General features: G+C 54.5%; 47 protein-coding genes, 1 tRNA gene and 2 pseudogenes (1 of these 50 running past the window's edge). 16 read left to right on the plus strand and 34 right to left on the minus strand.

What is annotated here, in order from left to right; translation table 11 throughout:
• From QHL1GM_RS02460 to QHL1GM_RS02475, 4 genes are all read right to left on the minus strand, one after another.
• Positions 1–928, minus strand: the 5' portion of a protein-coding gene (locus tag QHL1GM_RS02460) for an NAD(P)H-dependent oxidoreductase (protein ID WP_071693062.1). The gene continues 629 nt to the left of window position 1, outside the view; only the first 928 of its 1,557 coding nucleotides appear in the window; the start codon lies at positions 926–928; its stop codon lies off the left edge, out of view.
• A gap of 100 nt (positions 929–1,028) precedes the next feature.
• The gene (gene iadA / locus QHL1GM_RS02465) at positions 1,029–2,168 is read right to left on the minus strand and encodes a beta-aspartyl-peptidase (protein ID WP_254795246.1); all 1,140 of its coding nucleotides are present in this window, start codon (positions 2,166–2,168) and stop codon (positions 1,029–1,031) included.
• 29 nt (positions 2,169–2,197) lie between these two features.
• The gene (cphA, locus tag QHL1GM_RS02470) at positions 2,198–4,834 is read right to left on the minus strand and encodes a cyanophycin synthetase (RefSeq protein ID WP_071693064.1); all 2,637 of its coding nucleotides are present in this window, start codon (positions 4,832–4,834) and stop codon (positions 2,198–2,200) included.
• Positions 4,831–5,685 (minus strand): cyanophycinase, encoded by an 855-nt coding sequence (locus tag QHL1GM_RS02475; protein ID WP_071693065.1) that lies wholly within the window; start codon positions 5,683–5,685, stop codon positions 4,831–4,833. The genes cphA and QHL1GM_RS02475 overlap by 4 nt, the downstream gene beginning before the upstream one ends.
• 313 nt (positions 5,686–5,998) lie before the next feature.
• On the opposite strand from QHL1GM_RS02475, the gene QHL1GM_RS02480 reads away from it, so the two are divergent.
• Together QHL1GM_RS02480 and QHL1GM_RS02485 are read left to right on the plus strand one after the other, a co-directional pair.
• A complete protein-coding gene (locus tag QHL1GM_RS02480) occupies positions 5,999–7,300 on the plus strand; it encodes an acetyl-CoA carboxylase biotin carboxylase subunit family protein (protein WP_071693066.1) in 1,302 nt (433 codons plus the stop codon).
• Between the two features lie 60 nt (positions 7,301–7,360).
• Positions 7,361–9,403 (plus strand): CocE/NonD family hydrolase, encoded by a 2,043-nt coding sequence (locus QHL1GM_RS02485; RefSeq protein WP_071693067.1) that lies wholly within the window; start codon positions 7,361–7,363, stop codon positions 9,401–9,403.
• Between the two features lie 246 nt (positions 9,404–9,649).
• On the opposite strand, the gene QHL1GM_RS02490 is transcribed toward QHL1GM_RS02485, so the two are convergent.
• The 5 genes from QHL1GM_RS02490 to QHL1GM_RS19885 form a co-directional block, all read right to left on the minus strand.
• Positions 9,650–11,257, minus strand: a complete 1,608-nt coding sequence (locus QHL1GM_RS02490; RefSeq protein ID WP_071693068.1) for an SLC13 family permease — start codon at positions 11,255–11,257, stop codon at positions 9,650–9,652.
• Between the two features lie 96 nt (positions 11,258–11,353).
• Positions 11,354–13,453: a dihydrolipoyl dehydrogenase gene (gene lpdA / locus QHL1GM_RS02495; RefSeq protein ID WP_083570959.1), complete on the minus strand. Its 2,100-nt coding sequence runs from the start codon at positions 13,451–13,453 to the stop codon at positions 11,354–11,356.
• Between the two features lie 14 nt (positions 13,454–13,467).
• Complete coding sequence (gene aceF, locus QHL1GM_RS02505; protein WP_071693069.1) at positions 13,468–14,754, minus strand: dihydrolipoyllysine-residue acetyltransferase; 1,287 nt, start codon at positions 14,752–14,754, stop codon at positions 13,468–13,470.
• 17 nt (positions 14,755–14,771) lie between these two features.
• A complete protein-coding gene (aceE, locus tag QHL1GM_RS02510) occupies positions 14,772–17,453 on the minus strand; it encodes a pyruvate dehydrogenase (acetyl-transferring), homodimeric type (protein WP_071693070.1) in 2,682 nt (893 codons plus the stop codon).
• A 35-nt stretch (positions 17,454–17,488) separates the two neighbouring features.
• Positions 17,489–19,759, minus strand: coding sequence for an NADP-dependent malic enzyme (locus QHL1GM_RS19885; RefSeq protein ID WP_071693071.1), 2,271 nt, complete (start codon positions 19,757–19,759; stop codon positions 17,489–17,491).
• A gap of 332 nt (positions 19,760–20,091) precedes the next feature.
• Between QHL1GM_RS19885 and QHL1GM_RS02520 the strand changes: the two genes are divergently transcribed.
• The 3 genes from QHL1GM_RS02520 (at position 20,092) to QHL1GM_RS02530 (ending at position 22,031) form a co-directional block, all read left to right on the plus strand.
• Positions 20,092–20,850, plus strand: a complete 759-nt coding sequence (locus tag QHL1GM_RS02520; protein ID WP_071693072.1) for a DUF3750 domain-containing protein — start codon at positions 20,092–20,094, stop codon at positions 20,848–20,850.
• Between the two features lie 93 nt (positions 20,851–20,943).
• A complete protein-coding gene (locus QHL1GM_RS02525; RefSeq protein WP_071693073.1) occupies positions 20,944–21,342 on the plus strand; it encodes an antitoxin Xre-like helix-turn-helix domain-containing protein in 399 nt (132 codons plus the stop codon).
• A complete protein-coding gene (locus tag QHL1GM_RS02530; protein WP_071693074.1) occupies positions 21,336–22,031 on the plus strand; it encodes an RES family NAD+ phosphorylase in 696 nt (231 codons plus the stop codon). The genes QHL1GM_RS02525 and QHL1GM_RS02530 overlap by 7 nt, the downstream gene beginning before the upstream one ends.
• Positions 22,032–22,043: 12 nt before the next feature.
• Here the strand turns inward: QHL1GM_RS02530 and mntR are convergent, their stop codons facing one another.
• Positions 22,044–22,523 carry a manganese-binding transcriptional regulator MntR gene (gene mntR, locus QHL1GM_RS02535; RefSeq protein WP_071693075.1) on the minus strand — a complete coding sequence of 160 codons (480 nt, stop codon included), beginning with the start codon at positions 22,521–22,523 and terminating at the stop codon, positions 22,044–22,046.
• A gap of 160 nt (positions 22,524–22,683) precedes the next feature.
• Here mntR and QHL1GM_RS02540 point away from each other — a divergent pair, with 160 nt between their 5' ends.
• From QHL1GM_RS02540 to QHL1GM_RS02550, 3 genes are read left to right on the plus strand one after another with little or no spacing between them, the layout of a single operon-like run.
• Complete coding sequence (locus QHL1GM_RS02540) at positions 22,684–23,604, plus strand: metal ABC transporter substrate-binding protein (protein WP_071693076.1); 921 nt, start codon at positions 22,684–22,686, stop codon at positions 23,602–23,604.
• Between the two features lie 6 nt (positions 23,605–23,610).
• On the plus strand, positions 23,611–24,438 hold the full coding sequence (locus QHL1GM_RS02545; RefSeq protein WP_071693077.1) for a metal ABC transporter ATP-binding protein: 828 nt from the start codon (positions 23,611–23,613) through the stop codon (positions 24,436–24,438).
• Between the two features lie 5 nt (positions 24,439–24,443).
• Complete coding sequence (locus QHL1GM_RS02550; RefSeq protein ID WP_071693078.1) at positions 24,444–25,379, plus strand: metal ABC transporter permease; 936 nt, start codon at positions 24,444–24,446, stop codon at positions 25,377–25,379.
• A gap of 31 nt (positions 25,380–25,410) precedes the next feature.
• Here QHL1GM_RS02550 and QHL1GM_RS02555 read toward each other — a convergent pair whose 3' ends face one another.
• The 5 genes from QHL1GM_RS02555 to QHL1GM_RS02575 all read right to left on the minus strand — a co-directional run bounded on the left by QHL1GM_RS02555 (position 25,411) and on the right by QHL1GM_RS02575 (position 30,238).
• Complete coding sequence (locus QHL1GM_RS02555; RefSeq protein WP_071693079.1) at positions 25,411–25,752, minus strand: P-II family nitrogen regulator; 342 nt, start codon at positions 25,750–25,752, stop codon at positions 25,411–25,413.
• Between the two features lie 28 nt (positions 25,753–25,780).
• On the minus strand, positions 25,781–26,557 hold the full coding sequence (gene umpB, locus QHL1GM_RS02560; RefSeq protein ID WP_071693080.1) for a Na,Li,K/H(+) antiporter subunit UmpB: 777 nt from the start codon (positions 26,555–26,557) through the stop codon (positions 25,781–25,783).
• A complete protein-coding gene (locus QHL1GM_RS02565) occupies positions 26,554–27,321 on the minus strand; it encodes a DUF1538 domain-containing protein (RefSeq protein WP_071693081.1) in 768 nt (255 codons plus the stop codon). Before QHL1GM_RS02565 ends, umpB begins: the two co-directional genes overlap by 4 nt.
• 252 nt (positions 27,322–27,573) lie before the next feature.
• Positions 27,574–28,782, minus strand: a complete 1,209-nt coding sequence (locus QHL1GM_RS02570; protein WP_071693082.1) for an MFS transporter — start codon at positions 28,780–28,782, stop codon at positions 27,574–27,576.
• 58 nt (positions 28,783–28,840) lie between these two features.
• Positions 28,841–30,238, minus strand: a complete 1,398-nt coding sequence (locus QHL1GM_RS02575) for a GntP family permease (RefSeq protein ID WP_071693083.1) — start codon at positions 30,236–30,238, stop codon at positions 28,841–28,843.
• 206 nt (positions 30,239–30,444) lie between these two features.
• Between QHL1GM_RS02575 and QHL1GM_RS02580 the strand changes: the two genes are divergently transcribed.
• Positions 30,445–31,794 (plus strand): Na+/H+ antiporter family protein, encoded by a 1,350-nt coding sequence (locus tag QHL1GM_RS02580; RefSeq protein WP_071693084.1) that lies wholly within the window; start codon positions 30,445–30,447, stop codon positions 31,792–31,794.
• A 65-nt stretch (positions 31,795–31,859) separates the two neighbouring features.
• On the opposite strand, the gene QHL1GM_RS02585 is transcribed toward QHL1GM_RS02580, so the two are convergent.
• From QHL1GM_RS02585 to QHL1GM_RS02600, 4 genes are all read right to left on the minus strand, one after another.
• On the minus strand, positions 31,860–32,594 hold the full coding sequence (locus QHL1GM_RS02585) for an RNA methyltransferase (RefSeq protein ID WP_071693085.1): 735 nt from the start codon (positions 32,592–32,594) through the stop codon (positions 31,860–31,862).
• A gap of 191 nt (positions 32,595–32,785) precedes the next feature.
• Positions 32,786–34,429, minus strand: a complete 1,644-nt coding sequence (gene groL / locus QHL1GM_RS02590) for a chaperonin GroEL (protein WP_035578979.1) — start codon at positions 34,427–34,429, stop codon at positions 32,786–32,788.
• A gap of 83 nt (positions 34,430–34,512) precedes the next feature.
• Positions 34,513–34,806 carry a co-chaperone GroES gene (locus QHL1GM_RS02595; RefSeq protein ID WP_008956441.1) on the minus strand — a complete coding sequence of 98 codons (294 nt, stop codon included), beginning with the start codon at positions 34,804–34,806 and terminating at the stop codon, positions 34,513–34,515.
• Positions 34,807–35,040: 234 nt separating this feature from the next.
• Positions 35,041–35,526 (minus strand): FxsA family protein, encoded by a 486-nt coding sequence (locus tag QHL1GM_RS02600; protein ID WP_071693086.1) that lies wholly within the window; start codon positions 35,524–35,526, stop codon positions 35,041–35,043.
• Positions 35,527–35,707: 181 nt separating this feature from the next.
• On the opposite strand from QHL1GM_RS02600, the gene QHL1GM_RS02605 reads away from it, so the two are divergent.
• Positions 35,708–36,469 (plus strand): SDR family oxidoreductase, encoded by a 762-nt coding sequence (locus QHL1GM_RS02605; protein WP_071693087.1) that lies wholly within the window; start codon positions 35,708–35,710, stop codon positions 36,467–36,469.
• A 113-nt stretch (positions 36,470–36,582) separates the two neighbouring features.
• On the opposite strand, the gene QHL1GM_RS02610 is transcribed toward QHL1GM_RS02605, so the two are convergent.
• The 3 genes from QHL1GM_RS02610 to QHL1GM_RS02620 all read right to left on the minus strand — a co-directional run bounded on the left by QHL1GM_RS02610 (position 36,583) and on the right by QHL1GM_RS02620 (position 38,675).
• The gene (locus QHL1GM_RS02610) at positions 36,583–37,569 is read right to left on the minus strand and encodes a hypothetical protein (protein WP_071693088.1); all 987 of its coding nucleotides are present in this window, start codon (positions 37,567–37,569) and stop codon (positions 36,583–36,585) included.
• Between the two features lie 51 nt (positions 37,570–37,620).
• On the minus strand, positions 37,621–38,253 hold the full coding sequence (locus tag QHL1GM_RS02615) for a hypothetical protein (protein WP_071693089.1): 633 nt from the start codon (positions 38,251–38,253) through the stop codon (positions 37,621–37,623).
• Between the two features lie 337 nt (positions 38,254–38,590).
• Positions 38,591–38,675 (minus strand) — tRNA-Leu (locus tag QHL1GM_RS02620).
• 83 nt (positions 38,676–38,758) lie between these two features.
• Here QHL1GM_RS02620 and QHL1GM_RS02625 point away from each other — a divergent pair.
• Positions 38,759–39,298 (plus strand): ComF family protein, encoded by a 540-nt coding sequence (locus QHL1GM_RS02625; protein ID WP_254795247.1) that lies wholly within the window; start codon positions 38,759–38,761, stop codon positions 39,296–39,298.
• A 126-nt stretch (positions 39,299–39,424) separates the two neighbouring features.
• A complete protein-coding gene (locus QHL1GM_RS02630) occupies positions 39,425–40,996 on the plus strand; it encodes a hypothetical protein (RefSeq protein ID WP_175540340.1) in 1,572 nt (523 codons plus the stop codon).
• Between the two features lie 174 nt (positions 40,997–41,170).
• On the opposite strand, the pseudogene QHL1GM_RS02635 reads toward QHL1GM_RS02630, so the two are convergent.
• The 3 genes and pseudogenes from QHL1GM_RS02635 to QHL1GM_RS02645 all read right to left on the minus strand — a co-directional run.
• Positions 41,171–42,202: pseudogene (locus QHL1GM_RS02635) on the minus strand (IS3 family transposase); the annotation flags it as partial.
• A 7-nt stretch (positions 42,203–42,209) separates the two neighbouring features.
• Positions 42,210–42,287: pseudogene (locus tag QHL1GM_RS19800) on the minus strand (hypothetical protein); the annotation flags it as partial.
• Between the two features lie 394 nt (positions 42,288–42,681).
• Positions 42,682–43,224: a hypothetical protein gene (locus QHL1GM_RS02645; protein ID WP_071693092.1), complete on the minus strand. Its 543-nt coding sequence runs from the start codon at positions 43,222–43,224 to the stop codon at positions 42,682–42,684.
• Between the two features lie 378 nt (positions 43,225–43,602).
• Between QHL1GM_RS02645 and QHL1GM_RS02650 the strand changes: the two genes are divergently transcribed.
• Positions 43,603–44,301: a ComF family protein gene (locus QHL1GM_RS02650; protein WP_071693093.1), complete on the plus strand. Its 699-nt coding sequence runs from the start codon at positions 43,603–43,605 to the stop codon at positions 44,299–44,301.
• Positions 44,302–44,355: 54 nt separating this feature from the next.
• Positions 44,356–45,330, plus strand: a complete 975-nt coding sequence (locus tag QHL1GM_RS02655) for a serine/threonine protein kinase (RefSeq protein WP_071693094.1) — start codon at positions 44,356–44,358, stop codon at positions 45,328–45,330.
• 49 nt (positions 45,331–45,379) lie between these two features.
• Here the strand turns inward: QHL1GM_RS02655 and QHL1GM_RS02660 are convergent, their stop codons facing one another.
• Positions 45,380–45,940, minus strand: a complete 561-nt coding sequence (locus QHL1GM_RS02660; RefSeq protein ID WP_071693095.1) for a hypothetical protein — start codon at positions 45,938–45,940, stop codon at positions 45,380–45,382.
• 353 nt (positions 45,941–46,293) lie between these two features.
• On the opposite strand from QHL1GM_RS02660, the gene folE reads away from it, so the two are divergent.
• Complete coding sequence (gene folE, locus QHL1GM_RS02665; RefSeq protein ID WP_071693096.1) at positions 46,294–46,845, plus strand: GTP cyclohydrolase I FolE; 552 nt, start codon at positions 46,294–46,296, stop codon at positions 46,843–46,845.
• A gap of 120 nt (positions 46,846–46,965) precedes the next feature.
• Entirely contained in the window at positions 46,966–48,423 is a 1,458-nt protein-coding gene (locus QHL1GM_RS02670) for an NAD-dependent succinate-semialdehyde dehydrogenase (protein WP_071693097.1), read from the plus strand.
• A 143-nt stretch (positions 48,424–48,566) separates the two neighbouring features.
• On the opposite strand, the gene purH is transcribed toward QHL1GM_RS02670, so the two are convergent.
• From purH to ppa, 8 genes are all read right to left on the minus strand, one after another.
• Positions 48,567–50,183 (minus strand): bifunctional phosphoribosylaminoimidazolecarboxamide formyltransferase/IMP cyclohydrolase, encoded by a 1,617-nt coding sequence (gene purH, locus QHL1GM_RS02675; RefSeq protein WP_175540341.1) that lies wholly within the window; start codon positions 50,181–50,183, stop codon positions 48,567–48,569.
• 49 nt (positions 50,184–50,232) lie between these two features.
• Positions 50,233–50,601, minus strand: a complete 369-nt coding sequence (gene fis / locus QHL1GM_RS02680; RefSeq protein WP_071693098.1) for a DNA-binding transcriptional regulator Fis — start codon at positions 50,599–50,601, stop codon at positions 50,233–50,235.
• A complete protein-coding gene (gene dusB / locus QHL1GM_RS02685) occupies positions 50,598–51,635 on the minus strand; it encodes a tRNA dihydrouridine synthase DusB (RefSeq protein WP_071693099.1) in 1,038 nt (345 codons plus the stop codon). Before dusB ends, fis begins: the two co-directional genes overlap by 4 nt.
• Positions 51,636–51,746: 111 nt before the next feature.
• Entirely contained in the window at positions 51,747–52,661 is a 915-nt protein-coding gene (gene prmA / locus QHL1GM_RS02690) for a 50S ribosomal protein L11 methyltransferase (RefSeq protein ID WP_071693100.1), read from the minus strand.
• A gap of 100 nt (positions 52,662–52,761) precedes the next feature.
• Positions 52,762–54,102 carry an acetyl-CoA carboxylase biotin carboxylase subunit gene (gene accC / locus QHL1GM_RS02695; RefSeq protein WP_071693101.1) on the minus strand — a complete coding sequence of 447 codons (1,341 nt, stop codon included), beginning with the start codon at positions 54,100–54,102 and terminating at the stop codon, positions 52,762–52,764.
• Positions 54,103–54,133: 31 nt separating this feature from the next.
• A complete protein-coding gene (gene accB / locus QHL1GM_RS02700) occupies positions 54,134–54,610 on the minus strand; it encodes an acetyl-CoA carboxylase biotin carboxyl carrier protein (protein ID WP_071693102.1) in 477 nt (158 codons plus the stop codon).
• A gap of 333 nt (positions 54,611–54,943) precedes the next feature.
• Positions 54,944–56,815: a protein-disulfide reductase DsbD gene (gene dsbD, locus QHL1GM_RS02705; protein ID WP_071693103.1), complete on the minus strand. Its 1,872-nt coding sequence runs from the start codon at positions 56,813–56,815 to the stop codon at positions 54,944–54,946.
• Positions 56,816–57,004: 189 nt separating this feature from the next.
• Entirely contained in the window at positions 57,005–57,535 is a 531-nt protein-coding gene (ppa, locus tag QHL1GM_RS02710; protein WP_071693104.1) for an inorganic diphosphatase, read from the minus strand.
• Positions 57,536–57,671 lie beyond the last annotated feature (136 nt).

Below are 57,671 nucleotides of genomic sequence, written 5' to 3' on the forward strand. Positions count from 1 at the left end.
CGACCTTGACCTCCTGCTGGCTCAGTGAGCCGTCAACCAGTACGCGCGACCCGCCGGTGAAGGCGTTGAAGTAGCGATTGCGCTGGTCTGTGGGCAGATCGATCAGCTCATTGATCAACACCGTTGCCACCTCCAGAAGGAAAAGGCAGAGGTAACCGACCCAGAACACCGATGTCCCGAGGACAGGGTTGCCGGGGGAGGCCGCGAGAGCGCCGATGGCATACGCCACCCAAGACATTGGATAGAACTGCAGCCGCAGACTTCGCAGCCAAGCGCCAGTTTTGTGCCTAAACCGTTCCATCCGGGTAATCCGCCCCTGCTGTAGGCGCCGGCCCTGTCGTTCGGCGCGGGCGACCCATTCTTCTCGTTGGTTCGCACTGGCGTTTTTGACAGACCCAAACACCAGCGAACGCACTGGTCGTATGCCACAAAAGCCCAGGGTCGCCCGTGCCAAAGCATTCTTGCCCGGTTGCCGGTAAAGCAGCCGATGCACGAGCGGCGGGGTATCCATGGTGGTGATCAACTGAGCAGAGCGGCCTTGCAACAGCCCTTGGTAACCCGTGCCGCCTTCGCAGGTCTTGAAGGCAAAACCAGGGGCCATGAGTCGATCCAGAAAGCCCTTGAGCAGGGCGGGAGCAGTACCCCACCAAGTGGGGTAAACGAATACCAAGTGATCCGCCCAAAGAAAGAGCTCCCGCGCTTCGCACAGGTCGTCTTCGAGTGGCTGATCGTTGGGGGAGGGCGTGTGTAAGTCGGGATCGAACTCCAACTTTGAAAGGTCTAGCCTGCGCAGTTGCACCCCGGCTGCGCGTGCGCCCTGGCAGAAAGCCTCCGCCAACGCTCCGCAAAAGCTATCAGAGCGGGGATGCCCCAAAATAACCAGCACGTTGAAAGGCTGTCCAGTCGATCCGAATCTCTTAGCCAGCATGCATATCCCCCCTCAGCCCCAAGCGAATTGTAGTAAGGCGCCTGACCCCGTATTTGCCCGTTTCTGGCACTGAGTTATCGCACTTCAGAGAGTTTTTGGGCTATTCCGTCCGGTTCACGCCATAGATACATTTCCCCGCCACGAACGTCTGCTGCGGCTGAAGTTCGCTATCGAGTAGCGTCACATCGGCGTCGAAGCCGGTAGCTAAACGTCCCTTGCGAGTGTGTAAACCAAGTACCCAGGCCACGTTCGTGGAAATCAGACCCAAAGCTGATTCGAGAGGCAGCACCCCTTCATGAACGAGGCGCTGCCAATCCGCAATCAGAGTCGTGTTTTTGGCTACTTTCATTCCCATATACGCCCCGGTGGCATCGAATTCCGGCAAGCTGCCATTGCAATCCGAGCTCATAGTGATGCGCTCAGGTGGTACGCCTAGCTCGAGTAATCGTGACACGGCATCAAAGCCGGAAAGGCCGTCGCCAGCATCTTCGAATGCCGTGACGTCGACACTGGCGCTATACGTCAATGCGTAGTCCGCGGCTTCCTCGAGCAGGGCAGGGTGGCGGTTTACATGGGTGGGAATCACTTGATCGGCGGGAATCTCGGTTTCGAAGAGTAATCTACGCAGCGGCTCCAGCCCCCGTTTTCCGTCACCGATATGGAAATGACATATACCTCGTTTGCCAGCCAGCATAGCCCCAACTCTGGTATCACTTACGATCCGTTCTATTTCATCCTGGCGCGGCTGGCTCGAACGATGGTCCGAAATGGCGATTTCGCCCAGACCGATAACCTCTGGAATCCAGGCCAGGTCGCGCTGAATGTCGCCAGTCAAGGTGGGGGGTGGGACGCGATAGGCACCGGTATACATGAAAGCCGATATGCCTTCGGCCTTGAGCCCACGCACCTTGGCCAGAAGATCTGCTGGGCTGCGGCTGATACTGTCAGTGCCCAGCACACCTACCACCGTGCCAATACCCATCGACGCGATTTCGTGGGCCGAAATTTCCGGACAGCGGGTACCACAACCACCTTCGCCTCCGCCTCCAGTGACATGCACATGCTGGTCGATAAAAGCGGGAACCGCGGTAAGATCGCGGGCTTCAATCACCCGAATAGGCCAGCCTTTGGGGGTGTCGAGGTCGTTGCACAGGGTGATGATTTTTCCACCCGCCATGAGTAAATCGGTCGCTTCGAGACGCCCGGGCGCAAAAATAGCGCCGACTCGCAATAGTGTCATGAGCGGGGTGTGATTTTCGCTGGAGAGCATCATAAAGGAACGCCTGCGGTATCGTCTGGGGAATCCGGTAGAAATCGCCGTCCACGCAGGCGCTCAATGGCGCTTTCGCTGTCATCAATTAGCAGTACCAACAGGTCGCCCTCCCTAGCCTCATCAAATGCTCTGTCGACGGCATCACGTTCCTGCATGATGACCTCGACGCGGCAGTTGCCGACCTCTGACTCTGCACCAGCGCGCATCAGGCTGACGGCTTCACCATCGGGGCGACCTCGCGGGTCGGTTTCATAGAGCAAGACAATGTCATGCATACTGGCCAGTTGAGCGCCCATACTATACAGGTCCTCGTCACGACGGTTCCCGGGTGCGCTGGCCACGCTAATGCGCCGCTGCGCGGGGATTCGGCTCACGAGTTCGCTCAGGGCTTTAAGTGCAGGCACGTTATGCCCATAGTCGATGAGTACTTTTATGTCGCCGGCATCGATAAAGTTGGTGCGTCCCGGGTTCTGCCCCGGTGTCGGGTGGAAGGTCTGCAAGCCTAATTGAATATCCGCAATGCTTAACCCCAGCGCATAGGCCGCGGCGCTGGCGGCCAGGGCATTGGCCACATTGAAACGGGCATGGCCTTCGAAGGTGATTGGGGTATCCAGCACCGAAATAATGCTGGCTTCGACATTTCCCTGGCGCATAACGATACACTCGTCATGAACCGTGAAAGCGATCCCATGCGCTTGCACATGCTGGCAGACAGGCTCGGCGTCAGGATCCAGTGAAAAGTAGATGACCTTCCCTCTGGCCCATTGCCTTCCCGCTAGCACGCGCGGATCATCAGCATTGAGCACGGCTGTCCCTTCCGGGCTGACTGCATCAATCACCACGGTCTTGCAGCGTGCTAGCTCATCCAGGGTATGGATGTCGCTTTCCCCTAAATGATCGCTCGCAATGTTCAGTAGCACACCGACCTGGCATTCATCGAAGCCCAACCCGCGACGTATGATGCCGCCTCGCGCGACTTCCAGTACGGCATACTCGACGGTGGGCTCGCGAAGTACGGTCGTGGCCGCCTGCGGTCCACTGTAATCTCCCCGCATGATGGTATGGTTGTCGATCTCAATGGCCCCGGTGCATGCCGTACCGACACTGCGTCCTGCCTGGCGAAGCAGATGCGATATCAGACGTACCGTTGTGGTTTTTCCATTGGTTCCGGTTACCGCGACGATAGGTATCCGCCCGGTGTCCTCGCTATCGGGAAACAGCATCTCGATGACGTGATGACCGACATCTCGACCCGTGCCGTGGGTCGGTGATAGATGCATGCGGAACCCAGGGCCCGCGTTGACTTCGACCACCGCGGCAGATTGTTCCTCCAATGGCATCGTTAGCGTTTCGGCGAGCAGATCGATACCGATGATATCGAGCCCGACCAAGCGAGCAATGCGTTCTGCGGTGTACTTAACCTCAGGATGCAGGTCCTCGGTGATATCTGTCGCCGTGCCCCCGGTGCTCAGGTTTGCCGTGGACTTCAGATAGACGATCTCACCCTTCTCGATGACACTCTGCAAGGTCAGATTCTGCTGAGCTATCAGCCTGTGGGTCTGTTCGTCCAGATGAATCCGTGTCAGCAGGTTTTCATGTCCGATACCGCGTCGGGGGTCCTGATTCTCTATGTCGATCAACGCCTGAAGCGTCGTCTGGCCATCGCCGACCACATGTGCCGGACGCCGCCTGGCAGCGGCGACGAGCTTGCCATTGATAACGAGTAGCCGGTGATCCTCACCCTTGACGAACTGCTCGACAATCACCGATGGATTATGGCGAGAGGCGATGGTAAATGCCTCCCGCAACGCCGGTTCGTCGCTAATGTCCGTACTGATGCCGCGGCCATGGTTGCCAATGAGCGGTTTTACGACCACCGGATAGCCGATATCGACAGCGGCCTCGATCGCTTCCTCGAGCGAGTGGCAAACACGCCCAAGCGGAACGGGGATCCCGGCCTCGCCGAGAACTTGCTTAGTCCAATACTTGTCATCAGCGATGCCGTGGCTTATCAGACTCGTGCGGCCAGTCACGGTCGCCTGGATGCGTTGTTGACGGCAGCCGTGCCCCAGTTGGACATAGCTGCTTTCCTCGTCAAGGCGAATCCATGGAATCCCTCGACGCAGTGCGGCATCCACGATCGATGCCGTGGATGGTCCCAGCATATGCGCATCGCGCACCTGCTTGAGTCGTGCGACGATTGATGAAATATCGATCTCGTCGCCCTTGAACAACCGGGCAACAAGATCGACGGCTTCAACGCCAGCTGCCAGGCCACAGGCTTCGTCCCGGTAACGATAGACGACGTTATAGATGCCGGTTTCGTAGGAGTCGACCGTCTTACCGTAACCCACCGTAAAGCCGATCATATTCTGTAGCTCGATCGCCACATGCTCTACCACGTGGCCTGCCCAGGTGCCCCGCTCAAGTCGCTCCAGAAACCCACCAGGCCGACCGACCGAGCAGCGGTGTTCGTATAGGGTCGGTAATAGCTCGGTGATTCTGGCTGCAATGCCGGGAACGGTATCGCTTGGCCGCTCCTCGAGCGCACCAATGTCCAGCCGCATGAAGATCGCGGGATAGCGGCTGTAGTAATTTGGACCGCGTAGCGCGCGATGCTCAAGGATGTTCATTGCGCTTGCCTCTCCGCCAGGAGGGCGTTGAGTTCATCGACAACAAGATAGCGCCGCGCATCGATATCGTACCCATGGCCACTGACCATGGCATGCAGGATCATGTTTTCGACGGCGACTGGTTCGCCCATGGCCAATTCCGCGATATTGGAACTGGCTAAATCCCGGCTATCGATGATGATGACGTGACCCGGTCCAATGGCTTCCAGTATGCGGCTCGGATGGATGATGACAGCGGCATCCTCGCCAATGCCAACACCCAGCTGCTCTGGATTGCTGGCTCCCACTTCCATAAGACGCGTGAACCGGCCTCGTTCAAGGAAGTGGCTGTCGATGATCATGCCGCGAACGAAGTCCAGGCCGAAGGTCATGTTGACACCTCCTTTGCGCAAGGCGTCTGCTGACGCACCGTTGTAGATCATGGTGCCTGGCATGGCAGCGGCACCAGCACTGGTGCCTGCTACCACGGCGCCAGCCTTTAGGCGTTCGCGAATAGCGCGCAGCGTAGCTGAGCCGCCAAATACAGTGGTTAAACGAAGCTGATCCCCGCCAGTAAAGAAAATCACGCCACTTCGCTGAATAAGTCGGACATTGTCAGCATCGGAGGCTTGTTGGCGATCCTGGATGTCCAGCGCATGAACCTGGCTGGCGCCCAAGCGAGTGAAGGCCGCTTCGTAAGAGGGCAAGAGTTGGTCAGGAATGCTGCTGGCAGTAGCGATAATGGCGACTTCGTCACTGTCTTGGGGTGCAAGCTCGAAAACTCGTCTAAGGATGGCGAGCTCGGAAGTTTTGTCCTCGGCACCGCCAATGGCGACGAGGTGGCCGGCAACGGTGTGGTGATGTGACGCCATATTCCATTCGCCGCCCAGCGACGCTTTTAGGGAACGCAGGAAGATTATCGATACCGAGGCTGGCGTATCGCATGAAGATTTAACCCACATCTTCACTTATAACAGCTGAAAACCACCCTAGCCAGATTAATAACCACCCCTTAGGCTGACTAAGTCTCTCCTGTGAAGCAGTGGAGTTTCTACTCTCTTGCATATTGCCCCAGCGCAGAACAGATATTCCGCTATGCTTCGATATGAAGCCTTTCCCACGCCTGGAGCCTGAATGCTCCAGAAGAGAGGAGTGCGACAGCCGAGCTTACGCCAGGAGGCGGTCATGAGCGTTCGGAATATTTTTGTTGTCGGGTTGGATGAACATAATCGCCAACGTCTCGCGCATTTACGCGGGGCTGTAAACTACCGTTTCCACGGCGTGATCGAGCCCGCCGAAGTCAATGATACGGAAATCTTTCCCATTGAGGACATGCTCGCCCGGGCCGAAACCCAGCTGAAAGCATTTGGTGAGCCTGTCGATGCCATCGTTGGCTACATGGATTTTCCTGTCTCGACCATGCTGCCGATACTCTGCGAGCGGCTGGGTACGCGCTCCACTAGTCTGGAAAGTTTACTCAAATGCGAGCACAAGTATTGGAGTCGGCTCGTTCAGCATGAAGTGATTGCCGATTACATTCCCCGTTTTACCGCCTTTGATCCCTTCGATACCCAAGCACTTCATCGTATTGGGGAGGCGGGGCTGTATTTTCCGTTCTTCGTCAAACCCATCAAATCGTCAGGCTCTAGACTGGGCTTTCGCATCGAAAGCCCCGAAGATTTCGCTCATGCCGTAGCGCGGTTATGTGAAGACATCGGGACGATTTCAGAGCCTTTCAATTACGTGCTTGAGCACGCCACTTTGCCTGATGAAGTGCGCTCGGTAGATGGCGGGCACTGTATGGCAGAGGAAATTATTGGTGGATGGCAATGTACGCTCGAAGGATACGTCTTCCAAGGTGAGGTTATCCCTTACGGCATCGTCGATTCGATTCGCTATCCGCAAGTGCTGAGTTTTTTCTGTTATCGCTATCCTTCGCTGCTCCCCGCTAATATTCAGGAAAAAATGCAAGCGCTGACGCGTAGCATCATGGCCCACATCGGCTACGACAATGCGGCTTTCAACATCGAATACTTCTGGGACGAAGTGCAAGATCGTATCTGGCTACTTGAGATCAACACCCGCATTGCACAATCGCATTGCGACCTGTTCGAAAAGGTCGATGGGGTCAGCCATCAGCAAGTAACGGTGGACCTGGCGCTGGGGCAGTTGCCAAATATGCCTTACCGCCAAGGGGCCTTCAAAGTCGCAGCTAAATTCTTCTATCGTGTGTTCTTTACCGATGCCACCGTCAGCCAAGTACCCAGCGTCGAGGAAATCGAGACTCTTCAACAAGCATTCCCCGGCACCATGATCACGCTACAGGTAGAGATAGGCACGCGCCTGTCATCTTTGCCTGAGCAAGACAGCTACAGTTTTGCCTTGGCATACGTGTGGATGGGCGCAGACGACGTAGTCACGTTGGAAGATAACTACGCAAGACTAGCCGAGCAGCTACATTTCGCGTTCGAGGACATCGTCGGCTGACGTGCTCTCGTTGCAGGCCCTCATTACAAGACATCCCGCCACGCAAAAGGAAAGAAGGTCATGCATATCGTCAGCGATTTGCCCCGCAAGGTGCAGGAAGAGGAAGACTGGATCACCCTTTCCGATGGCTGCCGGCTGGGCATACGTATCTGGCGCCCGGTGGATGCCGAGAAAGATCCGGTACCTGCAATCCTTGAGTATCTGCCTTATCGCAAGCGTGATCTAACGGCAATGCGCGATGTTCAGACGCACGCCTACTGGGCGGGCCACGGCTATGCCGGGGTACGGGTAGATATCCGCGGCAGCGGCGAGTCAGACGGCGTGTTGACCGACGAATACTTACAGCAGGAGCTGGATGATGGGGTCGAAATTCTGCGCTGGCTAGGTCAGCAGTCCTGGTGCACCGGTGATATAGGCATGATCGGCATCTCCTGGGGCGGGTTCAATGGCCTGCAGATAGCGGCACTGCAGCCGCCCGAGTTGAAAGCAATCATTACGCTGTGCTCGACAGACGATCGCTACGCCGATGATGTTCACCACATGGGGGGCTGCCTGCTCGGCGACAATCTGTCATGGGCTTCGACCATGTTCGATGGCAATACTTGTCCGCCCGACCCGCAATTGGTCGGCGAACGTTGGCGGGACATGTGGCTGGAGCGCCTTGAGGGAAGCGGGCTGTGGTTGGCGACCTGGCTCCAGCACCAGCGCCGTGACGACTACTGGAAGCATGGCTCGGTCTGCGAGGATTTCTCGCGCATTCGTTGCCCCGTCTATGCCGTTAGCGGCTGGGCCGACGGTTACTGCAACGCCGTTTTCCGGCTGCTTGAAGGACTTGATGTGCCACGCAAGGGCCTGGTTGGGCCTTGGTCGCACAAATATCCCCACCTTGGCGTTCCCGGCCCGGCCATCGGATTTTTACAGGAATCGCTACGCTGGTGGGACTTTTGGTTGAAGGGTAAGGAAACGGGCATCATGGATGAGCCGATGCTGCGCGTGTGGATGCAGGAGTCGGTTCCGCCGTCAGCCCGCTACAAATCTCGGCCAGGGCGCTGGGTTTCAGAACCGAGCTGGCCATCACCGCGGATTGTGCCAAACCACTTTCGCCTAACCAGCGGGCACGACCTTCTGCCTACTCAGCAGGGCGCTGGTGCTTCCGTAGCGGGCAACGACATTCCTCTCTCTGTGCGCTCACCGCTATCGGTCGGGCTGTATGCCGGTAAGTGGTGTTCCTACAATGCGCCGCCTGATCTACCGCATGATCAACGAGACGAGGATGGCGGCTCGCTGATCTTCCAAACACCGCGACTGGAACAGGAAATCGAGATTTGCGGGCAGCCCGTAGTCGAACTCGACATCGAAGCCGACCAGCCGGTGGCCATGGTGGCGATAAGGCTCACCGACATCGCCCAGGATGACAAGGCGACTCGGATCTCCTATGGGCTTTTGAATCTTACGCACCGCGACAGCGATGAATTTCCCGAACCATTGGTGCCGGGCAAACGTTATCGTGTGCGTATACTGCTTAAGCACATCGCACAAAACTTTCCCGTGGGTAACGCCATCCGCCTCTCGCTCTCGACCAGTTATTGGCCACTGGCTTGGCCAGCGCCAGTGCCCGTCAAGCTGACAGTGCATCCGGCCAGCAGCCGACTGATCCTGCCGTGTCGCGAACCCCAGCCCCAAGAAGAAGCCGCGCTGCCAGAATTTGGCTTGCCGGAAGCAGCACCGCCGCTAGCAGTTACCGTGATACAGCCTAGTCAAGAAGCTTGGCGGGTGATACGCGATCTGGCCAAGGATCAGACCACACTCGAAGTCATCAATGATGAAGGTACTTTCCGGATCGATGACATCGATCTCGAACTCTCTTCTCGGGTTATCGAGCGCTACACCTATGACTACGGCAATTACGACAGCCTAAGCGGCTGGACCGAGTGGGAGCGCAGTTTTCGACGCGGCGACTGGATGGTACGCAGTGTAACCCGCACCTTGATGACATCGAACGCTGAAAGCTTTCGCTTGCGCGCGACACTGGATGCCTATGAGGGCAAAGGCCGGGTTTTTTCTAAGAGTTGGGACGAAGAAATTCCAAGGGATCTTATTTGAGTTTAAGGGGCGGGCTCTTTTCGTACGAAAAGTTGCATTTTCAATAGCCGCCTCCAGCTTTACCACTCCGTCTTAAAATCTCGATAAACTTGCCAGCTACAAGTCATAAGCTGCCTTGCTTAGCTGAAATCGACCCCCAAGACTCCCATTCCCCACCTCCTTTAGCAGGGAGTAGCTTTAGCAGGGAATAAATAGAAGCGGCGCCGCTATATGCGAAGTAATCGCTCAGAGCGGCACCGCCAAGGTTCAGAACTGCAGCCCGAGGGCTAAGCCGCCGAGCAAATAGCAGAAGAGGGTGATTAGGACAATCCCGACAAGGTTGAGCACGATGCCGCCGCGTGCCATCTGTGCGATGGTAACCGCGCCGGTACCAAAGACGATGGCATTTGGCGGCGTGCCGACCGGCAGCATGAAGGCGCAGGTCGCGGCGAAGGCCGCCGGGATCAGCAGCGTCATCGGGTCAGCGCCAATCCCGACGGCCACCCCTCCCAGCACGGGAATAAAGGTCGCGGCGGTGGCTGTGTTGCTGGTCACCTCGGTAAGGAACAGCACTAGCGTGGTCACCGCTGCGACCAGCAATATGATCGGCAGTACCTGCAGCCCGGTAATCTGCTCGCCGAACCAACTGTCGAGGCCTGTAGAGGCCACCGCGCCGGCAAGGCTCAAGCCCCCGCCGAACAGAAGCAATACGCCCCAGGGCAGACCATCCTCAGCATCCTGCCAATTCAGCACCATCTCGCCTCGACCTCTTGCAGGCAGAATGAACATCGCGATGCCCGCGCCTATGGCGATGGCGGTATCGTCAAGGTCGCCCAGCGGGCCCATCAGATCGCCCACCCCGGGGATGGTGGCAAGCAGTCCCGGCACGACCCATAGGAAAGCCGCCGAGCCGAAGACGAGCATTACCATTTTCTCACCTTGGCTGAGCGGACCGAGCTTATGGATTTCGCCGTCGATCATTTCCTTGCCGCCAGGAATATCCGCGATGTCGAAGCGGTAGAGCACGCGGGTCATCAGTACCCAGCCTACCAGGATAAAGGTGAAGGCCAGCGGCACGCCGATCATCATCCATTCGAGAAAGCCGATAGTGCGGTCTAGTTCGTCAGCCGCATAACCGGCGACGATGGCGTTCGGCGGGCTGCCCAGCAGGGTGCCGAGGCCCCCCATGCTTGCAGACCAGGCGATTGCCAACAGCAGGCAGATACCGAACCGCCGGATATTTTCGTCGTGGATGAAGTCCACGTGGCCGGCCCGATGGTGCTCCTGTGCATGGCCTGCGTGCTCGTGGCCGGGAGTGGCCGTTAAGGCGGATTCACCGCTGCGCTCCGCCACCAGGCGGAGCACGGACAGCCCGATCGGTAGCATCATCAATGTCGTTGCGGTATTCGAAACCCACATCGACAGAAAGCCCGTGGCGAGCATCATGCCGAGTACGATTCGCTTCGGCTCGACCCCGACTCGGGCGAGCGTCAAGAGCGCGATGCGTCGGTGAAGATTCCATTTTTCCATCGCGATGGCGATCAGGAAACCACCGAGAAATAGAAACACGATGGAACTGGCGTAGGGCGCTGTGGCCTCGCCGACGGTCCGTGCCGTCAGCATTGGGATTAACACGATTGGCAACAGGGCCGTCGCCGAAAGCGGGATCGCCTCAGTCATCCACCAGATCGCCATCAGGGTGGCGATGGTCGCAACCCAACGCGCGTCTGGTGACAACCCCTCGGCCAAACCCATAGCGAGCCAGACCAGCAGGGCCATGCCTAACCCGAAGGCGCGTAAACCCCATGTCATTTTTGCGGATCGGCCGCCAGTAGTTTCATCATATGCCTCCGGCTGGCGAGGTTGGTCATTCATTTTTATATCCTCCCCTTAATGTTTACATCCATTCATGTTCAAGAACGGTTGAGGTCGGAGGCCATGTCAGCATGGCGGCCGTCGGCCCAATTCACTTTATCGCTTCTTCTGTGGCGGCAGATCGGTACACACCCCCTCGAACAGCTCGGCGGCCATGCCGACCGATTCGCCCAGGGTAGGGTGAGGGTGAATGGTCTTGCCTATGTCGACCGCATCACAGCCCATTTCGACGGCCAGACATAGTTCGCTGATCAGGTCCCCGGCCTGGGTGCCGACGATAGCCCCGCCAATAACACGATGGGTTTCCTCATCGAAGATGAGCTTGGTGAAGCCCTCGTCACGCCCGTTGGCGATGGCACGACCGGAAGCTGCCCACGGGAATACCGCCTTGCCGTACTTGATGCCTTCGGCCTTGCACTGCTCTTCAGTCTTACCGGCCCAGGCCACCTCGGGGTCGGTGTAGGCTACCGAGGGAATCTGGCGAGCATCGAAGAAACTCTTTTGCCCGGCAGCGGCCTCGGCGGCGACATGGGCCTCGTGAACCGCCTTGTGAGCCAGCATCGGCTGGCCGATGATGTCGCCAATGGCGAAGATGTGCCCAACGTTGGTACGCATCTGTTTATCGGTGGCGATGAAGCCGCGCTCGTCGACCGCCACCCCAGCATTTTCGGCACCGATTTTCTTGCCGTTGGGGCTGCGCCCGACCGATTGCAGGATCATGTCGTACATCTGTGGCTCGGGGGGAGCATTGTCGCCCTCGAAGCTGACTTTGAGGCCGTCTTTTTGAGCTTCCACGGCGGTGGTCCTGGTCTTGAGCATCACCTTGTCAAAGCGCGGCGTGTTGACCTTCTCCCAGACCTTGACCAGGTCACGGTCGGCGCCGGTCATTAGCCCGTCTAGCATCTCGACCACATCGATGCGCGTGCCCAGGCTGGAGTAGACCGTGGCCATTTCCAGGCCAATGATGCCGCCGCCGATGACCAACATGCGTTGCGGAATAGACTTGAGTTCCAGAGCGCCAGTCGAGTCGACTACCCGTGGGTCATCGGGAACGAAGGGCAGTTTCACCGATTGCGAACCGGCGGCGATGATGCATTTGTCGAACTTCACTACCTGTTTGTCGCCGGTTTGCATCTGGCCATCACCGGTGGTCTTGGCAACTTCCAGGTGATGTGGGTCGAGAAATGTCCCGAATCCGCGGACGACCTCGACCTTGCGCGCCTTTGCCATGCCAGCCAGTCCACCGGTAAGCTTACCGACGACCTTTTCCTTCCAGCCGCGCAGTTTGTCCAGATCGATTTCCGGTTTGCCGAAGGAAATACCGTGATCGGCCATGGCCTTGGCTTCATCGGTAACTGCTGCCACGTGGAGCAGCGCCTTGGAAGGAATGCAGCCAACATTTAGGCATACCCCGCCGAGGTTGGCATAGCGTTCTATCAGCACGGTCTTCATACCCAGATCGGCTGCCCGAAAGGCGGCCGAGTAGCCGCCCGGGCCAGCCCCGAGCACCAGCATCTCGCACTCGATATCAGCGCCGCCGGTATGCGTGGCCGCCGTAGGGGCGGGCGTAGCCGCTGCCGTATCGCCCGCTTTTGAAGCAGACGTTGAAGAGGGCTTTGAAGCGGGTGACTTTCCTTCCGCCTCCAGTATTAGGATCGCCGAGCCTTCCGAGACCTTGTCGCCGACCGTGACGAGCACTTCAATGACCTTACCCGCCTTGGGTGCGGGCACATCCATTGAGGCCTTGTCCGATTCCACGGTGATCAGCGGGTCCTCGGCACGGATCGTATCGCCAACCCGAACCAGTACTTCTATCACCGGGACGTCCTGGTAATCGCCGATGTCGGGCACTCGAATCTCTTCAGTGCTGCCGCCGCCTTCATCGCCGGGCGCCGACGAGGTAGAGCCTTCCCCATGTACCATGGGAAGAGGGTCCTGGGCCGCCACCTGGGGGCCGGTTTCGGCCGGTTCCAGCATCAGAATGATCGAGCCTTCGGAGACCTTGTCGCCGGTTTTTACCTTGAGCTCTCCGACCGTGCCCGAAACCGGTGATGGCACATCCATGGAGGCCTTGTCGGTTTCTATGGTGATCAGCGGGGTTTCGATGTCGATCGCATCACCTGGTTCGACCAGCACCTCGATGATCTCGACATCCTTAAAGTCACCGATATCGGGAACCTTGATTTCGATTGCCATGGTGTCGTTTCCCCTTACATCATGATGCGCCGCATATCGGCGAGCAGGTTGGCGAAATGGACGTTAAAGCGAGCAGCGGCGGCGCCGTCGATCACTCGGTGATCCCAGGACAGCGACAGCGGCAGCATGAAGCGCCATTCCGACTGCTTGCCGTCCGGTGAGACCTGCTTCCAGTAGGAGCGGCATACGCCCATGATGGCTACTTCGGGGGCGTTGATGATGGGCGTGAAATAGATCCCGCCGATCCCGCCTAGTGAGGAGATGGTGAAACAGCCGCCCTGCATCTGATCGGGCTTGAGCTTGCCGTCGCGGGCCAGCTTGGCCAGCGCACCCATTTCCTGGGCGATCTCGGCCACGCCTTTCTGGTCCGCATCCCGAATCACCGGCACCACAAGCCCATTAGGCGTGTCGGCGGCGAAACCAATATGGTAGTACTGCTTGACGATAAGGTTGTCGCCATCAAGCGAGGCATTAAATTCGGGGAACTGCTTCAAGGACGCAACTGCAGCCTTGATCATGAATGCCAGCATGCTGACCTTGATGCCCGCTTTTTCATTCTCCTTGTTAAACTGCACTCGGAAGGCTTCCAGGTCGGTAATGTCGGCCTCGTCGTGGTTGGTGACGTGGGGAATCCTTACCCAGTTGCGATGCAGATTGGCACCGGAGATTTTCTTGATGCGTGACAGAGGCTTGGTTTCCACCGGGCCGAACTTGCTGAAGTCGACCTTGGGCCAGGGCAGCAGATCCATGCCTTCTCCTCCGCCGGCGGGTGTCGCAGCGGACGGCTGGGCCACCGCTGCACCGCCCTTAGCGAAGCTCTGAATGTCCTCCTGAGTGACTCGACCCTTGAGGCCGGTAGGCGGCACTCGGGTCAAGTCCACCTCCAGTTCCCGGGCCGTGCGGCGAGCCGAAGGGCTGGCGTGCACGCGGCTGAAATCGGCAATTTTCCCGGTTGGTGCGGTTGAGGGAATAGAGGGGGAGGAGGGTGTCGAAGGTGCAGCCGCTGGTTGCGGTTGCTTCCTTTCGTCCCCTTCGGGAGCGGCGCTCTTTTCTCCCGCGTCCACCTCGCTCTCCAGCAGTAATATTAAGCTGCCCTCGGAAACGTTGTCGCCGACCTTGACCTTGACCTCCTTCACGGTACCACTCTTGGGGGCGGGCACGTCCATGGAGGCCTTATCGGACTCTACAGTGATCAGTGGGTCCTCGACCTTTATGCTATCGCCGGGCTGGACGTGGATTTCGATGATTGGGACATCGCTGTAGTCGCCGATGTCCGGTACTTTGATTTCTTGTATGGCCACTGTTTTTCTCCTCCGGCTCAGGCGTACAGGGGGTTGGGCTTTTCGGGGTCGATGCCGTATTTGGCGATGGCGTCCCTGACCTTGCCGCTCTTGAGCTTGCCCTCGTCGACCAGGGCCTGCAGTGCGGCCAGGGTGACGTAGTGACGATCCACCTCGAAGTGGCGACGCAGCTCTTCGCGGCTATCGGAGCGGCCAAAGCCGTCGGTGCCCAGTACCTCGTAACGTCGCGGCACGAAGGGCCGGATCTGTTCGGCAAACATGCGGATGTAGTCGGTGGAGGCAATTACCGGCCCCTCGCTGTCCTCCAGGCATTGTTCGACATAGCTCTTGCGCGGACTCTCCCCTGGATGCAGCCGGTTCCAGCGCTTGACGGCGTGGCCGTCGCGGGCCAGTTCATTGAAGCTCGGGCAACTCCAGACGTCGGCCGCCACGCCCCAGTCGTCGCGCAGCAGGTCCACCGCGGCAATCACTTCGTTGAGGATGCTGCCGCAGCCCAAAAGCTGTACCCGCGGACTCTTGCTCCTGGCCTTGCCTTTGTCCTCGGCCTTGCTGAACGAATACATGCCCTTGATGATGCCTTCCTCGGCGCCTTCGGGCAGTGCCGGATGGTGGTAGTTCTCGTTCAAGGTGGTGATGTAGTAAAAGACGTTCTCCTGGTCCTCGTACATGCGTTTGAGACCGTCGCGTACGATGACCGCCACCTCGTAGTGGAAGGTGGGGTCATAGGCCATGCAGTTGGGGATGAACTGGGCGAACAGTTGGCTGTGCCCATCCTGGTGCTGCAAGCCCTCTCCATTCAGAGTAGTGCGCCCCGAGGTGCCGCCGATCAGGAAACCTCGCGCCAACATGTCGCCGGCCGCCCAGGCCAGGTCGCCGACGCGCTGGAAGCCGAACATGGAGTAGTAGACATAAAATGGGATCATGGTGACCCCATGGTTGCTGTAGGACGTGGCCACGGCGATCCAGGACGACATGGCTCCGTCCTCGTTGATGCCTTCCTGTAGGATCTGGCCCTTTTGATCTTCCCGATAGGGCATGATGTCCTCTGCGTCCATGGGCACGTACTTCTGTCCCTCGGGAGCGTAGATACCGATCTGCCGGAACATGCCCTCCATGCCGAAGGTGCGCGATTCGTCGGCGACGATCGGGGTTAGCCGCGGTCCCAGCGTCTTGTCCCGAGCCAGCGCTACCATAATGCGCACTGTGGCCATGGTGGTAGACATGGTGCGCTCGCCGGTGTCTGCCAGCACCTGCTTGAACATATCCAGTGGGGGCGCCTTGAGCACATCGCCATTACGCTGACGTTGGGGGAGGTAGCCGCCCAACGCCTTGCGCTGTCCGTGCAGGAACTGCATCTCGGCACTGTCCTCGGGGGGCTTGATAAACGCCGCCTGGGTGACCTGTTCGTCACTGAAGGGCAGGTCGAAGCGCTGATGAAAGTATCTGAGATGATCCTCGCCCAGTTTCTTCTTCTGGTGGGTGATGTTCTGGCCTTCGCCGCCTTCACCCATGCCGAAGCCTTTGACGGTCTTCATCAGCAGCACCGAGGGCTTGTCCTTGGTATTGACCGCTGCGTGATAGGCCGCGTAGACCTTCTGCGGGTCGTGACCACCTCGAATCAGCTTGTAGTAGATATCGTCGTCCGACATATGGGCGACCATTTCCTTGAGCTCCGGATACTTGCCGAAGAAGTGCTCGCGGATATAGCCACCGCCCTTGACCTTGAAGTTCTGATATTCGCCGTCGACGCACTCCTCCATACGCTTGCGCAACAAGCCCTTGCTGTCCTTGGCCAGCAGTTCGTCCCAGCCTGACCCCCACAGGCACTTGATGACGTTCCAACCGGCGCCTCGAAAATTGCCTTCCAGTTCCTGAACGATCTTGCTGTTGCCTCGTACCGGCCCGTCCAGGCGCTGAAGGTTGCAGTTGATCACGAAGATCAGATTATCCAGCTTCTCTCGGTTGGCCAGAGCGATGGCGCCCTGGGACTGGGGCTCATCCATCTCACCGTCGCCCAGAAACGCCCAAACCTTGCGTCCTTCGGTGTCGGCCAAACCGCGATGATGGAGGTACTTCATAAAGCGTGCCTGATAGATCGCCATGATCGGGCCCAAGCCCATGGAAACAGTGGAAACCTGCCAGAAGTCTGGCATCAGGTAGGGGTGGGGGTAGGAGGAAATTCCCTTTCCGCCCACTTCCAGGCGGAAGTTCTCCAACTGCTCCTCGGTGAGTCGTCCCTCTAGAAACGCCCGCGCGTAGATGCCCGGCGCGCAATGGCCCTGCACGTAAATGATGTCCCCACCGTGGGTCTCGCTGGGGGCCTGCCAGAAGTGATTGAAGCCCACCTCGTACATCACGGCTGATGACTGATAGCTAGCGATATGCCCGCCGGGTTCGGCGGGTTTTTTATTGGCGCGCACCACCATGGCCATCGCGTTCCAGCGAAGATAGCCGATCAGCCTTTGCAGCAAGGCTTCGTCGCCGGGCAGCTTGGCTTCTTTATGGGGCGGTATGGTATTTACATAGGGCGTGCGTGTCGTATCGGGCGCTTCGGCACCGGTCCGGTAGGCTTCTTCCACCGCCTTGTGTAGCAGGTAGGTAGCCCGTTCGGGACCCACCCGTTCCACCACTACGTCGACGGCTTCCTGCCATTCCCGGGTTTCCTGTGGATCGAAGTCATTGTAGTTTTCGAATGGCATGATCGTCTCCGTTGGTGGGACCGGAATTGTTTTAGTTATGGATGGGGCTGTGCCTCAACGACAGCGAAGGCACTCATATTGGCGATGCCCCGTGCGGTGACGGTGCGGTTGAGCACATGTACTGGCTTGGCGGCCCCCAGCAGGATAGGCCCTACGGAAACACCGTTGCCCAATACCTTTAAGGCGGTAAAGGCGATATTTGCCGCATCAAGGTTGGGCATGATCAACAGGTTGGCCTCGCCGTCTAGAAGCGAGTCGGGCAGGATGCGATGACGCACCCCAATGGACAGCGCTGAATCGGCCTGCATTTCGCCGTCCACCACCAGGTCCGGTGCGCGCTCATGGATCAGCGCTAGTGCCTGGCGCATCTTTACGGCACTCGCGAAGTCGGAACTGCCGAAATTCGAGTGGGAGACCAGGGCGGCTCGGGGCGTGATGCCGAAGCGGCGAACCTGTTCCGCAGCCAACAGGGTGATTTCGGCGATTTGGCTGGCATCGGGATCGTAATTGACGAAGGGATCGGCAACGAAGAGGGTGGTTCGTTCGAGGATCAGCAGTTGCAGAGCGGCAGGTGTACTGACGCCCTCGCGCAGACCGATAACGTCCAACACCAAGTCCAGGTGCTCGTGGTAAGTCCCCACCGGGCCGGCAATCATGGCGTCCACATCGCCCCGGCGCAGCAACAGCGAGGCGAGGATGGTGGCTCGGCTGCGGACTCGCTTCTCGGCAGCCTCCGGATGAACACCACGCCGTCCCATCAACTTGTGGTACTCGCTGGCCAGTTCGGTGCAGTCGGGAGATTCCTGTGGGTCGATCAGCTCGAAATCAATGCCCGCCTTCACCGGCAGGCCCAATTCCTCGATGCGGGCTTCAATGATCGCACGGCGGCCGATCAGCACAGGTTTGGCATAGTGCTGACTGACACAGACCTCCATAGCGCGGAGAACACGCTCGTCCTCGCCTTCGGCGTACAGCAGGCGAAGTGGATTCTGTCGCGCTGCCTCGAAAACCGGCTCCATCACATTGCCGGTGCGGTAGACCAGTTTTGATAGCGAGCGGGTATATGCATCCAGGTCAGCAATGGGGCGAGCGGCCACACCGCTTTCCATGGCGGCCTTGGCCACCGCCGGGGGGATGGTGTCTATTAGGCGCGGATCGAAGGGTTTGGGCAGAATGTACTCGGGCCCAAAGCTAAGCGCCTGTCCGCCATAGGCCACTGCCACCGTTTCCGGCACCGTAGTGGTAGCCATGTCGGCGATGGCCTTGACGGTGGCCAGTTTCATCTCCTCGTTGATGGTGGTGGCGCCGCAGTCCAGGGCGCCACGGAAGATGAATGGAAAGCACAGTACGTTGTTGACCTGGTTAGGGTAGTCCGAGCGACCGGTGGCAATCACCGCATCCGAACGTACTGCCTTGACTTCCTCTGGCATGATTTCCGGGGTGGGGTTGGCCATGGCCAGGATCAAGGGGCGTTCGGCCATGGTCGCGACCATCTCCGATTTTAGCGCTCCCCCTGCAGACAGACCGAAAAACACGTCGGCCCCGTTGACGGCATCAGCTAGGGTGCGGGCCTCGGTTTGGGCTGCATAGCGCTCCTTGTAGGGATCCATTTCCTCGGTACGGCCAGCATGAATAACGCCACTGCGGTCGCAGACTAGAATATTTTCCTTGCGCACCCCAAGGGCGACTGCCAGATCCAGGCAGGCCAGCGCCGCAGAGCCCGCGCCGTTGCAAACTAGGCGAATGTCGTTGAGCTGCTTGCCCACCACCCGTAACCCGTTGAGCAGGGCGGCCCCCGCGACGATAGCGGTACCGTGCTGGTCATCGTGGAAGACGGGGATCTTCATCCTCTCGCGCAGGCGTCGCTCTATCTCGAAGCATTCCGGTGCCTTGATGTCTTCCAGATTGATGCCGCCGAAAGTGGCCTCCAAACCGGCGACGATCTCGATAAACTTATCCGGATCGCGCTCCTCGATCTCAATGTCGAACACGTCCACGTCGGCGAATTTTTTGAACAGCACGGCCTTGCCTTCCATCACCGGCTTGGAGGCCAGGGCGCCGATGCTACCCAACCCCAGTACCGCTGTGCCGTTGCTGATCACGGCCACCAGATTGCTGCGGGCGGTATACTCGGCCGCCATTAGGGGGTCACGTTCAATTTCTTCGCAGGCCGCGGCGACCCCAGGCGAATAGGCCAGCGACAGATCGCGCTGGCTAGCCATCGGTTTGATCGCCTGGATTGCCAACTTACCGGGGCGGGGGAATCGATGGTACTGTAAGGCGCTTTCGCGCAAATCGTCTGCCATGTGATTTACCTCGCTCGCTTTCGCTCACGGCGATCACTGTTTTGATGACCATATCGCCGATCTTGTTTTTGTTTTGTATTGCTAATAGCCTAGCCACAACTCCCTTTCCACAAGCCTCCCTAATTCTTAAATTAGTGGTCCCCGTTATTTTGTCAATTTTTGTAATCCCAGCGGTTACTAAGTTGCGTTTGGTGCTTAAGAGGAAAGACAAGTTTCCTTCAGTACGGCTATTCACCAAACCGTTAAGACCCACGCTTGCACCAAGTGAGTTATCGCGGTGCTAGGCAGATAACGCGGTGCTAGGCAGATAACTTTCAGTGACGGATAAATCGATGAAAACGTTCCTACGAGGGCTGCTCAGTCTGGTGGCGCTTTTAGCGTTGCTATTGGCCGGGCCTGTTTGGTTATTGGCGAGTAATCAGGTGGTAACTGACGGCCATTGGTCATCGCTAGATCGGTCATCTGCGGGTATAGCACCTGATCCTGCGGAGATTTCTGAAGCCGTGGTTCAAGTCTATTCCGCTCGAGCTTATAACTGGCGCGGAGCGTTTGGCGAACATATCTGGATTGCTACCAAGGCGGAAAACGCCAATAGCTACCGGCTCCATCAAGTGTTGAGCTGGCGGCGTCCGACGGTGGTGTCTTCAATAGATACGCCTGATCGAGCCTGGTTTGGTAACTCGCCGACGCTGCTGGCGGATTACCGAGGCGATGACGCTGCGCAGTTGATACCGCAGATTGAGACCGCTGCCGCTGACTACCCCCAAGCCGAGCTATATCGTGTATGGCCTGGGCCGAACAGCAATAGTTTTATCGCTTGGGTAATACGCGAAGTACCAGGTTTTGAGGTGACGCTCCCGGTCACTGCTATCGGCAAGGACTATATTTTTAATGGCGTTTTTGCGGCTGCGCCCAGCGGTACCGGTTATCAGCTGTCACTGGGTGGGGTGGTGGGCTTAATGGTGGCGCTGGAGGAGGGTATTGAGCTCAATCTCTTAGGCTTGAGCTTTGGTATCGACTTTATGCGACCCGCTTTGAAACTGCCTGGCATAGGAAGGTTGGGTATGCCCGCAAAAGTGATAGGAGGCTGACCCTAAAGAGTAAAAGCTGTGCTGATTTATTTGCAGATACTTTTTTATTCAACTAGTATCTGTAGATAAAGGGTGAAGGCTAAGAGGGTAGCTATGCAAACGGCACACGACATTTCCCAAAACAGGGCAGCGGCAGCGGCAGGCTTGAAAGCGGCTGTGCGAATTCTGGATAAGTGGCGAGCATCTGGCGAGCAGGGTGAAGCGATTTTGCGCGTTTCGCATAGCACTTACGCGCGTGCCAGGCGGGGGGATCTTGTCGAGATCAAATTAGATAGCGACCAGCTAACTCGGATCAGCTACTTACTCAACATCCACGCTGCGTTGCGGATGATATTTGATAACCCAGAGAATCTTTATGGGTTCGTGAATTTGGTGAATCACAATCCCTACTTTAATGGCCGCACACCGCTTGAAATTATCGGCTCCGGTGATTTTGCGGCGCTCTACGAAACCTTTAAGCGTATCGATAGCCTACGGGGAAGCCAGTGGTAAAGGCCGCGGATTTGCAGACCCTGCCCTCTGAAAACGTCACCGGTTATCGCTTAGTCAATAGTAAGTTTCCGCCGATTGATCTGTTCGATGATGTGGCGAGCGCTGAAGAGTTTGCCGCGCTCCACGCACTACAGGCATTAACCAATCCGCGTTTACAAAATGAAGTGGGTAATTTAGCGCTTCTACCCCACGAACAAATACCTTTTGGAATTCGTGGCTGCTCTTATGCCGTAGCTCCTTTTACCCATGTGAATCCGCAGGGTTCGCGCTTTAGCGATGGCAGTTTTGGCGTGCTCTATTTTGCCGATACGCTTGAAACGGCGATTGCCGAAGTAAAGCATCACCAGCAGTTGTATTGGCAAAATGTGCCAGGATTGCACTACGAACGGTTTGTCTTTCGTGGTTTAAAAGCCACTTTCGATCAGGGAGGCTTTTACGATGCGGTCGTTTTACCCATTGAGCACGCTATTTACACGCCCGATGATTACTCCGCCTCGCAGCCCTTTGGTGCCGACATACGCCGGTGTGGGGATGGGCTTCGCTACCACTCTGTGCGCAAGATTAATGCAAACTGTTGGGCGCTAATGACACCAAACTGTGTGGCTGACATTATCCAAACAACTCATCTGGAAATGATTTGGAATGGCACCATTACCCAGGTGAATCATCTGCGTTTTTCCCACCGATGACGAGCCGCGGCCTTAGTTGTTTTGCTGCTGCTCGGTAAAGCGTTGCATGATGGCGAGGGTTTCATCGCTCACATGATGCTCCATGCCTTCAGCGTCGATACGCGCCGTAGCATCTCTTACCCCAAGGGCGCGCAAAAAGTGCAGCACGATATCGTGGCGGGCGCGTGACGTTTCCGCCATTTTTTGACCCGCTTCGGTGAGAAACAGCGAGCGATAGGGCTTGCTGGTGACCAACTCCAGCTCATTTAAACGCCGAATCATTTTTGACACCGTCGCTTGACTGACCGCCATACGGTTGGCAATGTCCGCCGCGCGCGCTTCGCCGCGGTGTGCCAGCAGGTCGCCAATTAGCTCAACGTAGTCTTCAATCAGTTCGGTTTCGTGGGCATTGCGCACCGTTGCATACTGCTGCGCGTGCTGCTCGACGGGCGGCAAAGCATCACCAGGAATGCTTGGGGCGGTCAATGAAGCGTTCGGATTAGAATCAGTCATTGGCAAATTATATCGGAAGCAGTGGGAACAATCATTGGATAGTCCTTGGGATAGTAGCGTATTTTTGAGTAATATTGTTAGCCAAGGCTAAACTGTTTGCACAATGCTTTTTTATTGAGCTACAGTCTACTTATCGGTTATGCACAATAAAGGAGAGACAATGAGAAAGCGCAACCTGGGTATGGCCTTGAGCCTACCGCTATTGTTGAGCGCTGCACTAGCCAGTGCAGAGACGCCAGAGAGTGCGCCGTCTCCCCTAAATGTGGCCGTCACTTTTTCTGTGCTTGGCGATATTGTTGCCAGCGTGGCAGGGGAGGATGCCAACGTCTCAGTATTAACGCCGATTGGCGCTGAGGTGCACGAATGGGAATTGACCCCCAGTAATTTCGCTGCATTGGAAACGGCAGACGTGGTGTTTTACAACGGCTACCAGCTAGAGCAGTGGATGCCCCAGGTAGAGGCAACGGTTATCGACGGCACTCCACTAGTGGCGGTCGCGGAAGCCTCTGAGTACCCAACCCAGACCATTATTACTGGTGACATGGAAGGCGATGTCGATCCTCATTTATGGATGGATCCGCGTGCGGTGTCAGCCTATGTTCAGGTCGTCGCTAATGAGCTGGAGCATTTACTTCCCCAGCGGGCTGAAGAGTTCCAGCAGCGTGCAGAGGCGCTGAAAGAAGAGCTGCATGCACTGCATGTGGAACTCCAAGAGCGCTTAGAGGCGATACCTGACGAGCGCCGGGTGCTACTCAGTAGCGAAGCCGCCTTTCTGTATTTCGCCGATGCCTATCATTTTGAACACAATGGCATTTGGGGCACCAACGCTGAAACCGAAGGCTCTCCTCGCCAGTTAATGCGCGTGGTGGACATGATTAATGAGCTTCAACCTGCCGCGCTGTTCTGGGAAAGCACTATTTCTGACCGCCACGTTACCAGTCTGGCGCGGGATACGGGCGTTAACGTCGCGGGGCCGCTATATGTAGACTCGCTTAGTGAACCCAGTGGTGAAGCGGGTGATTATTTCACCATGATGCGTCAAAACGTTGAGTTATTGCGCCAAACATTGGCAACAGAGTAAACGATCATGGCAACGACATTTGGCGACGCTCCCGTGGCTATTCATATAAAAGGGCTCTACGCAGCCTATCAGCGTCAGCCCGTTTTGGAAGACATTAATCTGCAGTTCCCAGCAGGTAAATGGACTGCCATTGTGGGGCCGAATGGGGCAGGTAAATCCACGCTGTTTCATGTTCTTACCGGTAGCATGAAAGCGCTGCGTGGCAGTGTTCAGGCCTTTAATGAGCCGATTGCGACGCATCGCAAAGCGGGGCATATCGCCTACATGGCCCAGCGCGAAGCCATTGAGTGGGATTTCCCAGTTTCTGTCTGGGAGACCGTCATGGGCGGTCGCTACGGGCATATGCGGAATGATCCGTTATGGCGGCGTTTGTTGCCTTCGCGCTGGTACCATCCCCGCCATGGCGAGGCTGTGCGTGAGGCGCTTCTAGCAGTGGATATGCTTTCACTGGCGGAGCGGCCGATTGGCGCGCTCTCAGGCGGACAGAAAAAACGCGTATTACTGGCTCGTACGCTCGCCCAGCAGGCCAATATCTTACTCCTTGATGAACCACTGGCGGGGGTGGATCCGCCCAGTGAGCGATTGATTTTAGACGTACTTGCTCGTGAGCGAGAGGCAGGGCGTACGGTTATTATGGTGACTCACGATATGCCCGGTGCTCGCCGCCATGTTGATCATGTGGTGCTGATTAACCGCTTTATCCGTGGAGTAGGGACGCCTGATGAAATGCTCAATGACGCCAAATTGGCTGAGCTGGCGGTGAGCTCTATCGAACAGTCGGCAAGCGATGTACGAGTCGCTGAAGCATCTTCCTTTATGGCAGCCCAGGGGTAAGTGAAGTGGCAGAACTAATAACGGCACTGAGCCTGTTTGGCGATGCATTGGTGAGTTGGCTCATCGCTGCGTTGATGGTCATTGTCAATCTACTGCCCGGCACTGTTTCAGATGCCTTCCAGTACGCCTTTATGCAGCGCGCCTTATTAACCTCAGTACTGGTGGGCGCCATTTGTGGCATTTTATCCTGCTACGTGGTGCTTAAACGCTGGTCACTGCTGGGGGATGCGATTTCCCATGCCGTGTTGCCGGGGGTGGCCATTGCCTACCTGTTAGGCTGGCCGTTCTTTATCGGCGCTTTTATCACCGGTGCGCTGACCTCCGTGGGTATTGGCGCTATTGAGCGCCACACGCGGATTAAGTCCGATGCGGCGATGGGCCTTATGTTCACCGGGGCGTTTGCATTGGGCATTGTAATTATCAGCAAAATCGCCTCAAGCACCCACCTAATGCATATTCTGTTTGGCAACGTGCTGGGTGTTCAGCAATCGGCACTGCTGTTGACGTTGGTAGCCAGCGTGATTGCTCTATTAGTCGTGTGGCTCGCTTATCGGCCGCTGCTGCTTTATGCCTTTGACCCACAGCAGGCCCAAGCGCTGGGGTTCAATACCAGCGTGATTCATTACGGTTTGATCTTGCTGTTAACCCTGACCATCGTGGCGAGTTTGGAAACGGTGGGTATCATTTTAGTGGTTGCAATGCTGATCACCCCAGGGGCTACGGCACACCTGCTGACAGATCGTTTTAAAACCATGATGCTGATTTCGATGGGTGTTGGGGTTAGCTCGGCGGTCATCGGGCTATGGCTTTCGGTGGTGCTGGACGTTGCTTCTGGCGGCACCATTGTGTTGGTGGCCACGAGCTGGTTCTTTATCGCTCTGCTGTTTTCGCCCAAGCAGGGAGTGTTAATGCGCCAGTGGCGTCGCTGGCGCATGGGTTAGAGCTACACGCTTAAGTGACCTAGCGTGAGGATTAATCTGATGATTCGGAAAGTGATTTAATCTGACTCTTAACTCCCACGGCATCTTCGACATCCAGCTGAAAGGCGATGCCGGTACCGGGAGTTTCATCAAATTCGCCTACCTGGGCAATTGCCTCAAGAATATGGCGGCTGCGGTGCTCCTCTGCCAGGAACAGCAGCATATCCCGCTGCGCGGTAATCTCCATACCAAAAATGCCGTGGGCTTTATTGAGCCCTTCGCCGCGGGCGTTATTGATCACCGTGGCGCCGGTAGAGCCTGCGTGGCGAGCAGCTTCAAGAATAGCATCGGTTAATTCGTCTTCCACCATGGCAACAATCAGTTTAAAGCGCATCGCGATCTCCTTTTCCTAACCACTTGCTTTACTGGGGCGTTACTTCATTAGTCGAGCGCGTCCGCGTGGCTCTCCATTGAGCAATTTGGGCGTAACCCATTACGGTAATAATAGGGAATAAACAGGCAAGTGCGATCATGCCAAATCCATCCATTACCGGGCTGCGCCCAGGGATTTCTGTTGCAAGGCCCAAGCCTAATGCAGCAATAATCGGTACGGTAATGGTCGACGTAGTGACACCACCCGAGTCGAACGCCAACGGAATGATAGATCGCGGCGAGCGCAGGGTTTGAACAATGACCAGCAAGTAAGCGGCGAATACGAACCACTGCAACGGCCAGCCCATTACAATACGCCAAGTACCCAGCGTGATCCCAAAAGCCATACCGAGTGCAACCGCAATACGCAGCATCAATGGGTCAATCGTGCCGCCTGAAATCTCACCTGCCTTCAACGAAACCGCAATTAGCGATGGTTCGGCAATTGTCGTACTGGCGCCAATAGCAAAGGCGAAAATATATACCCAGTAATAGTCACTCCAATGACGCTGGGCCCCTTCGGCTAAGCTTGGCAAAAATTCATGGTTAGTGAGCTGGGCGGCCATTAACTCACCCATTGGAAACAGTGCTTGCTCCAAGCCGACTAAAAAAAACGATAGCCCCATCCAAACCATAAGAAAACCGACCAAAACCTGCGGCAGGCGCTTTACAGGCTTACGAATGACCAAGAATTGGAAGCCGAAAACGATTGCAGCGATAGGCAGGATATCCAGCAGCGTTCCCCAAAAAGTGACGATAAGCGTCATGGAGCGACTCCTGGTATCAGATGGATGCCGACAATGCCAAATACCAGCACAAAAATAATCGGCATCACTGATGCCAATGCAATCAGCCCAAAGCCGTCGAGCATTGGGCTGCGGCCTTTTATCGAAGACGCGAGTCCTACACCCAATGCTGTCACCAGCGGCACCGTGATGGTCGAGGTTGTCACTCCGCCTGAGTCATAAGCGATGCCAATCATCTCGGCAGGGGCAAGCAGGGTTAACAACAGTACTAGCACGTAGCCGGCAATAATCATTAAATGTAGCGGCCAGCCTTTAAAAATGCGTACCACTCCTATTACTACCGCTACGCCGACAGAAGCAGCCACTACCATACGCAGCGCAAAGGCAAAGCTGTTTTGTGCACTAATGCTGTTATCGATAATACCGCCTTGGGCAACAACTTCAGCTGCACGGGCAGCGATGGCGATCAAGGCAGGCTCGGCGACGGTAGAGCCAAGCCCCAATGCAAAAGCAAACACTAGCAGCCAAGTTATTGAGCCTTTTTTTACAAATGCTCGCGCTAGGTTCTCGCCCAAGGGAAATAGTCCCAGCTCAAGTCCTTTAATAAAGAGTGTCAGGCCTACCACAACAAACACCAGGCCGAAGGCCAGATCCATCAAGGCGAGAGAGTCGGGCAGTGGTTGGCGAATAACCACTAACTGGAAAAATGCCATCGCCAATACCACCGGCGCAAGGTCGCGCAGGCTATCTTTGAGTTGGTGAACGAGCGATACCACAAGATCCATTAAATCTTCCGCGAGTCAGGGGAAATAGCAGTGCTGAAGCACTATCTCTTTAATGACAGAGTGTAGAAGGAAAGAGTATCCAAAAAGTTGATCCTGAGCATGAAGATGAGCGTGAGAGGCGTTAGTGCATTTAACATAGCCGACTACCTACTAGCAGTAGTGATGGGTCTAAACTGTGCCAGCCCCACCACGCGAGCATTAAACAGGTAAGCAACAGAATTGCCGCCATGACCTTGAATAATTTATTGATTGTCATGGGGTCACCGTTGTTGGCTGCGAGCGCTCAAGCGGCTTTTCACTGATAAACCAATGCAGAGCAGCAGCGACGACCGAGAGCACAATAGCAATTTGCCAGACCGTATTGTAGTTGCCAGTAAGGTCATAAAAATAGCCGCCCAGCCAGACGCCCATAAAGGAGCCTAGCTGGTGAAATAGAAACACGATGCCGCCGAGCATGGAGAGGTGACGAACACCAAACACGGAAGCCACAATGCCGTTAGTTAATGGCACAGTGGAGAGCCATAGCAACCCCATAGCGATACCAAATACATAAGCGCTAACAGGGCTTAACGGCAAATAAACAAATGCAGTTATCACCACGCCGCGAATCAAATAGAGCCAGGTAAGCAGCTTGGGTTTTGACCAGATGCCGCCCATCCACCCCGCGGTATAGGTGCCGACAATATTAAACAGTCCCACTAACGCTAATACCGTCGTGCCCACCTGCACCGCTAGGCCGTTATCGAATAAGTAGCCGGGGAGGTGAACGGCAATGAAAACCACCTGAAAACCGCAGACAAAGAAGCCTAAACAGAGTAGCCAGAAGCCTTTTTGGCCCGCTGCTTCGTTGAGCGTATCTTTCAGGCTTAAATCGGATGCCGTTTTGGCGAAAGGCCTATCGCGCAGCATTGCCCCCAGGGGAATGATGATGGTTGCGATAGCTGCCATCGCCATAAGCGCCGCCGCCCAGCCAAGCCACTCGAGCAAGCCAAGGGTGCCGGGCAGCATGGCGAATTGCCCGAACGAGCCTGCCGCGCTAACAATGCCCATGGCCATACTGCGTTTTTCAGGTGCCACTGCGCGGCCCACGGCGCCTAAAATGACTGAGAATGTGGTGCCAGAGAGACCAAGCCCAATCAACAGTCCGGCGCTAACTGTCATACCCAGCACCGAGGTCGAGAGACTCATAAACAGCAGCCCCAGAGCGTATAACAAGCCGCCAACCACGATAATCCTGGCCGCACCGAAGCGATCCGCCAGTGCTCCGGTAAAGGGTTGCGATAAGCCCCAAACCAGGTTTTGTAAGGCTAAAGCAAAGGCAAATACGCCACGCCCCCAGCCGAGCTCGCTGCTGAGCGGCTCCATAAAGAGCCCGAAGCCATGGCGTAACCCCATGGCCGTCGAAATAACCAGGCTTCCCAATATAATCAGCAGCAGCGAGTGGCGAAGAACGAAGGCCATGATGTTCTCTTTATTGGCAGGCTAACAGTTGGTTCACTATCGCATGCGTTGTGCGCTTTTAGAAGCTGCCAAACAGGGTCCCTAAGGTAATCACGCTGAGTAGCGCCATGATCGGCAATGCAATGGTTACCATGGCGACGTTGCCATAAGACTGACGATGGGTCAGGCCACAAATCGCCAGCAGGGTAATCACTGCACCTGAGTGGGGGAGGGTATCCATGCCACCTGCCGCCAGCGTTGCCACGCGGTGCATCAATTCAGGGTTAATGCCTGCTTCTTGTGCCATGGCTAGATACTCACTGCCCAGCGTCTCAAGGGCAATGGAGAGTCCGCCGGAAGAGGAGCCAGTGATTCCCGCCAGTACGCTCATCGCCATGGCTTCTGAAATCAAAGGGTTGCCAGGTGAAGCCGTAAGCACTGCATCGCGGATAATCGCAAAGCCCGCCAAACTGGCAATGACGGCACCGTAGCCTACCTCTGAAGCAGTGTTGAAAATCGGCAGCAGCGAGCCTAAACAGCCTTTATTGACACTCTCTTTAAGATCCAGCCAGTGCTTCCAGCGGGTAATAATCAGCCATGCAGATGCGCTGAGCAGGGCGATCAGAATGGCCCAAAGCCCGCTCTGTCCCGATGGCGATACATTTTCAAACTCCTCGCTGATAAAGCTTAAATCAAGAGCGGGAAACACACCGTAAGTGAACAGCGCATTCAAACCAATCACCATAATAATGGGTATCAGTGCCAGCCATAGCGGAAGGTGGGTGGTAGGCGCTTGTGCTTCTTCATTGGCATCTGCTTCGCGCTCAGTATGTTGGCCGTACCCTTCACCATTAGAGGCCGCTTTTTTAACCCGTGACTGAAGATAGAAAGTCCCCAGCCCAAGCATAATCAGCCCAGCGATAATACCGAGACCAGGTGCTGCAAAGCTGTTGGTTTCATAATAAGGAATAGGAATCGCGTTCTGTATCGAAGGTGTTCCCGGTAGGGCTGTCATGGTGAAGGTGAAAGAGCCAAGCGCAATGGACGCCGGAATTAGCCGTTTGGGCACATTGGCGCTGCGAAAAAGTTCACGGCTGATCGGATAAATGGCAAAAGCAACGACAAACAGCGATACGCCGCCATAGGTGAGCACCGCACAGGCCATGACGACGGTGAGCACAACATGGTGAGTGCCGAGCTTTTTGACAATCCCGTTGGCAATCGATTGGGCAGCACCGGAATCGGCCATTAACTGCCCAAACAGGGCGCCCAACAGAAACAGCGGGAAGAACTGGATCACGTAGTTGCCCAGCGCGCTCATAAAGGTATCGGTGTAGATCGGCAATAAAAAGGCGGCATCGCCAGACAACAGCACCGCCAAACACGCCATAAGAGGAGCCAGCAGCAGCACTGAAATGCCGCGATAGGCGAGGAACATTAATAAAAGCAGTGAAGTGACAATCGCAACTATGCTCATGCGAGCTCCTAAGCAAACCGTAAAGTAGCCGACGCTGAATTTAAGCGGAAGAGCGATGTTAGGTAGTATGGTGCAATGCAACAACGGTGTCGCGACTAAAGTAGCAATACTTGAAGCTGGAACCGTAGCCTTAGGTTTACCTGTTTAATCTGCTAAAATCCGCCCCCTTCGCCGTTAATGACCTTTCAATTGCTCTAGGAAACTTCATGAATGCAGTAATTCTTGCGGTGCTTGTGATGGTGGCGCTATCACTGGCGCGTGTCTCGGTGGTATTTGCTTTAGTGGTGGGCGCTCTAGTCGGTGGTTTAGTGGGTGGGTTGTCACTAGAACAAACGCTGGACGCCTTTAATGAAGGCGTTGGCGGCGGGGCCCAGGTGGCGCTGGCCTACGCCACCTTGGGGGCCTTTGCGGTGGCGATCTCCCGCTCTGGGCTACCGGATATGCTGGCTAATCGTTTGATTACGCTGCTGGGGAAAGAAGAGGCCACCGTTGCGCACCAGGCGCGGGTCAAAATGCTGTTGCTAACGGCTGTGTTGTTGGTGGCTATCTCTTCTCAGAACGCTATCCCGGTACATATTGCCTTTATACCGGTGCTGATTCCGCCGCTGTTAACCGTGATGAACCGCTTGAAGCTGGATCGTCGTGCGGTCGCCTGTGCGCTCACCTTTGGTTTAACGGCCCCTTACATGCTGCTGCCGGTAGGGTTTGGGGCAATCTTTCTAAACGATATTCTCTTGGCCAACTTAAATAGCGCTGGGGAGCCGCTAGGTTTAGAGATTACTCGGGGCATGGTACCGATGGCCATGGCTATCCCGGTAGGCGGCATGGCGCTAGGGCTAATCGTTGCGCTGCTATGGAGTTACCGCCGCCCACGTGAATACCAAGCCGAAGATATCGCTAACGCCAACGTTACCGCAGGCCATACGCCTGCCAAGCCGCATATGCTGGGGCTTGTTATGTCGGGGGTGGCGATCGTCGCAGCACTCGGTCTCCAGCTTTATAGCGGTTCAATGATACTGGGTGGTTTGGTAGGGATTGGTCTGCTTTCAATGGGCGGCATCTTTAAGTGGCGCGAAGCAGACGATCTGTTTACCAGCGGTATGCGCATGATGGCGCTGATCGGTTTTATCATGATCTCCGCGGCGGGATTTGCAGAGGTAATGAAAACCACCGGTGAAATTGATGCTCTGGTGTCAGGAGCCTTTGCGCTATTTGGCGATAACCGCGGCTTAGCAGCGCTGGTAATGCTGCTGGTAGGGTTATTTATTACGCTGGGTATCGGCTCATCGTTCTCAACGATACCGATTATTGCCGCGATCTTCGTGCCTTTAGCGGTACAGTTTGGCTTTTCGCCCATGGCCACGGTGGTGCTGGTGGGCACGGCAGCGGCATTGGGCGATGCTGGCTCGCCCGCCTCTGACTCTACCTTGGGGCCAACATCTGGCCTTAACGTTGACCGTCAGCACGATCATATGTGGGACAGCGTGGTGCCGACGTTTCTCCACTACAACATTCCGTTAGTAGGCTTTGGCTGGCTAGCGGCAATGATGCTCTAAAAGCTCTATCTTCAAGCTTAAAAGGGACAACGCTGTTGTCCCTTTTTTTATCGCTATTCAGTACTTCACTGTTTAGGCAGATGGCTTTCAAACGCGCTTAATAGCCCTCGCAGAAGCGAAAGCTCTTTGCGGCTGGGTTGGGCGCGGGCGAAGAGGGCTTGAAGCTGCTCTTCAGTGCGGGCATGTGGCTGGGTTAAAAAGCCGCTCTCCTGCATTAAGCGACCCAGATGCGCTTGAAAGTGTAAGAACTGTTCGCGGCTGGGCGGCGTTGCCTCCAGCGGGCGCTGATAAGCAAAGCCGCTCTTCTCTCCTTTACGCCAGGCGCGGTGCACTTCATAAGCCAGTATCTGAACCGCCTGGGATAAATTTAGAATGCCGTAATCAGGGTTGGCGGGAATGCTAACTTGGTGCGTGCAGCAGCGAATTTCATCGTTAGTTAGCCCGGAACGTTCGCGCCCAAACACCAGTGCCACTGGCGCCGTTTGTGCGTTCTGAATGACGTCTGCCGCCATCTCATCGGGTTCGTCAAAGTGGGGCAAGGGCAGGCTGCGTAAGCGCGCGCTGGCACCGACTACCTGAACGCAATCGTTAACGGCTTCCTCCAGCGAGTTAACTACACGAGCACTCTCTAAGACATCGGTTGCGCCCGCCGCTAGCCGAGTCGCCTCTTCATCGGGGAACATGCGTGGATTAACTAGCACCAGCTCGGTTAAGCCCATGGTTTTCATGGCCCGTGCCGCAGCGCCGATATTGCCGGGGTGGAAGGTCTGAACGAGAACGATACGAATATGCTGCAACATGCGCTGGTTTTGCCCTATAGCCTTATAAAAATCGCGCTGATAGTACCACGTTCGCTCTACGCGATGGGGCCGCAGATATTGGGTTGCAATGAATCTAGTGACCTTTCAAAACGCAACAACCCCGCACAGGGCGGGGTTGTTGGTGACTGCTTTAACAGCTAGCAGTCTTGAGCAGAGGGCTCAGGGGTGCATTACATCATGCCGCCCATGCCACCCATTCCGCCCATGCCACCCATATCAGGGGCAGAGTCTTTCTCTTCCGGGTCTTCTGCGATCATGCACTCGGTGGTGATCATCAGACCAGCAACAGAACCAGCAGACTGCAGCGCAGTACGGGTTACTTTGGCCGGATCTAGAACGCCCATTTCGAACAGATCGCCGTACTCGCCGGTCTGTGCGTTGTAACCGAAGTTGCCGGTTTCGTCTTTCACACGGTTGATAACAACGGCAGGCTCTTCACCAGCGTTAGCAACGATCTGACGCAGCGGTGACTGCATAGCGCGTAGCGCCATGTTGATACCGTGGTTCTGGTCTTCGTTGTCGCCAGTCAATCCTTGTACTTTCGCCATAACGCGAACCAGTGCGGTACCGCCACCAGGTACTACGCCTTCTTCAACGGCTGCACGAGTAGAATGCAGAGCGTCTTCAACGCGGGCTTTCTTCTCTTTCATTTCTACTTCGGTAGCAGCACCGACGCGGATAACGGCAACACCGCCTGCCAGTTTGGCAACGCGCTCTTGCAGCTTCTCTTTGTCGTAGTCAGAAGAGGTGTCTTCGATTTGCGCGCGGATCTGGTTAACGCGTGCTTCGATATCGCCTTCTGCACCAGCGCCATCGATGATGGTGGTGTTCTCTTTAGACATGGTCATGCGCTTAGCGGTACCCAGGTGATCCAGGTTCGCTTGTTCAAGCGTCAGGCCTACTTCTTCAGAGATGACCGTACCGTTGGTCAGGATAGCGATATCCTGCAGCATGGATTTACGACGGTCACCGAAACCAGGCGCTTTAGCAGCGGCTACTTTAACGATACCGCGCATGTTGTTAACAACCAGCGTTGCCAGTGCTTCGCCTTCGATATCTTCCGCGATGATGGCTAGCGGCTTGCCTTGTTTAGCAACGGCTTCGAGAACCGGCAGCAGCTCACGGATGTTGGAGATCTTTTTATCCACTAACAGGATGTAAGGATCTTCCAGTTCAACCGTCATGGTGTCCTGGTTGGTAACGAAGTAAGGAGACAGGTAGCCGCGATCAAACTGCATACCTTCAACAACTTCCAGTTCGTCTTCAAAGCCACGGCCTTCATCAACAGTGATGACGCCTTCTTTGCCAACTTTTTCCATCGCTTCGGCGATGATTTCACCGATGCGCTTGTCACCGTTCGCAGAGATAGTACCTACCTGAGCAATCGACTTGGTGTCGGTGCAGGGGACAGACATTGCTTTGATTTCTTTGACGGCAGCGTTAACGGCTTGGTCGATACCGCGCTTAAGATCCATCGGGTTCATGCCCGCTGTTACGCCTTTCAGGCCTTCAGCAATAATGGCCTGGGCCAGAACAGTAGCGGTAGTGGTACCGTCACCTGCAGCGTCAGAAGTCTGTGAAGCGACTTCTTTAACCATCTGGGCGCCCATGTTTTCGAACTTGTCTTTCAGTTCGATCTCTTTGGCGACAGAAACACCGTCTTTAGTAACGGTGGGGGAGCCGAAGGATTTCTCCAGCACCACGTTACGGCCTTTCGGGCCGAGGGTAACTTTTACCGCGTTGGCGAGAACGTCAACGCCGCGGGCCATACGTTTACGGGCATCATCTGAAAACTTAACTTGTTTAGCTGACATATCTGCTACTTCCTAAATTGAATGCAAAAACGTGAAAGTAATGATTCGAGCCGCTCACTAAAAATTGTGAGCAACAGTGATTATTAGCCTTCAACAACCGCAAGAATATCGGCTTCGCTCATGATCAAGACTTCTTCGCCGTCGACTTTTTGTTTCTCGACGCCATAGCCATCTTTAAAGATCACGTTATCGCCAACTTTAACGTCTAGCGGACGGACATCGCCATTTTCCAGAATGCGGCCATTACCGACGGCGAGGATTTCGCCACGCGTCGGCTTTTCTGCTGCATTGCCCGGAAGCACGATGCCGCCTGCAGTTTTCTGCTCTTCTTCAACGCGACGGACGATGACACGATCGTGCAAAGGACGGATATTCATTCACGTTCTCCTGAGTATGGTTGAAGCCCTGATGAGGGCGGTTCGCTTAAAAGTGTTCTCGAGGGAGTAACCCGCGAGAAATGAAGACCTCACGATCTTCCTTGTTAATGGCAGCTACCGTTTAGATCGCTGCCGAATTTGTCTGCTGGATGAAAAATGGGGGCTGCGGATGGCCTTTCAAGGGGGCGAGTAATAAAAAATTGCTTTTCCGCTACTTTTCTTCCGGAGGAAACCTTAGCGACGGCGCGGGGGCTCATCTCGACTAATAAAATCCCCCTCAATCGGACCATTCTGTTGCGAAGACTGGTTGTTTTGAAATTCATCGGGTCGAGCTGATGAAGCGCTGGGGCCTTGCTGTTGACCGGCAATTTTTTTAAGCCCCAGCCAAGTGAGTGCTTTGAACATCAGCTGCCGCGCGCTGGGGATCAAGCATGCCAAGCCTAGTGCATCAGACAAAAAGCCGGGGGCCATTAATAAGGCACCGCCGAAGATGAGTGCAGCGCCAGTTAATAGCTCGCTGGAGGGAATTTCACCGGCCTGCATGCGCTGGCGCGCCCGCGCAAAAGTGGACACACCTTCTTTGCGAATTAAGTGTAGCCCGACAAAACCTGTGCCGAGCACTAAGAGTAGGGTCGTGAGTAGGCCGATCTGGCTGCCAATAGAAAACAGAACCACAAAATCAAGTAGGGTAAAGAGCGATATAAAAATAAGGATAGGCATGGCTAACTCCAGAAAAAGCGACTCGATAACAGTCGTAATTGCGTAATATGGTGACATAAATATAAATAGCAAGCAGCTAACATGGCGTATTCCAGCGGTGATGTAGCTCGATTTATGTCAATAATTCTTCTATGCTGCAATGCACAATGAAGCTGATTTAATCTGTCGTAGGGAGCCACGAATGAAACTTAACGATAAAGTAATTGCAGTCACAGGTGGGGCGCGTGGGTTGGGTTATGCCATGGCGCTGCGTTTGGGCAAGCAAGGCGCACGCATGGCGCTACTAGATATGAGCGCTGAAGCGCTTGATCAGGCAGTGTCGCAACTTTCCGCTGAAGGTGTCGATGCCCAGGCGTTTGTGGTGAACGTCGCCGAAGAAGCCTCCGTGACTCAGGCGTTCGCGGATATCGCGCAGCGGATGGGGCCGGTCAGTGGCTGTGTCAATAATGCGGGTATTACCCAGGATGCGCTGCTGGTAAAGGCCAAAGAAGGTCAAGTGGAAAAACGCATGTCCTTAGACGCTTGGCAGAAAGTTATTAATGTCAATTTAACCGGCGTTTTCCTCTGTGGTCGCGAAGCCGCCACTCAAATGATTGAAGCCGGGCATGAAGGCGTGATCGTCAATATCTCCAGCATTTCCCGGGCGGGCAATATGGGACAAAGCAACTATGCTGCCGCAAAAGCGGGCGTGCACGCGTTGACGGTTACCTGGAGCCAGGAGTTGGCACGCTATGGTATTCGTACCGGCACCGTAGCGCCTGGGTTTGTAGCTACCGAAATGACCGCTGCGATGCGCCCCGATATGTTGGAGCGTATCTCGTCAAGCGTGCCGTTAAAGCGTTTGGGTGAGCCTGATAATATTGCCCAAAGCGTCGCCTTTATTATTGAGAACGACTACTTCACCGGGCGCATCATTGAGTGCGATGGCGGTTTGCGGCTATAGCTTATTGCCGTGGTAATACATAGATTTGTTATTACACAGGCTTGCTATATAGATGGGCGGCCCTATATGGCCGCCTACGGTGCTTGTGTAGATTAGGCGCGTGTACCTAAGGCTTAAAAGTAGTCGCGGCTAATCGTGCGCTGAAAGTACATCTCAAGGCGCAGCGTCATCGCCCAGCGTGGGTCGTAGCTAACCTCGCGCTGGAAGTGCAGCTCCGGAATCACATCGGCGAATAAAATACCTTTATGAATATCGCGGCGGTAGCGGGTTTGCAGATAGTAATTGGTCATGCGTGGATTGGAAGCGCTTTCACCGATGGCTATCGCCGAGTAACGCAGTGCGCTGCGCCGGTTAATACGATGATTGAGTTCGGCAATTTCACTGTACTCCAGTTTGTCTTCCTCCTCGCGCCACTGAACGGTAGTGATAAAGCGCAAGTGACGGCTGTCACTCAAAGGCCGACCGACATCCCAACGTGTGCGCGCTGAGTAACCTTCATTGTTGAACCATGAAACGCGGTTATTCGACTCAAGCTGCCACGGCCCTTCACCCAGTTGCCACAGGCGCTCGCTGGTAAAACGCACGTAAGGGTCAAGAGGGAGACGCAGGCGAACACCGGCACCCACTCGATTGCTCCAGTTGTCGCGTTTATCGCGGCTTTCTAACCAATTCAGACCTAGCGTAGAACTTCTCCGATCACGTTGGTCATTGGCAAGGCGTCCAGAGCCTTGCTCTTCTAGGGTGCCTTGGGACTCTTCCGGGTCACTCTCGATTATCAGCCGCAGACGGTCTTCCGAAGTAGGTAGATCAATACGGTAGCGAAGTGATGTGTCGCCGCGTGTGCCATCACCCTCCATCCAATCGATTTCCTGGCCTAACCGTAGATAGGACTCGTTGTCGACCTGCATATGGTCGTCGGTGCCAAAGAATCCATCGATATTGCGCGACGTGCTATCCACCCAGTTGCCTACGCTTTCACGAAACGGCTCTATGCGCTCTTCCGCCCACTCGGGTAAGTCACTATCTTCCTCTTCGGCATACACATTAGTCGATACCGTAGTAAGTATGCCAAGCCAGCAGAGGGTGAACAGTTTATGCATCGTCGATAGTCTCGGTAATGTGGCGCGTTGCCGCTTAGCAATAGTGTAGATTCAGCGTGCTTTGTGAGTTTCGATCTCTTTTGCCCACTCCAATACACGCTTTCGTTGGCCGCGACTATTGAGTCGATCCGTATCGACACTCGCGGGGATAAGCTGGTGATTGGGTGAGGCGTTTAGGTCAAGATTAAAGGCTCGCGAAGCACCCGTGGGCATATCCTCGGATCCGTAAATGGCGATAACGCGAATTTCAAGCTGGATATTCTGCTCTTGTAGCAGGTTATCTTCGATCTCCCAATACTCTTTCACTTGATTCACAATGTCGCCAAACGATTGAATGTTGAGGTAATCCCCGGAAGCTAGCGGGCCTTGATGGGTCCGGTATTTGGCTTCTTGTTCTTGTTCGCCCCTATGCTGCTGGTACTCCACCACGTCCAGGGAGTAACTGCGATGCTGGGTATGCAGTACTGCGACTAGGTGCTGAACATAGATGGCTTCACTACTCATATTGCTGATTAAGCAGATAGCATCCACACCAGTACCCCTGCCGCGATTAATTATCACGCGAGGGCGACGCTGCCGCACATAGCCGTTATAGAGCAGCTGGGCATAAAATACCCATACAAAGAGCGTACATATGCTCGCTACGGCCGAAATTGCTTGAGCGTTATCGTTGAGCCATTCCATTATGTGAGATCCTTCTCATCTTTATTGGCGATGATCCCTGAAGCGGGCTTTTGGTGATAGCCATTGAGGGAGATTATGTAGAATTATTTAACAATAGAGACTAGCGGAAAAGCGGGGGCAAGTCAGCCAAATCGGGCTTTGATAGAGGTAGTGTTACGTAATAAATAGCAGACACACAAAAAAATGGCATTGAGCCATTGAGTGGTTTTCAAAGTACGTGTAAGTGTTTTGCAAAAAATGCTTATCAAAAAGCTATCTGGTTAGCGTCGAACAAAGCTATTTGGATACTATTTGAAAGATAAGGGGTTGTGCTAACTATTTGAAACTAAAAAGTAATTGGTGCGGATGGGGAGACTCGAACTCCCACACCTTACGGCACTAGAACCTAAATCTAGCGTGTCTACCAATTCCACCACATCCGCTAAGACGAGGCGTATATTATCAACTTTGTGGTAGAAGTCAATCAATGATTTGATATTAATGCATATAGCAGTCAGGAGAGGGCATGGCTTTCAAGGTGTGGCTACAGCGGGGTGGTCAATGGATCAAACAGGCTATGCCTGGCTACTGTGCATTTTGTTTGGCACCGGCATCGGCGGGGCGCGGGTGGTGCGCAACCTGTTTAGGCGAGCTGCCTTGGAACCTACAGCCCTGCCGCCAATGCGCTGACCCTGTTGCCCATGGCGATAGCTTGTGTGGTCACTGCTTAATTGACCCCTCGGCATTTTCGACCACCCAGGCGGGGCTGCTGTATCAAGAGCCAATCAAACAGCTGGTGCATGATTTTAAATTTCAAGCTTCTCCACGGTCGGGCACGTTATTGGCTGAACTAATGCTGTTAACTCCGCCGGCGACCCAGGTTGACGCACTCTTGTCGGTGCCTATGACCGCTACCCATGCTCGAGCACGTGGGTTTAATCAATCGTACTGGTTGGCCGAAAGTCTCAGCAGTCAGCTTGGGGTCCCAGTGGTGTCTGCCAGATGGATAAAGGATTCCCCGTCCCAGCGCACGTTGAATCGCCGCTACCGGCGAATGTCGTCATAGTGGATGACGTGATGTCCACAACCTAAGGGGCAGCTCTCTTCAATCCTTGTTTAGCCCTTCCGATACCTCCTTGCCGTGTTTACTTGATAGCCATATTTTTTTGAGCCATGCCTAATACAACGTAGAATGGTTGAAGGCATTGGGGAGGTGGATATGGCAAGAAAAAAAGAGGATGAATTTAAGCAGAAGGTGAAGGATGCATTGAGCCGTAGGGTGGCTCAACGTTGCTCTAACCCAGATTGTCGTGTACCTACCGCAGCTCCAGGTGAAACCGAATTGAAGGTTAATAATGTTGGGGTGGCGGCACATATCCATGCGGCTTCACCAGGCGGGCCTCGCTATGATCCAACTATGTCTCCGAGTGAGCGAAGCTCAATCTCAAATGCTATTTGGCTTTGCTCAATTTGTTCCATAAAAATTGATTTGGATGAAGCTCGATATACGGCACCTTTGCTTAGAGAATGGAAGAGAGCAGCTGAGGATACAGCTACAAGAGAGCAGGGCACAAAGCTCCCTTCTGACGAAGATGCAATAAATCTAACAACAATGGCTTTGACTGGTCATCCTCAAAAGCTTTTGACCAAAGGTATACAAAACGTTCACACAGCCACTGCCAGAGCAATAGAACAAAAAGACCCAAGGTTTGAAGTAATTACTCAGTATAAAGATGGACAAACTATTTTTGAATATCGTGCGAAGGAGGACGTTACCTTCACTTTTAACGTAAAGGGAAACGAAGAGGTAGAGAGTATAAGGAGGATGTTGGAAGAAGGACAAGATGCTAAGTTGCCAGCAAAACATGTTGATATCATTGGTGATGGTTTCCCTAATGTCTCGCCAGATAGAAACAGCCACATACAAATAAAAAAAGACGGTATCGAAGCAATACACAGGATATGGTTAGTTGATTCGGAAACTAAGATAACAGAACAGTTTAATGATGTGCATGGAAAGGCATATTTTGGGACAAAAGCTATGAGGTTTGAAGGAGTGGCTTGTGCTGGACTTTTTTCAATGAGTTACTCACGTCCTCTATCCCTTTTAAAAGAAGATTCTAATTTCAACTTGTCTGTGAATTTTTCCCGCTGGAACGGCAAGAATATTAAAGAGCTTCCCTTTTTTAATAAGATAAAAAACTTTTTTGACTCTATATTTAATGGGGCCGTATTTCATACGTCCCTTGAAATAGACGGTGATGTTGCTTTTAAAGCAAATACAGATAAAATAAAAGGATCACCTGGGTTCTACTATTTCGATAGTGCTCTTCTTTTTATTAAAAATGCCAGAATTATATCGAATAAGCTGGATAGAGAAATCATTTATGATAGCGGATTTACATATACTGAAGAAGAAGCTATTGCAGTTTACGATGCGGCAAATACCCTTAATGGTAAATTAGTTGTTAACGAAGAGGGTATAAAAGAGAATGCAAAGCTAGGTCTTACATTAAGCCAAGATGGAAAGGAGCTTGGTTCAGAGCTACTAGGCGAAAAAGCTTCTACTTTAGAGTTCACAGAGGAAGGTGGAGTGTTAAACCTTTATGGACAAGAGGTACAACTTCCTGATAAGCATGTATGCATGAAGTCAGTATATTTAAAGCCTTTAAAAAAATTAAAATCACTTAAAAAAGGGGACTTTGTTGAGTTTGAATGTGTTCCTGCTGACGGCTATGAGTATTCTTGTTTCTATACATTATAAAATTAGGGTGCTAAATGGTATATTATGCAAACACCGCATTTAACAAATTTTTGTCAGAAAGTGTGAACTTAGAACCTGGTGACACTAGAGAGGCTAGAGAGGCTAGAGAGGATAGGCAAAAAATTAAGGTCTAGAATTCAAGGGCTTGATGGTCCTGTCGACGTCACCCCATCTTCAGTAGCACCTGGGTTTAGAGTCAGAAGTAACTTTATCGTGTTTTACCACCAGTTGCTCGGCATAGGCGGAAGGCGTTAACCCTCCCAGTCCCTTCTTCGGTCTTTCCTCGTTGTATTCCCGTCGCCACGCCTCGATGATTACTCTCGCGTGTTGCAGACTGGTGAACCAGTGCTCATTCAGACATTCATCTCGAAAGCGCCCGTTGAACGATTCGATATAGGCGTTTTGATTGGGTTTGCCAGGTTCGATGAAAAACAGGGCAACACCGCGTAGATGAGCCCATAACAGCATCGCGCGCCCACAGAATTCCTTGCCATTATCCGTACGAATGGCACTAGGTAGCCCACGCAGTAAAGCCAGATGATCCAGTATCCGTGTTAAAGCCAGCCCGCCAATGGCCCGTTCAGGAACGATAGCCACGGCTTCATGAGTAGCGTCGTCAACAACGGTGAGGCTCTTGATCACGCGGCCTTCCGCCGTACGATCAAACACAAAATCCATTGACCAAAATTGGTTGGCGGCACCAGGGCGGCCAAGGGGCTTTCCCTCAGACGTCGGAACCTTCTTACGCTTGCGTCGTTTTACCTGTAACTGAGCCGCCGTGTAGAGACGCTCTACGCGCTTATGATTGACCTGTTCACCCGCTTGACGCAGCTTCAAGTAGATCATGCCAGCGCCGTAGCGACGATGCCGATGTGCCACAACAATGCGTTCACGCAATGCCTCATTGCGGTCAGGGGCCGATTGATAGGGCAATGCACTGGCACTCATACGGATGACACGGAGCGCTCGGCGCTCACTCAGGCCACGTGACACCATAAAGCGCACCACATCTCGGCGTGCAGGGGCACTCACCACTTTTTTCTCAGCGCCTCGCGAGTGACCTCCATTTCCAGTAGTGATTCGGCGAGTAGCTTTTTCAAGCGTCCATTTTCTGCTTCGAGTTCTTTGAGTCGCTTGGCATCGGGCACACTCTGCCGCCAAATTTGCTGCGCCATAGGTAGTAACTGGCTTCTGAGAAGCCGTGCCGACGGCATAGCTCCTTGATGGGCAATCCCGCTTCTGCTTCGCCCAGGAAACCAATGATCTGTTCTTCGCTGAAACGCTTCTTCATGTCCAATCTCCTTACGCATAGGATCGGACCCTAAAGTGTAACGCTACTCAATCTGGGCGTGACGTCGGGCAAAGAAAAATAATTCAGGGCAAACCATCAAAGAACTACTGATTTACGTCATGGATTCAGGTAAGCCGGAAGAATTTGTAGATAGGCTATTTGAAGCTGCTTATAGCGAGAAGAGAAAGTTCCCCCATTTTGGTATCAACCAGATATCCGAAATGACTGGTTGGGCTCGACCCGAGCTTTGTCCACCTCAAAATGGTAGAACCAGTAAGGAGCTTAGGGCTCTTGGGCATGATATTAAGATTCACTAATTGCTAGAAGATGCTCCATACTTGTTAAAAAGCCAGTCATTCTTGACTGACTTTCTTGTAAAATATTTCAGTTTTGTTTATATTTTGTTTATTTCTTCAATAACAAGTCTTATGTTTTCAGCATAACTTTTTTCTGCGGCTTCTCTTTGAGTTATATTGTAAGGCATAAGCGGGTTGTTATTTTTTATAACCACCTCACTTTCTATTGTCTTGGAGAAGAGAGTGTTGCCATTAGGTTGTTTTAGAGTATATTCGATTTTTATTTTTCTACTTTTCTCACCTAAACTAGATTCAAACCAGTCTGACCAGTCACCGCTATCTATTAACTTGGCATCTAAGTTATAGCCTTCTCCATAGAGGTTTACATTTTTTAGACTTAACTCCAATGCCTCTTTAAAGCTTTTATCACTAAAGTTTGGAGCTAATCTGCCGCCATAAGTGAAATGACCTGTGCCAGGGAAGTCCGAAACTTCACCGACAGATATAGAGTCTCTAAATTTGTCATTCTGGATAGTATAATCATCTCCATTGTAAACAACATTTTCACTTCGTGGCTCGCCGGTTATTGCACAACCAGAAAGGAACACCATCCCTACAATAGCTACTGCTAACTTGATCATCCCTTATTCCCTTTGTTTATATGCGTATAGTTTTTTGTTCCCTTGGCTCTTTGGCCTCAAGGTGGGATTTAGATTAAGTGAATGTTCTTTTTTGATCAACTTTACTTAAGTTGATGATATCCTTTCTTGATTACCGAAAATATTGCCTTGAGAATGGGGAATTATGACGTTTTTATTTTCTATAATCGGTAAATCTATTAAAAATCAATACTTTAAATGCATGTGATGCCAGTGGTGATTCTCGATTTCCTAAGTTGTTACTTAGGTATTGCAACGTTGGAATTATCAATATTTCTTTTTAGAATCAGTAAAATAAGTACGGGCCACTTGCGCTGTAATTGGTGTAATGTCCGCTATACCTAAGAGGGCACTGAAAAGATGCATCAATGGGGCTATTGCATTAATCGATGGCTCAAGCGCAGTTTGCCTGGCTATTGCGCATTTTGTTTGGCACCGGCATTGGCGGGGGGCGGGTGGTGCGCAACCTGTTTAGGTGAGCTGCCTTGGAACCTACAGCCCTGCCACCAATGCGCTGACCCTGTTTCCCATGGCGCCAGCTTGTGTGGTCACTGCTTAATTGAACCGCCGGCATTTTCGACCACCCAGGCGGGACTGCTGTATCAAGAGCCAATTAAACAGCTGGTGCATGATTTTAAATTTCAAGCTTCTCCGCGGGCGGGCACGCTATTGGCTGAACTAATGCTGCTAACCCCGCCGATGACCCAAGGCGACGCACTCTTGTCGGTGCCTATGACCGCTACCCATGCTCGAGCACGTGGGTTTAATCAATCGTACTGGTTGGCCGAAAGGCTTAGCCGCCAGCTTGGGGTGCCAGTGGTGACTGCCAAACGAGTAAAGGATTCCGCCTCCCAGCGCACGTTGAATCGCCGCCAACGTGCGGCCAACCTAGCGGGCGCCTTTGTAATTGAATCGCCGCTACCGGCGCATGTCGTCATAGTGGATGACGTGGTCACTACGGGCTCTACAGGCCACGCATTGGCACGTGCCGCGCTGGATGCAGGCGCCAGTCGTGTCGATATTTGGTCGGCTGCGCGGACACCGTTAGGTAAGGATTGATAGACTAGGCCTTTCGCTTACTCAATAGCGCTATCGCCAACCCAGGAGTGGCCTATGTCACACCCGTTTAGCTCTCTTTCGCCTGATTTAGTGATGTCTGCAGTTGAATCGCTGGATATTTGGCCTGCGGGCGAGCCTTTTGCGCTAAATAGCTATGAAAACCGTGTGCTGCTATTCCGTGATGACGATGGCAAAAACTGGATCGTTAAATTTTATCGGCCTGACCGCTGGTCAGATAGTGCGATTCAGGAGGAGCACGATTTTCTGCAGGAGCTGGTAGATCAACAGGTGCCGGTCGTTGCCCCTTGGCGTGATAAGGCGGGTACGTCTTTGCACTATTTTAAAACCTTTCGGTTTACGCTGTTTCCCCACTGCCCCGGCCAGGCGCCGGAGCTGGATAACCCATCGCACCTGTTTGCCATGGGGGAGTTGCTGGGTCGGTTGCACCAGGTATCAGCTAAGAAAGCCTTTCAGCACCGCCCTCGTCTAGAAATGGCGGGCGGTATTCTGGATGCTCAGCAGCGCGTGTTGGCCAGCGATTGGATGAGTCCTCATCAGCGACGGGCTTATGACCGTGTGATCGAAAAGGTGCACCAGCAGTTTATAAAACATAATGTGCCCGCCAGTAGCATGATTCGCTGCCATGGCGACTGCCATTTAGGCAATGTGCTGGGGCGGGACGAGCAGTTTACGCTGGTCGATTTTGACGACTGCACCATGGCACCCGCCATGCAGGATATCTGGATGCTACTGCCGACCGATGACCCGCAGGGGTGGCGTTCGCAGTTAAGCGAAATTACCGAAGGGTATGAAGAGACGTGCCCATTTCCCACCGAGCAGATGTCACTTATCGAGCCGCTTAGAAGCTATCGGCTGATCAGGCACTCAGCGTGGCTGGTATCGCGTTGGGATGATCCCGCTTTTCCTCGGGCGTTTCCCTGGCTGGCGGATAGCGGCTATTGGGATCAGCATATCCGCCAATTAGAGCAGCAGTGCCTTCAGTTAGAGAACCAACGCTGGCTGGCGTAATGAGCGTTACAGGTAACCACTGACTTTTTATAGCGATATTAGATCAAGCTCAATCAGGCACGGCTTCTTCGCGAGGCACCGGGTTGGCGATCCCTTCTCCGTCAGCTTGGCGACGCTGTTCGTTAAGCTCTGCAGAGGGATTATCCTGCTCGACAATCTCAACGGGTTGATCAAGCGTCAGAAGGAACGGCTGGCCAGGGGAGAGTGTGCACGGGGAGCCTTCGCAGGCGATGCCGTATTGGCTATCTTCGTCATATGCGCTGGCACTGAATTCGCCAGTAAAAATATCGCTGTCAGCGTCGTGTGTTTCAATACAGGTCGCCTCTTGGGTGGTGACGCGAATGCGCTCGTCAACCAATTGCGCACTGCCTACAATGACGCAGTATTCCGGTAAAGAGTGCGAGGCGCCAGCTGCTTGAGTAGGGTGCAGCAAAATATCGTTAAGGCGCGTTTGGTTTGACTCAAACGCCAGCTCTTCAACGACTTCTACGCCGACGGTGGCTTCATTGGGCAGTGAAAGCGTGGCTTCTTCAGCAGTAGCCAATAGCGGCGTAGCAAAAAAGGGGACCGCAAGGGCGGTTAACCAAAAAGGCGTTGGCTTAAATGACATGGCGAGCTCTCAATGTTGGCGCCTGCGATAAAGGCAGTAAAATAAAACCAATCAATCATATCACAGGCCCCTGGGTTGCAAAGTGAACGACGCGGCGCTCTGACGCAGGTAAACGAGTCACAGGCAGGCTAGATGCGGTAAAATGCTCTTTTTGCTTAATGCTCGTTGTGCAGGCTTTTTTAAAAGTATACTTTTTGTACAATGTTTGTGGAGGAGCGGCGCTGTTTAACGTCGCTCCAAAAATGATGTTACTTTTTCATGCGCAAAAGGGGTGTGGACCTTGGTGACCGCCTGGACGCAATTGCGCATGGTTTTTGAGATGGTTTTTTAGATAGTTATTGATGAGGCTACAAATGTCCGATGATATCGCCGAGCACTACCGCCAGATAATCTCAGCACTTGGCGAAGACCCCAACCGTGAAGGGCTAAGAGATACGCCTAAACGTGCGGCTAAGGCCATGCAGTTTCTCAATGCGGGCTACACTCAGTCATTGGACGAGATAATTAATGGCGCGGTGTTTGAGTCGCAAACGGATGAGATGGTGCTGGTGAAAGACATTGAGCTCTACTCAATGTGTGAGCACCATCTGCTGCCGTTTATCGGCAAGTGCCATATTGCCTATTTGCCCAATGGCAAGGTGTTAGGACTGTCCAAGTTTGCGCGGATCGTCGATATGTTTGCCCGTCGAATGCAGATTCAGGAAAACCTAACCCGCCAGATTGCCGAGGCAGTGCAGGACGTTACCCAAGCAAAGGGCGTTGCCGTGGTAATTGAAGCGCGACACCTCTGCATGATGATGCGTGGCGTGGAGAAACAAAACTCCAGCATGACATCGTCGGTAATGCTGGGTGGATTCCGTAAAAATCAAGCGACTCGGCAAGAGTTTTTAATGCTCATTAGCTGAATTTATCGGAGGTCATTGTTCGGTAAAGCACGCCGCAAATTTGGTTTAAAGGGGCGTTTCGTCTTAGCATGAAGACGTTAATGAGCCTACAAGGCCATCATTTTTGGTCAGGAGCCTGTCATGGAAGCGCTTAAAGAAACACAGCTGTATTGCCCCTTTGCCTATATTGACGGCAGCTGGGTCGCGGCAGATAGCGGCGAGCAGATTACGGTATTAAACCCGGCAACCGGCGAAGCGATTGGCGATATTCCTCGCTTGGGTAAAGCCGAGACCGAGCGGGCGATTGATGCCGCGGATGCTGCGCTACCGGCCTGGCGGGCGCTAACTGCCCAAGAGCGCGCTGACTTGCTGCTGAAGTGGCACGACCTGATGCTTGAGCACCAGCAAGATTTGGCCATGCTGATGACCTACGAGCAGGGCAAGCCACTAAAAGAGGCCGCGGGTGAAATTGCTTATGCGGCCAGTTTTTTACGCTGGTTTGCCGAAGAGGCACGGCGCGTTTATGGCGAAACGATTCCCGCGGCGAACGCCAATCAACGTATCGTCGTCACCAAGCAACCCGTCGGTGTTGTGGGTGCGATTACGCCCTGGAATTTCCCAGCGGCGATGATTACCCGTAAGGCCGGAGCGGCATTGGCCGCTGGCTGCACGATAGTGGTTAAGCCCGCTAGCCAAACGCCGTTCTCGGCTACGGCCTTGGCGCTATTGGCTGAACGGGCAGGTATCCCACGCGGTGTCTTTAACGTCGTGCCAGGTAGCGCTAGCGATATTGCCCAAGCGATGACCCAATCGCCCAAAGTGCGCAAGATTACCTTCACCGGTTCCACCGAAGTAGGGCGCAAGCTGATGGCCCAGGCGGCGGAGCATATCCAGAAAATCTCGCTAGAGTTAGGAGGCAATGCGCCCTTTATCGTCTTTGAGGATGCCGATTTAGACGCCGCCGTGGAAGGCGCCATGGCCGCTAAATTCCGCAACGCGGGTCAAACCTGCGTCTGCACTAATCGCTTCTTGGTGCAGTCCAGTGTGATTAACGCCTTTTGTGAAAAGCTAGCGGTCGCCATGAACAGCGAACTGCATGTGGGTGATGGCACCAAACCCAATATCAATATCGGCCCGTTAATCGATCATAACGCCGTTAAAAAAGTCAGCGAGCATGTTCAGGACGCCATCGATAATGGTGCTGAGCTGCTGCTGGGCGGTCATCCGCATCCGCTGGGCGGCAATTTCTTCACGCCGACGCTGATCAGTTTTGCGACTGACAAGATGAAAGTGGCCCACGAAGAAACCTTTGGTCCACTAGCCGCTGTCTTCCCGTTTGACGATGAAGAGACTGCTATTGAGATGGCCAATGATACCCAGTATGGCTTGGCTTCCTATTTCTACTCCCGTGACCTTGCTCGCGTATGGCGTGTCGCCGAGGCGCTGGAGTACGGTATGGTGGGGATTAATACTGGCGCCATTTCCAACGCCGCTGCGCCGTTTGGGGGTGTGAAAGCCTCGGGCCTAGGCCGCGAAGGTGGTCATCAGGGCTTGGAAGAGTACTTGGAAACCAAGTATCTGTGTATTGATCTTGGCTAGAACTTGATACTGGCCAGACACTGGATATTGGTTAGCAATACGTTGGTTTAGTATTGATTGCTAATGTTAAAAAGCCCCTTAGGCATGCTCCTGTCAATAGAGCGCCTAAGGGGCTTTGTGTTTCTAATCAGCTTATCGAGTGCTTAGTGGCGGAAGTGGCGCATACCGGTGAACACCATGGCAATGCCTGCTTCGTTGGCAGCGTCGATCACTTCCTGATCGCGCATGGAGCCACCGGGCTGAATAACCGCGGTAATACCTGCCGCTGCGGCAGCATCGATGCCATCGCGGAACGGGAAGAAGGCGTCGGACGCCATCACCGAGCCGGGAACCGAAAGACCTTCGTCAGAGGCTTTAATACCGGCGATTTTGGCGGAGTAAACCCGGCTCATTTGGCCCGCGCCAACGCCCACTGTTTGGCCCTCTTTGGCGTACACAATGGCATTGGACTTAACGAACTTGGCTACCCGCCAGGCAAAGGCAAGGTCACGCAGCTCCTGCTCGCTGGGCGCGCGCTGGCTGACCACGGTCAAGTCATCGCGGGTGACCATTCCGTCATCACGCTCTTGTACCAACAAACCGCCGTTGACGCGCTTAAAGTCCAGTGCAGGCTTTTGCTCGCCGGGCCAGTGAGCGCTGACGTCCAGCAAGCGTACGTTTTGCTTATTCGCAACGATGGCGGCGGCTTCATCGCTGACGCCCGGGGCAATAAGCACCTCGACAAACTGGCGGTCAATAATCGCCTGGGCAGTTTCCGCATCCAGCGGCGTATTGAAGGCGATAATGCCGCCAAACGCGCTGGTGGGGTCGGTAGCAAAGGCTTTGTCGTAAGCAGCTAGAGCGGTGGCGCCAATGGCAACGCCGCAGGGATTGGCGTGCTTAACGATCACACAGGCCGTCTCTTCAAAGGCCTTAACGCACTCAAAGGCGGCGTCGGTATCGGCCACATTGTTGTACGAGAGGGGTTTGCCCTGGAGCATTTTTGCCCTGGCAACGCTGGGTTCGCTTGCCAGGGAGTCAACGTAAAAGGCTGCCTGCTGGTGTGGGTTTTCGCCGTAACGCATGTCCTGCTTTTTATCGAGCTGCAGGTTAAAGGTGCGTGGAAACGCTTCATCAGCGGCATTGACCTTACGGCCTAGGTAGTCGGCAATCGCACCGTCGTAGCCAGCGGTATGCTCAAACGCTTTAACCGCTAAATCAAAGCGTGTGGCGCTACTGACCTGGCCATCTTGAGCGGCCAGCTCGCCCAGCACCCGTGCGTAGTCACTGCTATTGACCACGATGGTGGTGTAAGCATGGTTTTTGGCGCAGGCGCGAACCATGGTGGGGCCGCCGATATCGATATTTTCGATGGCATCTTCTAGCGTGCAGTCAGGCTTGGCGACAGTGGCGGCGAAGGGGTAGAGATTGACCACCACCATATCAATGGGAGTGATATCGTTCTCAGCCATGATCGCATCATCCTGGCCGCGACGGGCCAAAATGCCACCGTGAATTTTCGGATGCAGCGTTTTAACGCGGCCATCCATAATTTCGGGGAAGCCTGTGTGCTCAGACACTTCTTTCACGGCAATGGCATTTTCTTGCAGCAGGCGGAAGGTCCCACCAGTAGAGAGGAGTTCAACGCCGTGTTCAGTGAGGCCGCGGGCAAATTCCACAATACCAGTTTTATCAGAAACGCTCAGAAGGGCGCGGCGGACGGGGGCAGCGTTGCTGTTAGTCAGGGAAGGATTATCAGCCATGATAGAGTTATCAGCCATTAGAGTGCTCGTGTGCAGAGACGAGAATTAAAAACAACAACGCCCCAGGTTATGGGGCGTCACCTTCGATAAGTCCGTATAACTTGAGTTTTTTGCGCAGGGTGCCACGGTTTAACCCTAGCGCATCAGCCGCCCGGGTCTGATTGCCGTCGGTGTGCTCCAAGACGCAGGCAAGTAAAGGCGCTTCTACTTCGGCCATCACCATGGCGTATAGATCTGTAGCCTGACTGCCGTCTAAATGCTCAAAATAGCGGCGTATGGCTGTTTCCACTGCCTCCCGAAGCGGCTGCGGCGGTGAGTTAGCCGCAGGATCCGCTAGCGTGCCCGCTAAATGAGAGTAGCTATCGCTAGAGCCGACATCGCTGGAATAGCTATCGCTTGCGTATGTGTCGCTAGAGAGAAGATCGCGTTCGGTCATGCAGCATGGCTTCCTTTGGCTAGCAAACGCGAGGCGGCGCCGGGGGCCATCGCGTCGTTGATCCAATCAAATTGCGTTTCAGGTGACGCTAACGCATTGAACTGCTGCTTAAGCGCGCGCTGTTGAGGCGGCGTAAAGCGTTGGTCATCGCTGAGGTACCAGCCCACATGTTTGCGCGCGATACGTACGCCCATGGTGGTGCCATAAAACTCATGCAGCGCTTCAACGTGCCCGTGAAGCACCTGATGGCGTTCCGCAAGACTTGGCAGTGCCATCCGCTCTCCATGCTGGAGGTAGTGGCTGATCTGTTGAAAGATCCATGGGTTGCCCTGCGCAGCACGGCCCACCATCACGGCATCAGCGCCGGTATAAGCGAGTACCTCGGCGGCTTTTTCCGGGCTTGTTATGTCGCCGTTGGCAATCACTGGTATCGCTAGGTGAGATTTGATCTCAGCAATCGTGTCGTACTCTGCCTGACCAGTATAGCGCTGCTGGCGATGACGGCCATGTATCGCTAACGATTGAATGCCGGCTGACTCGGCGAGCCGGGCAATGCGCAGGGCGTTGTTGGAATCGGCACACCAGCCCGTGCGGATTTTTAGCGTTACGGGTATATCTACCGCTGCCACTACCGCATCGAGAATTTCGGCCACCAAGGCTTCATCACGAAGGAGCGCCGACCCTGCCGCTTTGTTACAGACTTTTTTAGCCGGACAGCCCATATTGATATCGATAATCTGGGCGCCCAGCTCGGCATTCAAGCGCGCCGCTTGGGCGAGCATTTCAGCGTCGCCTCCGGCAATTTGCACCACCCGCGGGTCGGGTTCACCACGGTGATCCATACGCAGCTGCGATTTGCGAGTATGCCACAGACTAGGGTCTGAAGTGACCATTTCGCCCACAACCCAACCTGCCCCAAGCCGCCGACATAGCTGGCGAAAGGGGCGGTCAGTGACGCCAGCCATGGGTGCCAGCATTACGCGATTAGGTAATGCAAACGGGCCAATGCTGGCAGGTAGTGTGGTTGACGTCATGGCAGCGGACTTTGTTGGTTCTAAGCTGTGAGCAGGGCTAACGGCGAGTAGGCGTTTCAAGGGGGCGTATGATACGCCTACTCGGTGATGGGGTGAAGGCCAATTGCCGCTTTAACGCGGACGCACGCCACTAAGCCGCACCCAGCCTTCGCGAATCACCGGCTCATCCATAGCGAGCCCCTGGGCCACATAGGCCTCGTAAACATCATCGGCCTGGTTTGCCAAAATCCCTGATAGCGCAATGCGACCGCCAGAAGCCACGTGGCCGGCAATCATTGGCGCTAGTTCAATCAGCGGGCCCGCTAAAATATTCGCGGTCACGATAGGGTAGACGCCGCCATCGCTTAACTGCTCAGGGTAGTAGAGGTTTAAATCCGACTCGGCAATACCGTTGCGCTCGGCATTATCGCGGCTGGCCTGCAGCGCCTGGGGGTCAATATCGGTGGCGTCGGCGTGACTAGCGCCTAGCTTGAGCGCGGCGATAGCGAGAATACCCGAGCCGCAGCCCACATCAAGTACGGTTTGCTGGGCTAAGTGACCGGCTACGGCCAGCTCATCCAGCCACTCAAGGCAGAGTGCTGTGGTCGGGTGCGTACCGGTACCAAAGGCAAGACCGGGGTCGAGAATCAGGTTTACGGCGTCGGCTTGAGGTGGCTCGTGCCAGCTAGGCACAATCCAGAGGCGTTGGCCCATACGCAGCGGCGTGAAGTCATCCATCCACTCTCGCTCCCAATCCCGGTCGGCGAGCAGTTCATACTCTATGGTGGGACAGGGCTCGCCAGGCATCTGTTCAGACCAAGCGGCCTCAATACGCTCCAGCATGCTCTCGACGCCCTCCAGGTCATCGTACAGGCCGGTGAGAATGGTATCTTCCCACAGCGGTGTGGTGCCACGCTCGGGCTCAAATACCGGGTCATCGTGGGCGTCCTGAAGGCCAATGGCCGTCGCACCTTCGTCAAGCAGCAGTTCTTCGAGGAACTCTGCCTGTTCGGGAGCGACGTGGGCTTTGAGTTGAAGCCAGGGCATGGAGAGTCTCCGCAGGGCGAATTAAAGGCAAATACAGTAAAGACAAAAACGGGGTGGACATGGCCACCCCGTTGGGCATCAAGCATAGCGCTGGAAGACGTTAACTGCTGAGTTTCTTTTCCAGGTAGTGAATGTTGACACCGCCTTGACGGAAATAGCTGTCGCGAACCAAATCCTTTTGCAGATCGATATTGGTTTTAATGCCTTCCACCAACAGCTCGTCGAGGGCATTGCGCATCCGCGTCAGGGCTATTTCACGATCCGCGCCCCAAGTGATCAGCTTGCCGATCAGGGAGTCATAGTGCGGAGGCACGGTGTAGCCGGTATAGAGGTGAGAGTCCATGCGAACGCCCAAACCACCTGGTGCGTGAAACAGCGTTACCTTGCCGGGCGAAGGCATAAAGGTGCGCGAGTCTTCGGCATTAATCCGGCACTCAAAAGAGTGACCGTTGAGCTGCACATCTTCCTGGCGAATCGACAGCGGCAGACCCGAGGCAATACGTAGCTGCTCTTTGACGATATCCACACCGGTGACCATTTCGGTGACCGGGTGTTCAACCTGAACGCGGGTATTCATCTCGATGAAGAAGTATTCACCGTCTTCGTACAAGAACTCAAAGGTGCCCGCACCACGGTAGTTGATCTTGATACATGCCTGGCGGCAAGCTTCAAGTACTTGAGCGCGGGCATCTGGGTCGAGGCCTGGTGCCGGAGCTTCTTCAAGCACCTTTTGGTGGCGACGTTGCAGCGAGCAGTCGCGGTCATAGAGATGAATCGCGTTACCCTGACCGTCGGCTAGCACCTGTACTTCGACGTGGCGCGGCTTCTCAAGGAATTTTTCCATGTAGACCGTGCCATCACCAAAGGCGGCGTGGGCTTCAGTGCGGGTAACGTTAATCGCTGAAAGCAGATGGCCTTCAGTATGCACCACGCGCATGCCGCGACCACCGCCGCCAGAGGCCGCTTTGATGATCACTGGATAGCCAATGCGACGCGCGGTGGCGAGATTAGTTGCGTCATCGTCACCCAAGGGGCCGTCTGAGCCTGGCACCGTGGGAACGCCCGCTTCCTTCATCGACTGGATGGCGCTTACTTTGTCGCCCATCAGGCGAATCGTCTCGGCGCGGGGGCCAATAAAGGTAAAACCCGAGCGCTCAACCTGTTCGGCAAAGTTGGCATTTTCAGACAAAAAGCCGTAGCCAGGGTGAATAGCGGTTGAGTCGGTGACTTCAGCTGCACTAATCAGGGCCGGAATATTTAAATAAGACTGCGCTGACGAAGCTGGGCCAATACACACGGCTTCATCCGCCAGGCGAACGTGCATCAGTTCACGATCAGCTTTGGAGTGTACCGCTACGGTTTTAATGCCCAGTTCTTTACAGGCCCGCAGGATACGGAGGGCAATCTCGCCGCGGTTGGCGATAAGTACCTTGTCCAGCATGGGAGAGTCCACCCGTGTTGAAAATGAAAGATTAAGCGATAACGATCATAGGTTGATCGAATTCTACTGGCTCGCCATCTTCCACCAGGATGGCTTCCACTACACCGTCACGGTCAGCTTCAATCTGGTTCATCATTTTCATGGCTTCAATGATGCATATGGTGTCGCCTTGCTTGACGCTATCGCCGACTTCTACAAACGACTTGGCGCCCGGTGCAGGGCTGCGGTAGAAGGTGCCTACCATGGGAGAGTTGACCGCTTCGCCACGGTAGCTTGTACCCTGGGGCTCTGCTTCTGCAGCCGGTGCTGACGCGGGAGCGCCCGCTGCCGGGGCGGCTGGCGCATAGCCAGGATGCTGCGCGTATTGCGGCATCGGCTGTGGCTGCCACGAGGCACCATTGGGGTGGCGGCTGATACGAACTGACTCTTCGCCTTCCTGAATTTCGATCTCGCTAATATTGGACTCTTCGAGCAGTTCAATCAGTTTCTTAACTTTGCGGATATCCATGGCATAGCCCCATCAATGTCATAAAAGTAGTCATAAAGCGCTACCACCTAAGTGCAGCGAGCCCTTTATGGCGCGTACGTTGCGCAGTAAACCAAATTTAAAAATGAAGAGAACGCTGCATGTTAGCGAACGTTACCCCGTTCTCACCGTTAAAAAAGCAAGTTTTTAGCTAATATGGGAGCGGAGTTTGCCGAAAAAGTGCCAGGATGTCCAGCAACAGCCTAAGCCAACGTCTAAACTAGCCAGCAGCGAAGAATTAAACGACCGTTTGACGATGTTCGCGTCAGAAAGCGGCTTAAGTGCCTCAGAGAGTAGGCCTCCTAGGGTGTGAGCTTAGCTATTGGCTAGCCACTGGCTGACTGATTCTAGATGTTCACGCAACTGGTCGGCGGTCACTTCGCCTTGAATGCGTGCATCACGAATCTCCTCACCCTGGCTGAAAAACAGCAGGCTGGGTGGGCCGAAGAGGTTGAATTGATTCAGCAACTCACGGCTTTGGGGGTCAGTTTGGGTGACATCGGCGGCGATCAAGGTGTAATCGCGAAGCGCCGCGGAAACCTGTGGCTCGGGGTAAACATCCCGCTCCAGCAGCTTGCATGAAATACACCAGTCGGCGGTAAAGTGCACAAAGACGGGCTGGTTGGCGCCTTCAGCTTGGGCGATAGTCGCTTCAAGCTCGGTCAAGCTGTTTACCTCGATGAAGTCGAGTGATTCTGCTTGAGGCTCACCAGAAATACTCGAAGTTATCGCAAGGGGGCGCAGGGGGTTGCTGCCACCTTGAGCGGCACCAATCACCAGCACTATCCCCCAAGCAAGCAGCATAAGCCCCAGCGTTTGACGTGCCCGCGGCCATCCCTGCGGCTGATTGAAATTCAGCGCCCCAAGTGCGAGCGCCGTGCCGATAGCGAGGGCTGCCCATAGCAGCAGCGCAATGGGCGCGGCCACTAAACGCTCGATCATCCAAATTGCGACGCCCAGCAGCAAAAGTCCAAAAGCAATTTTTACACCGTTCATCCAGGCGCCGGAGCGGGGCAGCAGCGTGGCGCCAAAGGTACCGACCAAAAGAAGCGGCACGCCCATGCCCATGCCCAGCGCAAATAGCACCGCGCCACCCATTGCGGCATCTCCTGTTGACGAGATAAACACCAACGCGCCGGCCAAAGGCGCCGTTACACAGGGCGACACCACCAGTACAGAGAGGGCGCCAGCCAGCGCTAGCCCCGCCGGTCCGCTGCGCTGAGCGCGGGTCTGCCAAGCATCAACACGGTTAGCTAAACGGGGTGACAGGTTAAGGTTAAATGCCCCAAACATGGCCAGCGCAAAGAGCGTAAAGAGCACTGCAAAGGTAATTAATACCGGTGCTGACTGTAGTCGCGCCTGAAGATTAAGCCCGGCGCCAAACAACCCCATTAACACCCCGACAAGGGCGTAGGTCAGCGCCATGCCAAGTACATAGCTTAACGAAAGGGCAAAGGCGCGCGGGCGAGTGGGGTTCTGGCCTACCACAATCGATGACAAAATCGGGATCATCGGCAGCACGCAGGGAGTAAAGGTAAGCCCCAGGCCGGCAATGAAAAACAGCCCCAGTGCCAGCGGTAGGCTGGCATCGCTGATCAAAGCGCTAAAGCGGCTGTCTTCGCTTTGGGGCGCGGCGAAATTGCCCTGTTCTGAGGTGTTCGCGGCCGACGTGTTGGCTGCCTGACTGGATGTCGTATCATCGGCTTGCCAATCGGAGAACTGGCTGGGGGGTTGGGTTTCGCTGGCCTCGAGTGTTATTTGCTCTGGAGGGTAGCAGAGCCCGGCATCTGCGCAGCCTTGAAAGGTCACGGCAATATTAAGCGGGCCTGAGTAGGGTGCTTCCAGCGGTACTTCCAACACTACCTGGTCGCGGAATACATACACATCGCCCATAAACTCATCATTGGTAAAGATGCCTTGGGGGATGATGGGATCGCCGAGGCTGACATCCTCCGTTTGGCTGACTAGCGCAAACTGGTGGCGATATAGATAGTACTCATCTGCGATATCCATGCCGATATAGAGTGTATCGCCATCATGCCAAGCGGTCGGCTGAAAGGCTTCCATAACCGGCAAAAATTCGTCTTGGTTGCTAGATGAAAACCATTGGGCGTTTGCACTTAGCGGAAGCAAGCCAAGAAAGAAAATCAATAATGTAAACAGGCTCAGGCGTTTAAGAGATAACACGGTGCGTCCTTAATCAATGGCATCGCAATGAAAGGCGAATAGCATACCGCAACCTTGAGCCCCTGGCGTATACGCTGCGGTGACGTGACGCGGTCCCTAACAGTGCCTTAATCCTGCGCATATAAAAAGACCGCCCGAAGGCGGCCTCTTATACCATTGGCGGTGAAAACATACACCGCAAGGAGACTGTTACGCTTTCTGATAGGCGATAACGGATTTCTCAATCGCCTTGCGTGCAGCGTCTGCGCCTTCCCAAGACTCTACTTTGACCCATTTGCCTTTTTCGAGATCCTTGTAGTTCTCGAAGAAGTGAGCAATCTGCTGGCGCAGAAGCTCAGGCAGGTCGGTAACTTCATGTACGTCGTCATAGAGCGAGCTTAGCTTGGCGTGGGGCACGCAGATCAACTTGGCATCTTCACCGGCTTCGTCGGTCATGTTCAGAATGCCTACCGGACGCGCACGGATAATGCTGCCAGGTTGAACCGGGTGCGGGGTAACTACCAAGGCGTCCAGCGCATCGCCATCGTCGGCTAGGGTATGCGGAATAAAACCGTAGTTGGCGGGATAGAACATGGGGGTGGCCATAAAGCGGTCAACGAGTAACGCGCCCATGTCTTTATCAATTTCGTATTTGATCGGATCGTGGTTGGCTGGAATTTCGATCACCACGTAAACGTCGTTGGGGAGATCCTTTCCAGCAGGGATATTATCGAAGTTCATCGTTGATTCCTTGGTAGTGCTGTGGCTAGTAGAGTCGAGCCGTGGTTAGGCAATCGGTTCAGAGTCGTTTATGGCGAAGAATTATACGAACATGGCTGCCCGATTACCAATGCGACATAGGTTGGCCGCACGTGAT

Source organism: Halomonas sp. QHL1 (assembly GCF_001882345.1).
In the GTDB taxonomy this organism is placed as follows: domain Bacteria; phylum Pseudomonadota; class Gammaproteobacteria; order Pseudomonadales; family Halomonadaceae; genus Vreelandella.

Coding starts and splice junctions, on each gene's coding strand:
- iadA (WP_254795246.1), bottom strand. CDS start 2,168: ATGACACTATTGCGAGTCGGCGCTATTTTTGCGCCCGGGCGTCTCGAA.
- cphA (WP_071693064.1), bottom strand. CDS start 4,834: ATGAACATCCTTGAGCATCGCGCGCTACGCGGTCCAAATTACTACAGC.
- QHL1GM_RS02475 (WP_071693065.1), bottom strand. CDS start 5,685: ATGGCGTCACATCACCACACCGTTGCCGGCCACCTCGTCGCCATTGGC.
- QHL1GM_RS02480 (WP_071693066.1), top strand. CDS start 5,999: ATGAGCGTTCGGAATATTTTTGTTGTCGGGTTGGATGAACATAATCGC.
- QHL1GM_RS02485 (WP_071693067.1), top strand. CDS start 7,361: ATGCATATCGTCAGCGATTTGCCCCGCAAGGTGCAGGAAGAGGAAGAC.
- QHL1GM_RS02490 (WP_071693068.1), bottom strand. CDS start 11,257: ATGAATGACCAACCTCGCCAGCCGGAGGCATATGATGAAACTACTGGC.
- lpdA (WP_083570959.1), bottom strand. CDS start 13,453: ATGGCAATCGAAATCAAGGTTCCCGATATCGGTGACTTTAAGGATGTC.
- aceE (WP_071693070.1), bottom strand. CDS start 17,453: ATGCCATTCGAAAACTACAATGACTTCGATCCACAGGAAACCCGGGAA.
- QHL1GM_RS19885 (WP_071693071.1), bottom strand. CDS start 19,759: ATGGCAGACGATTTGCGCGAAAGCGCCTTACAGTACCATCGATTCCCC.
- QHL1GM_RS02520 (WP_071693072.1), top strand. CDS start 20,092: ATGAAAACGTTCCTACGAGGGCTGCTCAGTCTGGTGGCGCTTTTAGCG.
- QHL1GM_RS02525 (WP_071693073.1), top strand. CDS start 20,944: ATGCAAACGGCACACGACATTTCCCAAAACAGGGCAGCGGCAGCGGCA.
- mntR (WP_071693075.1), bottom strand. CDS start 22,523: ATGACTGATTCTAATCCGAACGCTTCATTGACCGCCCCAAGCATTCCT.
- QHL1GM_RS02540 (WP_071693076.1), top strand. CDS start 22,684: ATGAGAAAGCGCAACCTGGGTATGGCCTTGAGCCTACCGCTATTGTTG.
- QHL1GM_RS02545 (WP_071693077.1), top strand. CDS start 23,611: ATGGCAACGACATTTGGCGACGCTCCCGTGGCTATTCATATAAAAGGG.
- QHL1GM_RS02555 (WP_071693079.1), bottom strand. CDS start 25,752: ATGCGCTTTAAACTGATTGTTGCCATGGTGGAAGACGAATTAACCGAT.
- umpB (WP_071693080.1), bottom strand. CDS start 26,557: ATGACGCTTATCGTCACTTTTTGGGGAACGCTGCTGGATATCCTGCCT.
- QHL1GM_RS02565 (WP_071693081.1), bottom strand. CDS start 27,321: ATGGATCTTGTGGTATCGCTCGTTCACCAACTCAAAGATAGCCTGCGC.
- QHL1GM_RS02570 (WP_071693082.1), bottom strand. CDS start 28,782: ATGGCCTTCGTTCTTCGCCACTCGCTGCTGCTGATTATATTGGGAAGC.
- QHL1GM_RS02575 (WP_071693083.1), bottom strand. CDS start 30,238: ATGAGCATAGTTGCGATTGTCACTTCACTGCTTTTATTAATGTTCCTC.
- QHL1GM_RS02580 (WP_071693084.1), top strand. CDS start 30,445: ATGAATGCAGTAATTCTTGCGGTGCTTGTGATGGTGGCGCTATCACTG.
- QHL1GM_RS02585 (WP_071693085.1), bottom strand. CDS start 32,594: ATGTTGCAGCATATTCGTATCGTTCTCGTTCAGACCTTCCACCCCGGC.
- groL (WP_035578979.1), bottom strand. CDS start 34,429: ATGTCAGCTAAACAAGTTAAGTTTTCAGATGATGCCCGTAAACGTATG.
- QHL1GM_RS02595 (WP_008956441.1), bottom strand. CDS start 34,806: ATGAATATCCGTCCTTTGCACGATCGTGTCATCGTCCGTCGCGTTGAA.
- QHL1GM_RS02600 (WP_071693086.1), bottom strand. CDS start 35,526: ATGCCTATCCTTATTTTTATATCGCTCTTTACCCTACTTGATTTTGTG.
- QHL1GM_RS02605 (WP_071693087.1), top strand. CDS start 35,708: ATGAAACTTAACGATAAAGTAATTGCAGTCACAGGTGGGGCGCGTGGG.
- QHL1GM_RS02610 (WP_071693088.1), bottom strand. CDS start 37,569: ATGCATAAACTGTTCACCCTCTGCTGGCTTGGCATACTTACTACGGTA.
- QHL1GM_RS02615 (WP_071693089.1), bottom strand. CDS start 38,253: ATGGAATGGCTCAACGATAACGCTCAAGCAATTTCGGCCGTAGCGAGC.
- QHL1GM_RS02625 (WP_254795247.1), top strand. CDS start 38,759: ATGGCTTTCAAGGTGTGGCTACAGCGGGGTGGTCAATGGATCAAACAG.
- QHL1GM_RS02630 (WP_175540340.1), top strand. CDS start 39,425: ATGGTTGAAGGCATTGGGGAGGTGGATATGGCAAGAAAAAAAGAGGAT.
- QHL1GM_RS02645 (WP_071693092.1), bottom strand. CDS start 43,224: ATGATCAAGTTAGCAGTAGCTATTGTAGGGATGGTGTTCCTTTCTGGT.
- QHL1GM_RS02650 (WP_071693093.1), top strand. CDS start 43,603: ATGCATCAATGGGGCTATTGCATTAATCGATGGCTCAAGCGCAGTTTG.
- QHL1GM_RS02655 (WP_071693094.1), top strand. CDS start 44,356: ATGTCACACCCGTTTAGCTCTCTTTCGCCTGATTTAGTGATGTCTGCA.
- QHL1GM_RS02660 (WP_071693095.1), bottom strand. CDS start 45,940: ATGTCATTTAAGCCAACGCCTTTTTGGTTAACCGCCCTTGCGGTCCCC.
- folE (WP_071693096.1), top strand. CDS start 46,294: ATGTCCGATGATATCGCCGAGCACTACCGCCAGATAATCTCAGCACTT.
- QHL1GM_RS02670 (WP_071693097.1), top strand. CDS start 46,966: ATGGAAGCGCTTAAAGAAACACAGCTGTATTGCCCCTTTGCCTATATT.
- purH (WP_175540341.1), bottom strand. CDS start 50,183: ATGGCTGATAACTCTATCATGGCTGATAATCCTTCCCTGACTAACAGC.
- fis (WP_071693098.1), bottom strand. CDS start 50,601: ATGACCGAACGCGATCTTCTCTCTAGCGACACATACGCAAGCGATAGC.
- dusB (WP_071693099.1), bottom strand. CDS start 51,635: ATGACGTCAACCACACTACCTGCCAGCATTGGCCCGTTTGCATTACCT.
- prmA (WP_071693100.1), bottom strand. CDS start 52,661: ATGCCCTGGCTTCAACTCAAAGCCCACGTCGCTCCCGAACAGGCAGAG.
- accC (WP_071693101.1), bottom strand. CDS start 54,102: ATGCTGGACAAGGTACTTATCGCCAACCGCGGCGAGATTGCCCTCCGT.
- accB (WP_071693102.1), bottom strand. CDS start 54,610: ATGGATATCCGCAAAGTTAAGAAACTGATTGAACTGCTCGAAGAGTCC.
- ppa (WP_071693104.1), bottom strand. CDS start 57,535: ATGAACTTCGATAATATCCCTGCTGGAAAGGATCTCCCCAACGACGTT.